We start from the raw sequence: 57,104 nt of genomic DNA, 5'->3' as shown, positions 1-57,104 counted from the left end.
TTTTGCGATCACCGGCGGGCGACATCCGGTCGTCGAACATGCGCTGCGCCAGCAGGGAGGCGACAGCTTCATCGCCAATGACTGCGACCTGAGCGCCGCCAATGGGGCCGCGATCTGGTTGCTGACCGGTCCCAACATGGCGGGTAAATCGACCTTCCTGCGTCAGAACGCACTGATCGCGCTGTTGGCGCAAATGGGCAGCCACGTCCCGGCAAGCGCCGCCCATATCGGCATCGTCAGCCAGCTGTTCAGCCGCGTGGGTGCATCCGATGATCTGGCGCGCGGGCGATCGACGTTCATGGTCGAGATGGTGGAGACCGCCGCCATCCTCAATCAGGCGGACGATCGGGCGCTGGTGATTCTCGATGAAATCGGGCGGGGAACAGCGACATATGACGGGCTGTCGATCGCATGGGCAACGTTGGAACATCTGCACGCCAGCAACCAGTGCCGGGCGCTCTTCGCAACGCATTATCATGAGTTGACGGCGCTGGCCGGCAAACTTTCGGGTGTGGAAAACGCCACCGTCGCAGTCAAGGAATGGCAGGGCGACGTCATCTTTCTGCACGAGGTGCGGCGGGGCGCGGCAGACCGCTCCTACGGGGTGCAGGTCGCACAACTGGCGGGGCTTCCGCAATCGGTGTTGGACCGGGCGCGAGTCGTTCTCAAGGCACTTGAAGAAGGCGAACGTGAAGGCGGGCGCAGCCAGAAGGCCCTGATCGACGATTTGCCACTGTTCTCTGCTGCGCCAACACCTGCGCCACCCGCGCCGGTAAAATCCGCCGCCCTTGATTTGCTCGAAAGCGTTCATCCGGACGAACTGACACCCAGGGCGGCGCTGGACCTGGTCTATAAACTGAAAGAAGCGGCCAACACCTGACCGCTTCTTTCAGACTGGACAGAGTTCGAAATCAGGACGCGGGCGCGGATGAAACGCCGACCTGCGCCGGGCGCAGCAGACGATCATGCAGCATGAAACCTTCCGCCGAGACCTGAATGATGTCTCCCGCCCGCGTGCCCGGCAGCGGCGCTTCGAACATCGCCTCGTGCAGCTTGGGGTCGAACCGGTCACCGACTTCGGGCGAAATGATCTCGATCCCGTGCTTGCCGAAAACGTTGATCAATTCGCGCATCGTCAGTTCAATGCCTTCGATCATCGCGGCAGAGGCCGCGCGCTGCTCCTCGGTCACGGACTCCAGCGCGCGTTTCATGTTGTCATAGACCGGCAGCACATCGCGTGCCAGACGCGAGCCGCCGTAACGCTCGGCTTCGACGCGGGCGCGTTCGGAGCGTTTACGCGAATTCTCGGCCTCGGCCAGTGTCCGCATGTAGCGGTCCTTGTAATCGTCGCGTTCCGCCCGCAGCGAATCCAGTTCGATTGCCTCTTCGTCAAGCTCTGCCAGTTCTTCTGCGTCTGCCTCGGCCTCCATCGCCGCGAGATCATCCAGAAAATCATCGTTCTTTGGCTCTGCCATCTTTCACCTCTAACTGCGGTCGGAAATCATCCGGCCTACCAGCTGCGCCGTATAGTCCACAATAGGTACGATCCGCCCGTAATTGAGGCGCGTTGGGCCAATCACGCCCACCGCGCCAATTATCTTTCGATCAGCGTTCATATAGGGAGACACCACCAAAGAGGAACCCGAAAGTGAGAAAAGTTTGTTCTCCGACCCGATAAAAATGCGTACACCCTCGCCTTCCTCGGTCAGTTGCAGGAATTCCTCGATATCGCGCTTGCGCTCAAGATCGTTGAACAGGCTGCGAATGCGTTCCAGTTCGTCTCCATTATCCTCGCCGCCCAGCAGATTCGCCCGTCCGCGCACGATCAGCCGGGCGGCTTCCTTGCCTTCGCCCTCCCAGACGGCGAGACCACTTTCGACCATCTCCTGCGCCAGCCGGTCGATTTCCTGACGACGGGCGTTGATCTCGGACTGGATCTTTTTGCGCACTTCGCTCAGCGTGCGGCCTTCGATCAACGCGTTCAGGAAATTCGCCGCTTCCCGCATCGAACTGGGGGTCTGGCCCGGCGGCGGCGTGAACAGGCGATTCTCGACGTGACCATCGGCGAAAACGATCACCACCAGCGCGCGGTCATGGGCCAGCGACACAAACTCGATATGCCGGATCGCGGCCTCATGCTTGGGCGTCAAAACCAGAGACGCCCCCTGAGTCACACCCGAAAGCGCGGCACCCAGCCGGTCGAGCATGTTGCCAACATCGTTCGAATTGCTCTTGACCGTGTCGTCCAGCATCTTGCGGTCGGTGTCGTGCAGATCGCCTACCTCGAGCAGCCCGTCGACAAACATCCGCAACCCCGCCTGGGTGGGAATGCGCCCGGCACTCACATGCGGGCTGTCGAGCAAGCCGAGATATTCGAGATCCTGCATCACATTGCGAATTGTCGCCGCGCTGACCTTTTCGTCAAGGGTACGGGTCAGGGTGCGGCTGCCGATCGGATCGCCGGTTTCAAGATAGCCTTCAACCACCCGCCGAAACACTTCGCGCGAGCGGTCATTCAACTCGTTCAACAGTTTCGTAGCATCGCTCATGGGATCATCCTTGGCTGGTTCGCCATTAAAGTCCACTGGTTGCAAAGGTCAATCGGGGTTGCATAACGGTCTTGCCGGACTGTATTCCGACGCCAACAAATAAAGGAGAGATCATGCGCCCCTCTGGTCGAGATCTAAGCGAAATGCGTCCGGTTTCCATAGAAACGGGATTTACCAAACACGCCGAAGGATCGTGCCTGATCAAGGTCGGCGATACCCATGTGCTCTGCACGGCGACGATCGAGGATCGCGTGCCGCCGTTTATCAAGGGGTCAGGGCTGGGCTGGGTCACGGCGGAATACGGCATGCTGCCCCGCGCCACCAACACCCGCATGCGCCGCGAGGCGGCATCGGGCAAGCAAGGCGGCCGCACCGTGGAGATCCAGCGCCTGATCGGTCGCGCCCTGCGTGCCGGGGTTGATCGTGTGGCCCTTGGCGAACGCCAGATCACCATCGACTGCGACGTGCTTCAGGCCGATGGCGGCACCCGCTGCGCGGCCATAACCGGGGGCTGGACCGCGCTTCGCCTGGCTGTGAACAAGCTCATGAAGGCCGGCGACGTGATCAGCGATCCGCTTGTCGATCCGGTCGCGGCCGTGTCCTGCGGCATCTATGCCGGGCAGCCTGTTCTGGACCTGGACTATCCGGAAGACAGCGAAGCCGGCGTCGATGGCAATTTCATCATGACAGGCTCCGGCAAGCTGATCGAGGTGCAGATGTCGGCCGAAGGATCGGTCTTTTCCCGCGACCAGATGAATCAGCTTCTGGATCTTGCGCAAAAAGGTGTCGAAGAACTGGTCGCCGCGCAAAAGGCCGCAACATGACCCGCAAATTCGCAGGCGACCGGTTGCTGGTCGCCACGCATAATGCCGGCAAGCTGGAAGAAATGGCGCATCTTCTGCAACCTTACGGCGTCACGGTCGTCGGTGCCGCCGAGATGGATTTGCCCGAACCGGAAGAGACCGAAACCACCTTTGTCGGCAATGCGCGCATCAAGGCGCACGCAGCGGCCAAGGCGACGGGTCTGCCTGCGCTTTCCGACGATTCCGGTATCCGGATCGATGCATTGGGCGGCGCGCCCGGCGTGCATACGGCGGATTGGGCCGAGACACCGAATGGGCGTGACTTTGTCATGGCAATGGAACGCACGCATCGCGAGTTGGAGGCGATCAACGCACCCCACCCGCGCACGGCGCAGTTCTGTTGCACGCTCGTCCTCGCCTGGCCTGATGGCCATGACGAGGTGTTCGAAGGTGTCATGCCGGGCCAGGTGGTCTGGCCCATGCGCGGTGATCAGGGACATGGCTATGATCCGATCTTTGTGCCAGATGGTTATGACATGACCTTTGGGCAGATGGATCGTTGGGAAAAGAACCGGATCAGCCACCGCGCCAGGGCGACGCAACAGCTCGTCGCGGGTTGCTTTGACTGACGAAGACTGGCGGCATGGCGGATTCGGGCTCTATGTCCATTGGCCCTTTTGCCAGGCGAAATGCCCCTATTGCGATTTCAACAGCCACGTGTCGCGCCAGATCGACCAGTCCGCATGGTGTGAGGCGTATCTTGCCGAGCTTGAGCGCACCGCTTCCGAAACGCCGGGCCGGGTTCTGAACTCCATATTTTTCGGTGGCGGCACACCCAGCCTGATGAACCCCGACACCGTGGCCCGCATCGTCGAGGCGGCATGCCGTCACTGGACCCCGGCCAACGACATTGAAATCACGCTCGAAGCCAATCCCGGCTCGGTCGAAGCGGCCCGGTTCAGCGGATTTCGGGATGCAGGTGTCAACCGGGTGTCGATGGGTGTGCAAGCCTTGAACGACACGGATCTGAAACGGCTCGGACGGCTCCATTCCGTGGCCGAGGCACGCGCCGCGTTCGACATTGCCCGCGCCTGCTTTGATCGGGTGAGCTTTGATCTGATCTACGCCCGTCAGGACCAGACACCGCAACAATGGCAAGACGAATTGAACACCGCGCTGTCGATGGCGGTCGATCACCTGTCGCTGTATCAACTCACCATCGAGAGCGGCACCGCCTTTGGCGATCGTTTTGCCAGGGGAACGCTTCGGGGGCTTCCCGACGATGATCGCGCCGCCGACATGTATGAAATCACCCAGGCGACCTGCGCCGCACATGGATTGCCCATGTACGAAGTGTCAAATCACGCGCGGCCCGGATCGGAGTCGCGGCATAACATGATATACTGGACCGGCGGTGATTACGTGGGCATCGGCCCCGGTGCCCATGGGCGTGTGACGATCAACGGAATCCGCCACGCGACAGAGTCCGCGATCATGCCCTCCGACTGGCTTGGATTGGTGGCTCAAGGCAACGGCGAGACCAAACGGCAACCCCTCACAGGGCTGGAACAGGCAGAAGAATACCTCATGATGGGGTTGCGTATTCGGTCGGGCATAGATGTTGTGCGCTACGAAAACCTTGCCAAACGGCCGCTTGATGCCGCCGCCCGGAATTCGCTCTCTGAGCTTGGATTGATCCAGGACCTTGGAGATCGCATTATCGTTCAGGATCAGGGGTTTATGGTTCTGAACGTCATAATTTCCGAGTTTCTGGTCAGTTAACTGCCGCTCAACAGACGGCAAAGCGTGTCCAGATCGTCCAGATTGCCATACCTGATCGTAATTTCGCCTGCATCCTGACCCGGCTTGTGTGTAATCGCGACCTTCATTCCCAGATTGGCCGACAGATCCGCTTCGAGCGCGCGGGTGTCCGCGTCTTTTTCCACCGGAGCGGCCTGCTTCTTTTTCCGTGCCTGCAAATCGCCTGATGCTTGCTTCTTCACCAGTGCCTCGGTCGCGCGCACCGAAAGTCCGCCCTTGACGATGGCCCGCGCCAAAGAAGACGGATCCTCCGAGGTGATCAGCGCGCGTGCGTGACCTGCGGTCAGTACCCCCTCTTGCAGCATATCCTGCACATCCGTCGGCAAGGTGAGCAACCGCATCAGGTTGGCAATGTGGCTACGGCTTTTGCCGAGCGCCTCGGCCAACCGCTCCTGGGTGTGACCAAAACTCTCCATCAACTGCTTGTAACCTGCGGCTTCTTCAACCGCGTTCAGGTCGGCACGCTGGATGTTTTCGATGATCGCAACTTCCAGCACCTCGACATCATCAAAGTCGCGCACCAGAACCGGAATTTCATGCAACTGCGCCTTTTGCGAGGCACGCCACCGACGCTCACCTGCCACGATCTCATAGGTGCCACCCGCGCGCGGGCGCACGATGAGCGGCTGAAGAACGCCCTTTTCCTTGATCGACGCGGTGAGGTCGTCAAGTTCTTCCTGCGCGAACCTCCGGCGGGGCTGGTTCGGGTTGGCAAAGAGCTTTTCGATCGGAACGTGAATATCCGGGCCAACATGGCGATCCGGGGTCTGGCTCTCTGCCGAGACATCCGCCATCAATGCCGAAAGACCGCGGCCCAGTCCACGGGGCTTTACCTTGTTGTCCATCTGCTACGCTCCTCGAATGGCTCAGGCGGCCATCAGCCTGTGTTTGCTCGTTATTTCCTGCGCCAGCGCCCGATACGCTTCGGCGCCTTGCGAATTGCTGTCGTAGTTCAGCACGGGCATCGCGTAAGATGGCGCTTCGCTGACCCTGACATTGCGCGGAATCAGTGTTTGAAACACCAGATCGCCCAGATTGTCCCGCGCGTCTTCTTCAACCTGCCGGGACAAGTTGTTGCGTCTATCGAACATAGTCAACACAATACCTTCGATTCTCAGCCCCGGATTCGCCGATTGCCGAACCTCGCGAACAGACAGCATCAGTTGCGATAACCCCTCCAGCGCAAAGAACTCGCTCTGCAGGGGAACAAGCACGGAATGCGCCGCAACCATGGCATTCACGGTCAACAGATTGAGCGATGGCGGACAATCAATCAGGATATAGTCAAAGCCGAACGCGCTCATATCCGGTTGCCGCAGCGCGTCATGCAGCAGAAAGATCCGCCGCTCATTTGAAATCAGATCGATATCCGCCGAGCTGAGATCCACCGTCGCGGGCACGATACACAGCCCGTCATGCGCGGTATCCTGGATGACACGATCAAGCGGCAGTTCTCCGACCAGCAGATCATATGTTGTTGCTTCGCGCGCATCCGCATCAATCCCGAGCCCGGTCGATGCGTTCCCCTGAGGGTCGAGATCAACCACCAGCACGCGCAAACCCATTTCCGCCAGTGCCGCCGCGAGATTGATCGAGGTTGTCGTTTTGCCCACCCCGCCCTTCTGATTGGCAATAGCAATGATCTGAGGAGGTGTTTGGGAATAGTCAGACACGCGATATTCCTTTGACTTTCAAGATGACGGATCCCGCCTCGGTCGCGCTTGCTATGGGCTCGTATTCAAAACACCATGACCGCTGCGCTTCGGCAACTTCCTTTTGCCACGACACACCCTTTGGGAACAACGCCATTCCACCGGTTGACAGGTGTCTTTCGGCAAATTCCAGCAACCCCGACAGATTCGTGAGCGCCCGCGCCGACAACGTATTCGCATTCTGGGGCTCGACCGCTTCGATACGTTGCGGAATGACCGCGCAAGACACCCCGGTTTCGCGTATTGCGTTGCGCAGAAACGCGCATTTTCGCTGATCGCTTTCAATCAAAGTGATATCGGCGTCTGGATCGTCCTCTGCCGCCAGAATTGCCACGATCAGACCCGGAAATCCGCCGCCGCTCCCCAGGTCGACCCAAGGCGTTGACCGTGGTCTCAGGCGATATACCTGAATGGAATCAAAGACATGCCGCGACCAAAGGTCTTTGAGGCTGTTTCTGGAAACGAGGTTGATCCTAGGATTCCACTTTTGAACCAGCGCCTCGAAACACTCAAGGCGCTCCAGTGTTTCACGTGAAACATTCAGGGTTTTGCGTTGATCATCCTGCCCGAGAGTCATCTGTTCGCGACTTTGGGCTGACGCCGCAGCATGGACAGGATCAAAGCCAAAGCGGATGGCGTCATACCATCTATGCGCGCGGCCTGAGCAATGGTTTCAGGGCGCGTCGTCGCAAGTTTCTGCCGCAGTTCATTTGAAAGCCCGCTGATCCTGGAAAAATCAAAATCCGCCGGTATCGCATGCGCTTCATCGCGCCTCAGAGCATTTACATCATTTTCCTGTCGCGCCACATAATTACGATAAAGCGCGTCGCGTTCGACCTGAAGACGCGTATCGGGATCCACCTGTGCCAGCTCCGGCAGAAGTGCTTCCAAATCGGATACCCCAACATCCGGAAATGCAAGAACATCCAGACCATTGCGGCGCTTGCCGTCCTGACTGATTGCGATGCCCGCCTCTGACAGCTCTTTCGGTGTGTAGCTGCTCTCTGTCAGCAAGGAACGCGCGTGGTCCAGCTTTTGCATCTTTTTCTCGAAAGCCACACGACGGTTCGAACCCACACAGCCCAGTTCGATTCCCAGCGGTGTCAACCGTTGATCCGCATTATCCGCCCGCAAGGAAAGTCTGAACTCCGCGCGGGACGTGAACATGCGATACGGTTCGGACACCCCGCGTGTGGTCAGATCGTCGATCATGACGCCGATGTAGCTGTTGGAGCGGCTGAATATGACAGGTGGTCTGCCCTGAATCGCAAGCGCGGCATTCAAACCAGCAACCAAACCCTGTGCCGCCGCTTCTTCATAACCGGTTGTTCCGTTGATTTGGCCCGCCAGATACAGACCTTTGACATCGCGCAGCTCCAGGGTCGCTGACAGTACCCTGGGATCGACGTAATCATATTCAATGGCATATCCCGGCTGCAGAATTTTCGCGTTTTCCAAGCCTTTGATCGAATGGACATAATCTTCCTGGACTTCAACCGGCAGCGACGTGGAAATGCCGTTTGGATAGATCGTGTGATCATCCGCACCCTCGGGTTCAAGAAATATCTGATGAGAGTCCTTATCCGCGAAACGCACAATCTTGTCTTCGATCGAAGGGCAATATCGTGGTCCGACGCCCTCGATATGACCACCATACATCGCTGAACGGGAAATGTTTTTCTGAATGATTTCATGCGTCTTGGCGTTTGTATGCGTGATACCGCACGAAATTTGCCTTGCCGAAACACCGCTGGACAGGAATGAGAACAACGTCGGTTCTTCATCGCCCGGCTGCATTTGCAGATCTGTCCAGTCGATTGTTCGGCCGTCCAGACGCGGAGGTGTACCCGTTTTCAACCGGCCAAGCGGCAAGCCGAAGGAATCCAGCCTGTTTGCAAGAGTAACAGAGGGTTTATCACCCATCCTTCCGCCCGGTTTTGAAACATCACCGATATGAATGACACCGCGCAAAAAGGTACCGGTCGTCAGGATGACGGTACCGGTCCGCAGTTCCGACCCGTCTGCAAGGACAAGACCCGTTATTTTGTCCTTTTCCATCACGAAATCTGTCGCTTCACCTTCTATGACGGTCAGGTTTTCACGAGTTTCGACTTCGGAGAGGATTGATTCGCGATAGATTTTTCGGTCTGCCTGCGCACGCGGCCCTTGTACCGCCGGCCCTTTGCGACGATTGAGCAGCCGGAACTGAATGCCCGCCCGGTCTGCGACCCGGCCCATCACCCCGTCCATCGCGTCAATCTCTCGGACAAGATGCCCTTTCCCGAGCCCGCCGATAGCGGGGTTACACGACATGACCCCTATTCCGCTTCGGTTCAGCGTGACAAGCACGGTGTTTGCACCCATTCGGGCAGCAGCATGTGCCGCCTCGACGCCGGCATGACCGCCACCTATGACAGCAACGTCAAAATGTTTCACGTGAAACACTCCTCACTTACCCAGACAGAAACTGGCAAAGATTTCATCCAGCAGGTTTTCGACATCCACGCGCCCGACAAGCGCCTCAAGGAATCGAATCGCTGTTCGCAGTTCTTCTGCCACCATTTCATACTGTTCACTGCGATCAGACAAAAGCGCTTGTGCCTTTTCCAAAGCAGATTCAGCCCGCAACATTGCGATCCTGTGACGCTCGCGCGTTGCTACACCTGCTCGCGCCGATCTGTGCTGCAAAACCTTGGAAATACGCGAAATAAGGTCCGACACCCCTTCTCCGGTCAAGCCGGAGACCGACCCGGACTTGACCTGCCGCAAATCCGCCTTGGGCCGGACCAGAATATCGTCCTTCTGGAACGGTACATGCAGCTCTGCGGGACCCTCGGCCAGGAAAACCCTGAGATCCGCGTTTTCTGCACGGGACCTGGCCAGCGAAATGCCAATTTTCTCTACCTCGTCAGTGGTTTCGCGCAGGCCCGCTGTGTCGAGAAACGTCACGGCAAGCCCGGCGAGATCCATGCGAACCTCAATGATATCGCGCGTCGTTCCCGCGAATTCCGAGGTGATCGCCGCATCCCGTCCGGCGAGCGTATTCAGCAAAGTTGACTTGCCGACGTTCGGGGCGCCAACAATCGCCACCTCATAGCCGCTGCGAATCCGCTCTGCGATCTGCACACCGGCCGTTTCAGCCCTGAGATCCGAAATGACCCGATCGATCAGCGACGACACTTCCGGCGTTACATCCGTCGGAATATCCTCGTCGGCAAAGTCGATTACCGCCTCGATCAACGACGCCGCGCGAATAAGAGAGGCACGCCAGTTCTCGGCAATTTCTCCCAGGCGTCCGGACAGAACCTCTTGCGCCTGTCGACGCTGGCTCTCGGTTTCGGCCTCGATAAGATCCGCCAGACCTTCGACCTGAGATAAATCCAACTTGCCATTTTCCATAGCTCGCCTGGTGAACTCTCCGGGTTCAGCCAAGCGCAAATCTGGAAGTTGTCCGAGCGTGCGCAAGACAGCCGTCACGACCGCAATACTGCCATGAAGATGAAACTCCACAACGTCTTCGCCGGTAAAGCTCGCTGGCGCAAAAAAATTCAATACGACAGCGTCGTCTAGATGCTTACCCTCTATATCGCGTAGTGAGCATACCTGCATACCACGACTTGTAGTCTCACGATTGGTCAGACGCGCGGAAACCACATGCGCTTGCGGCCCGGAAATGCGGACAACAGCAACGCCCGCCTTGCCTTGCGCACTGGCAAGCGCAAAGATCGTATCCATAAAATACCTCCGTGCCGGCAGACCGGGATCAGGTATTCATCGAGTCAAAGAAATCGCTGTTGCTCTTGGTCTGCTTCAACTTGGAAATCAGGAATTCGATGGCATCGGTTGTGCCCATCGGGTTCAGGATACGGCGCAGAACAAAGGTCTTTTGCAAGTCGACCTTATCGACCAGAAGATCTTCCTTGCGCGTCCCGGATTTCAGAATGTCGATAGCCGGGTAAACCCGCTTGTCCGCGATCTTGCGGTCCAGAACGATTTCGCTGTTACCGGTGCCCTTGAATTCCTCAAAGATCACTTCGTCCATCCGGCTGCCGGTATCGATCAGCGCAGTCGCGATGATGGTCAGCGAACCACCTTCCTCGATGTTGCGCGCCGCACCAAAGAAGCGTTTGGGCCGTTGCAACGCGTTTGCGTCGACACCGCCTGTCAGAACCTTGCCGGATGACGGAACCACTGTGTTAAAGGCTCTACCAAGTCTTGTGATCGAGTCGAGAAGAATAACAACATCTCGCTTATGCTCGACCAGACGCTTGGCTTTTTCAATGACCATCTCGCTCACCGCGACGTGCCGGGTTGCCGGTTCGTCAAAGGTCGAGGAGACCACCTCGCCCTTTACGGAACGCTGCATATCCGTCACTTCTTCCGGGCGTTCGTCGATCAGCAGTACAATCAGATAGCATTCGGGATGGTTGCGTTCAATCGAGTGGGCAATGTTTTGCAGGATCACGGTCTTACCCGTCCGGGGCGGCGCAACGATCAAGGAACGCTGCCCCTTGCCGATAGGTGCGACAAGATCGATGATCCGCGCCGTCCGATCCTTGATCGTCGGATCCTCGATCTCCATCTTCAGCCGCTCATCGGGATAGAGCGGTGTGAGGTTGTCGAACGCGATCTTGTGACGCGCCTTTTCAGGCTCTTCAAAATTGATCGATGCAACATTGGTCAGCGCAAAATAGCGTTCGTTGTCATTCGGTGCCTCGATGACACCGTCGATCGTGTCACCGGTCCGCAAGGAATATTTGCGGATCATTTCCGGCGAAACATAAATGTCATCCGGACCCGGCAGATAGTTGGCTTCCGGTGACCGCAAGAAGCCGAATCCGTCTTGCAGCACTTCCAGAACACCGTCGCCCGAGACTTCCCAGCCTTCATCCGCGCGTTCGCGCAGGATCTGGAACATCATCTCGCCTTTGCGCATGGTCGAGGCATTTTCGATCTCAAGCTCTTCGGCCATAGCCAACAGGTCCGTGGGGCTATTTGCCTTAAGATCGGCAAGGCTCAGCTTTTCAACGCTCATGTATATGTCGCCTGTCTGCGGACGATCAGCCTCGGCCGCGATATCTCGGAATAGGGAAAAACAATGCCCGGACGGGCAAGTTCGCTGCTTCTATCTCAATATCCGGGGCCGAGTCAATTCGGATCAGAACCGCACAACCACGGACAAGACAATGATGATCATCAACACGGTTGGCAGTTCGTTCATCATGCGAAACTGCCTGCCCGTCCAGGTGTTGGTTCCGTTCAGCAAATCCTTGCGGCGCCAGCCCAGCCAGTGATGGAACCAGGACATGATCAGAACCGCAGTAGCCTTGGTCCAGGGCCAGATTTCCGACCAGTCCACGAGACCCGGAGTGAAGACAAGACATAGGCCAAACACCCAGGTTGCGACAAAGGCCGGATTCATGATGGCGCGCAGGAGTTTCACTTCCATCATCTCGAATACATCGGTCATGTCCTTGTTGCCCTGGGCACGTTCAACATGGTGAACGAACAGTCTTGGCAGATAGAAAAGACCCGCCATCCAGCTGATCACGGACATGATGTGAAACGCCTTGGTCCAGGGATAAATGCTCGCCAGAAAGTCGGTCATGGACACCTCGGAGTGTTGGTTGGGTCTCCCTAATATTAAAAAAGAAAAGAAGAAAGGATGATGGTTATGTAGGTTGCTCCGATCCTGTGGATCAAATGGTGATCCCCGGCGTTTTACACATGTTCAGGCGTTGTTAAGAAGTTTCTTCATAAATAGAGAAAGTCTTTAAATATTTATTAATTTTCAATTGGTTGACTGAAATTAACGAAGTGTTAACCTGTGCATAAATCGCGAATAAACTCATGACATCGCTGTTCTGCACAGCTCTGGCGTTATCCTTATCCAACCGGGATGAACTTGCTATGGAATCTTTGCAATTCCGGTTTTTTCTACGGCTTGCATGCGAGATCGAAAACCGTTCAACTCTGTCCCGCGCGATCCTCAAAACTGCACAACGGTTATCCACATGACTGTCCCGATCATACTGGCCTCCGGATCAAGCACCCGGGCGCAAATGCTGAGAAACGCCGGGCTCGATTTCGAGATCAGTGCCCCCCGCGTGGACGAGGAGTCGATCAAGTCGGCGCTTCTGGCCGAAGAGGCATCGCCGCGCGATATTGCCGATGCGCTGGCTGAAATGAAGGCCCGGAAAGTCAGCGACAAAACTCCCGGCGCGCTGGTTATCGGTTGTGATCAGGTGCTGGATTTCGATCGCTCGCTGCTCTCCAAGCCGAAAACACCTGAAGATGCCCATGCCCAGCTTGTTGCCCTGCGCGGAAAAAGGCACAGCTTGCTGTCGGCTGCGGTGATCTATCAGGACAGTGCGCCACTCTGGCGACATGTCGGTCAGGTCAGGTTGCGCATGCGGGACTTTTCAGATGCCTACCTGTCTGGTTATATCACGCGCAACTGGGAGAGCATTCGCCATGCCGTTGGCGCATACAAGCTTGAAGAAGAGGGGGTGCGCCTGTTCAGTAGTATTGACGGGGACTATTTCAACGTCCTGGGCATGCCCTTGTTGGAGCTGCTGAATTTTCTGGCGCTACGTGGAGAAATCGAGTCATGACACAGCCGCGCATCCCCCTGGCGGGGGTCATTGGCTCACCAATCGCACATTCGCGGTCTCCGCTGCTGCATGGGCACTGGCTGCGAACGTATGGCATTCGTGGCCATTACATACCGATGGATGTGCATGAAAACGATCTGGAACGGGTTTTGCGCACCTTGCCGGCAATGGGTTTTGTCGGCGTCAATGTCACGGTTCCGCACAAGGAAAAAGTGATGGCTTTTGCCGATCAGATCACTGACCGGGCAATTCTTATCGGGGCGGCAAACACGCTGATTTTTCGGAATGCGGGATCTATTTTGGCCGATAACACAGATGGTTATGGGTTCATTGAAAACTTGCGCAGCGGTGCTCCGGACTGGCGTCCCGAGGCTGGTCCTGCGCTGGTTCTGGGCGCGGGGGGTGCTGCACGCGCGGTGATTTCGTCGCTGGTCGATGCAGGCGTACCCGAGGTTATCCTGTCCAACCGTACCCGACTGAGAGCGGAACGGCTCAAGGCGGATTTCGGGCACCGGATCCGCGTTATTGACTGGGTGCAGGCCGGAAGCGCTGTCAAGGACGCCGCGCTGGTTGTCAACACCACGTCGCTGGGCATGTCGGGTCAGCCCCCGCTTTCGGTGCAGTTCGATGGTTTGCATCCGGGTATCGTCGTGACCGACCTTGTCTATACGCCGCTTGAAACCGGTTTGCTGGCTGCTGGGCGCAAGGCCGGCTGCACGACGGTTGACGGGCTTGGCATGTTGCTGTTTCAGGCGGTTCCGGGATTTGAGAGGTGGTTCGGTACGCGTCCGGAAATTGACGAGGCGACCCGCGCCGCTGCCCTGAAATGAGCTTTCTTCTCGGACTGACCGGCTCCATCGGTATGGGCAAAAGCACGACGGCGCAGATGTTTGTCGACGAGGGTTGCGCACTGTGGGACGCCGACGCCGCCGTTCACCGAATTTACGCCGCCAATGGTGCTGCCGTGCAACCGCTTGGCGCAGTGTTTCCACAGGCGATCCGTGCCGGTGCCGTGGACCGGGCCGTGTTGAAAGAGATCATTTCGAACGATCCGTCCGCGCTTCGAAAAATCGAATCCGTGGTGCATCCGCTTGTCGCCGAAGATCGCCGCCAGTTTCGTGCCGATGCAACCGAAGACATTCTTGTCTTTGATATCCCCTTGCTTTTTGAAACCGGCGGCGACGCGGGGATGGATGCCGTCGCCTGTGTGTCCGTACCGCCTGAAATTCAAATGGCGCGTGTGCTCGACCGCGGAACCATGACGCAAGACCAATTCGAGATGATCCGCGCGAAACAGATGCCAGACGCAGAAAAGCGCGCGCGCTCGGATTTCGTGATCATAACCGATACGCTGGACCATGCCCGCACCCAGGTGCAGGCGATCGTTGCGCACATCAGGAGAGAGCAGAACCATGCGTGAAATCGTGCTGGATACGGAAACCACCGGTTTTGATCCCGAGTCGGGCGACCGGATTGTCGAAATCGGCGCGGTTGAGTTGCACAATCATGTCGCCACGGGACGCACCTATCACCAGTATATCAACCCCGAACGCAGCATGCCCCAGGAGGCATTCGAGGTGCATGGCCTAAGCGACGATTTCCTGCGCGACAAACCCAAATTCGCCGAGATCGGTCAGGCGTTTCTCGATTTTGTCGGCGATGCCAAGCTTGTCATCCACAACGCGGCGTTCGACATGAAGTTCCTGAATGCCGAACTGGGCTGGATGAACCTTCCAAAGCTGCCGTGGGAGCAGGCGATTGATACGCTGGAAATCGCCCGCAAACGGTTTCCCGGTTCTCCGGCCTCGCTCGATGCGCTGTGTCGGCGTTTCGCGATCGACAACTCGGCGCGCACACTGCACGGAGCGTTGCTGGACTCCGAAATCCTTGCGGAAGTGTATCTGGAACTGATCGGCGGCCGTCAGCCGGATTTTGCGTTGTCTGCCGGGTCGCAACAGAGCGGCGGCACTGCCGGTGACAGTTGGAGACCGTCGCCACGGGTAAAGCCCCTGCCCGCCCGCATCACCGAGGAAGAGCGCAAGGCCCATGCCGAGTTTGTCGCAAAGCTCGGTGAAAACGCGCTCTGGTCGCGCGCCTGATCTAGGCTGGAGCCACGTAAATCAGACGCGCGAAACCGGTCAGGCGTTGGTCGGTTGCGCCGCTTGCGCCTGTTGCCGGCGCGCGATTTCGGCGCGGTAAAGCTGGACGAAGTCGATGTTTTCCAGATTCAGCGGCGGATAGCCGCCGTCGCGGGTCACGTCGCTGACGATGCGGCGCAGGAACGGGAACAACATGCGCGGACATTCGATCAGCAGGAAAGGATGCAGCTGCTCTTCCGGTACGCCTTCGATATGAAATACGCCGGCATAGTCGATTTCGAGCAGGAACAGCGCTTCGCCACCGTCCTTGGCCTTGGATTCCACGTTGAGCTTGATCGAAACTTCGTACTGGTGCTCGGTGCCACGCTTCTTGGCATCCAGATTGACCTGAACGCTGACATCAGGTTTGACTTCGCCCGTCGCACCCTTTTGCGCCATGACATTTTCAAAAGACAAATCGCGCACGAATTGTCCCAGAATGTTCATTTTCACCTGCGGCTGTTGTTGGCCGCCATTTGCAGCGGCTGCGCCGTTGTCAGACATCGAAAAACTCCTCGAAACAAGATTTGCCGTTGCTTAGCAGCTTGGCCGGGGCATCTCAATGCTACTTGCTGTCCTCGACCCAACCCGACGGGCCGCTTCGCGGTTTTCGCGCCGGCGTCACGTCCTGGTATTCGCCGTCGATCACATCATCCGGTCTGTGCGGTTGCTGCGCGGGGCCGGGACCCATCTGAAACTGGTGCACCTGCACACGCGCGCGCAGGTATCGGTAAACCGCCTTGCGCACCGGGGGCATCAAAAGCGCGAATCCGAGCGCGTCGGTAAAAAAACCGGGCGTCAGCAGCAGGGCACCTGACACGAGGATCATCGCACCATGGGCCAGCGGTTCAGTCGGATCGTTCAATTCGGCAAAGGAACTGCGCAACTCGCCCATGGCGACCCGGCCCTGCGAGCGAACCAGAGTCGTGCCCAGTATCGCGGTCAAAACCACGATCGCCAGCGTCGGCCAGAGCCCAATCAGCCCGCCAACCTGGATAAAGAGGCCGATTTCGATCAGTGGCACCAGCAAAAACGCCAGAAACAGGTACATTGCGCGTTTCCTTTCCCGTATGTGGCGAGGTAGACTTGACCCCGCCCGTGACCTACATAAGTGCCACAGGCGAGGCTTACAAAGCCCAACACGAACATGAGGTCCAAATGAATTCGTCCATCATACAGCTTTTGGTGCTTGCTGGCATTGCCATCTTTCTGATTTTGCGCCTCAAGAACGTATTGGGCACGCGTGAAGGCTTTGAAAAACCGCCGGTGCCAAAAACCGATGAACCTGCCGCCCGCAAGGGGTTCGAGGTGATCGAGGGTGGCCCGGACCGCGACATCATCGATCATGTCGAAGAAGGCAGCCCGCAGGCGCAGGATCTTGCCGCGATGAAACGGATCGAACCGACATTTTCGGTCAGCGAATTTCTTCAGGGCGCGCGCGGTGCCTATGAGATGATCGTCATGGGTTTCGAGCGCGGCAATCTCGATGAAATTCAGCCCTTCCTCGCGGAAGATGTTTTCGAAACCTTTGTCGAGGTCGTCGCCGCGCGCGAGGATCAGGGACTGACCATCGAAGCCGAGTTTATCGGTGTCCGTGAAACCAGCCTTCAGGACGTGAAATTCGAGAAAGACACGAACAGGGCCGAGATCACCATGCGCTTCGTCGCCGAGCTTACATCGGTTGTGCGCGACAAGGGCGGCGATATCATCGAGGGCAGCCCCTCTGCCGTCAAACGGCAAAAGGACACCTGGACCTTTGCCCGCACGATGGGCTCGAACGATCCCAACTGGATCCTCGTCGCGACGGACGCGTAAGGGCAGGATTTCGGTCGCGGAGCAGTTTCATGCATCATGCCTGCCGTTGTGACCTTGTTTCATGTCCGGCGGCCGGAGTCCGCTGATGGTGCGCCGCAGGCTGACAGACGAGGAAATCGATCTCTGGCATCGCGTGGCAGAGCGAACGGAACGGTTGCATCCTGACGGCGCCCCTGCCCGCCCGCTTCCAAAGCCGAAACCCAACCGCAACCTGGCGTCGACTGACCCATCGCAAGTCCCGCGCCCCAGCCCGGCGACGCCGCCAAGCCCCACCCTAAGCCTGCGACCGCCCTCTGTTCAGATGGATCGCAAGGCGTATACGCGGATGAAGCGCGGGAAACTGGCACCCGAGGGGCGGATCGACCTGCACGGCATGACGCTTGATCGGGCACATCCGGTCCTGAACCGGTTCATCCTGTCGTCGCAGGCGTCGGGGCGCCGGCTGGTTCTGGTGATTACCGGCAAGGGAAAGGTTGCGCGCGATAACGGTCCGATCCCGGTGCCGCGTGGCATCCTGCGGCGCAATGTCCCGCTCTGGCTGTCCATGCCGCCGCTGGCGCAGGCCGTGCTGCAAGTGGAGAGCGCCCATATCAGCCACGGGGGCGATGGCGCCTTTTACGTCTATTTGCGCAGGGCGCGCTGAAACCCTGCGTTAGAGCCTGTTCAAGGGCCAATAGAGCCTGTTGGCAACGCGCTGCGACCGCGATTGATCAGAGAACGTACTGGCTGACATCCGTGGAACGTGACAGCGCCCCGAGATTATCCTCGACAAAACCGGCATCCACGACGATTACGTCACCCGAGCGGTCCGGAGCGGTAAAGGACAGTTCTTCAAAAACCCGTTCCATCACCGTGTAAAGCCGTCGTGCCCCGATATTCTCGACCGACTGATTCACATCTGCCGCGATCTTGGCAAGAGCCGCGATCCCGTCGGACGTAAAGCTGACCTCGACCTGCTCGGTGCCCATCAGCGCAGTATATTGCAGCGTCAGCGCATTGTCCGTTTCGGTCAGGATGCGCACGAAATCCTCTTCGGTCAGGGCGCGCAATTCGACACGGATCGGCAAGCGCCCCTGAAGCTCCGGCAAGAGATCGCTGGGCTTGGCAATGTGAAAGGCACCGGATGCGATGAACAGGATATGATCCGTCTTGACCGGTCCGTGTTTGGTGCTGACAGTCGTGCCCTCGATCAGCGGCAACAGATCCCGTTGCACCCCTTCCCGGCTGACATCGCCGCCGCGTGCTTCCTGCCGGGCACAGACCTTGTCGATTTCGTCAAGGAATACGATGCCGTTCTGCTCGACCGAATCCAGTGCCGCGCGGGTCACGGTTTCGTCGTCCAGCAGCTTGTCCGCCTCTTCGCCGATCAGAATTTCATAGCTGTCGGCCACGGTCATCTTGCGTCGCACGGTGCGCCCGCCAAACGCCTTGCCGAACATGTCGCCCAGATTCATCATGCCCATGTTGCTGCCGGGCTGGCCGGGAACCTCGAACATCGACATGGGGTTCGAAGTGTCCGCGATGTCGAGCTCGATCATCGTATCGTCCAGCTCACCGGCCTTCAGCTTCTTGCGAAACATCTCGCGCGTGCCTTCGCGGGCGTCTTCACCCGCTATCGCGCTGATCACCCGTTCCTCGGCGGCGTGGTGGGCATTGGCCTTGACGTCTTCGCGCATGAATTCACGGGTTTGCGCAATCGCGCTGTCCACCAGATCGCGCACGATCTGTTCCACGTCGCGCCCGACATAACCGACTTCGGTGAACTTGGTCGCCTCGACCTTGATAAACGGCGCGCGGGCGAGCTTTGCCAACCTGCGGCTGATCTCGGTCTTGCCCACGCCAGTCGGCCCGATCATCAGGATGTTCTTGGGATAGACTTCGTCGCGCAGGTTTTCGGGCAACTGTTTGCGCCGCCACCGGTTGCGCAGCGCAACGGCAACCGCGCGTTTTGCATCCTTTTGCCCGATGATGAACCGGTCCAGTTCGCTGACGATTTCGCGCGGGGTTAGGTCGGTCAAGGGGCGGTCCTTTCGATCGTCGGGGTAAGACCCGAATTAGGTAGTCACGGGGGCCGACAAATCAACCAACGCCGTTCGATTGGCAGCGTTGGTTATCAATGCCATGCGGTGTTTGCAATTTCTTTTGCCGGGCGGGCATAGGCCCCGGCGCGGATATTCCGGGTCGGATCAGGCCGAGATCGTCTCGACCGTCAAATTGCCATTGGTGTAGACGCAGATATCGGACGCGATGGCCATGGCACGGCGGGCGATCTCTTCGGCGGATTTCTCGCTGTCCATCATCGCCCGTGCGGCGGCCAGGGCGAAATTGCCGCCAGAGCCGATGGCCGCAACGTCATGTTCGGGTTCGAGCACGTCGCCCGCCCCGGTGATGACCAGCATGTCCTTGCCATCCGTCACGATCAGCATCGCCTCGAGCTTTTGCAGATATTTGTCGGTGCGCCAGTCCTTGGCGAGTTCGACGCTGGCGCGCGCCAGTTGACCGGGGGTCGCTTCCAGTTTCTTCTCCAGCCGTTCAAGCAGGGTGAACGCATCTGCGGTAGACCCGGCAAACCCGGCGACAACATCAAAACCGCCGGGCGACAGGCGGCGTACCTTGCGCGCGGTGCCCTTGATCACGGTCTGGCCAAGCGAAACCTGCCCATCCCCCGCGATCACCACGTCGCCACCCTTTTTCACGCCGACGATTGTGGTCCCGTGCCAGCCGGGGAATTGATCATCTGCCATGTGTGTCTCCTGTGTGCGACGCCAATCTGGGCGCTTTGTCATCGATTTCAAGCGCACTACCCTTTGCGGCGCAACCTGATCAAGCCGGATATGCCCGGATTTGCAGCAAAGCGGGTCCGGCAAACATGCATCTGTATGCAGACAATGCAGGCCGGAAATGCAAAAACGTCATTTGTGCTTAATTTGGCGGCTGACTATGTACGCGCTGCAACCGACATGGAGTCGGCTGTTTCAATCTTGATAGGCGCAATACGATGACGACAGTACAACACGACGCGCCACACGGAGCAGTCACAATCCTCCGGGTGGTAGATCTCTTTTATGCTTTGACCGCAGAACTGAAGGCCCGCCGCGATGCGCGGATCACCCGCAAGGCTCTGTCGCGTCTGTCCGAGCACCAGTTGAAAGATATCGGTCTGACCCGCGAGTTCGTCGAAGCGCTCTGAGCGCCAACCGAACCGCAACCTACCCCAAAGAAACAGCCGCTCAATCATGAGCGGCTTTCATTTTTTCAGCGCTTGGGTGTCCGCCCTAAGATCATAGGAACGCGGATGAAAAATGGGCGCCCGCCGGGACGCCCTGATTTTACGCATCGCTTGATACGATCAGATCGATTCATCAATCCAGCTTTGCAGCGCGGCCTTGGGCTTGGCACCGGCCATGTTCGATACGACCTGGCCATCCTTGAAGATGAACAGCGCCGGAATACCGCGCACGCCCATTGCGGCCGCAGAGTTCGGGTTGTTGTCGACATCGACCTTGGCGATCTTGACGCGGCCTTCGTACTCGGCGGAAAGCTCTTCGAGTGCCGGGCCGATCTGCTTGCACGGGCCGCACCATTCGGCCCAGAAGTCGACGACAACGGGAATATCGGAGTTCTTGACTTCAGCGTCAAAGGTGGCGTCCGTAACGGCGACGGTGGACATGATCAGGCTCCTCGATCATTGCGGGTTGGCAGGAACCTATGAATGCGCGCTGCCATCGTCAAGAGAAGGTGCGCGCGCCAGGGCGTCTGACACAAGATCGTGTGGAAATGACATAAGTTTCGCGGTGCGCGTCCACAGGATCGCAGTTTCAATGCGGTGATCCGGATAGACCTGACCCAGCATGGCGGCATAGGCGCCCATCTGCCGCAGGAACCCGTCGGGGCACGCATGTGGCGTTTCAGGAACCGTTGCATTGGATTTGAAGTCAATCGCCCGCACGGTGTCGCCATCGACGATCAGGCGGTCGATCTTGCCGTGAAATCTCTGTCCCTTGATCTCTGCGGTCACGGGCACCTCGGCCAAGGTACTGGCGGAGAATATCCTTCCAAGCTCGGGATGCAGCAACACGGCGCGCGCTTCCGCCAGAAGCGACATCCGCTCGTCATTCGCAAGGTCCGACAGGATGCTCTCCGCCACGCTTCCCCATTCTGCCTGTGAAAATTCCGGCAGATGTTCAAGAAGCAGGTGGATCCGGGTGCCGCGCAGCTTGGCCGCCTCTTCGTCGAGGCCAGACTCTCCAGGCAACGCCTTGGCCCCGCCAAGGTCGGATGGGCTGCGTGCCGGCTGGCGTGCGGCGGGCGGCGAGGCCTGCGTTCTGAAGATGTCCGGAACGGCAATTGTTTTGCGGGCGGACCCGGCCATCTCTTGCACGTCTGACGCATACCAGTCGCCATGTTCCAGCCGCAGGCCCGGTCCGCTTTCAAAGATGTGCTCGTGCGCACCAGCCTCGGTCATCGCGCTTTCGACCATCTGATACCAACTGTCACCGGACTTGCCCAGATCACCGGCGGCGGCAACGATCAACCACTTTTCGGCCCGTGTCAGAGCCACATACAGCAGCCTGAGCCGTTCGTTCAGCTGTTTTTGCTGCGCGCGGGCATGCGCCGCCGACATCGCGTCGGGCATGTCGTCCGCATTCATCCGCCAGACCGGCATGTTGCCGACGGTCATGATTTCGCCCGCACGGGGCGGTCGCCGTTGCCCGGTATCGGGCAGGATCACGATGGGTGCCTCAAGCCCCTTTGCTCCGTGTACGGTCATCACCCGGACCATGTTGCCCGCGCTGCCCATCTGTCGCTTGATTTCAAGATCGTCGGTTTCCATCCAGACCAGAAACCCGGTCAGGCTCGGAATATCCGATCGCTCATAAGACAGCGCCTGCGAGAGCAGGGCATTGATGCCGTCCTCCGCTTCGGACCCCAGACGCGCCAGCAGCCTGCGCCGGCCGCCGTGGCGCGTCAGGATCCGTTCGATCAGGTCATAGGGGCGAAGGAAATCGGTCTGGCCCCGCAGATCGTTCAGGATCGACATGGTGTCGGGAAATTCATCCGCCCGTTGTCGCAAGGCAGTCCACAAGAATGGCGAGTCGCGGCGATGGGCGAGATCGAAAATGGCCTGCTCACTCCATCCGAACAACGGTGATCGCAACGCCGTTGCCAAAGACAGGCTGTCTTCTGGCGTCGCCAGAAAGCCAAGAAGTGCCGCCAGGTCCTTGACCGCAAGCTCTGCACCGACCTTGAGCCGGTCGGCCCCTGCAATCGGCAGGCCCACCGTCTTGCAGGCCCGAATGATCTCTGCAAACAGGTCGGAGCGACGCTGAACCAGGATCAGGAAATCGCCGGCCCGGACCTTGCGGCGCAGGAATGTCCCCGGCCTGTCGCCGTCAACCGGAATGGTTTCTCCTTCTGCGATCATCGTCTTGATCGAATTTGCGATCTGCTCCGCAAGGATCAGGTTGTGATGTCGCGGGCTGGGCCGGTCGATGGGGTCTGTCCAGACCCGGTCGTCATCGTTTTCGACCTTTTCAACCACGGGCCAGAGATCGACCCGACCCGGAAGATCGGATTTGAAGGCCCGGTGATGCGAGTCGGATCGGAATCCGGCATCTTCGTGCCCGGCGAACACGATATCGACCAGTCGCAGGATCGCATCGGACGAACGGAACGAATAATCGAGCGTCAGATTCTGCAAACCGTCGCCCGATCCGCCAAGGCGCTGGGCAAATTCGGCCTGCATCCGATCGAATTCATCTGGGTCCGCACCCTGAAAGGAATAGATCGACTGTTTCTTGTCACCGACGACAAAGATGGTGCGCAGCTTGTCCGCATGCGCGCCCCGGCCGCTGGTGAATTCCTGCGCTAGTTTCTCGATAACGTCCCATTGCACGGGGCTGGTATCCTGGGCTTCATCCACCAGAATATGGTCGATCCCGCCGTCGAGCCGGTAAAGGACCCATTGCGCCACCGCCGGATCGTTCAGCAATTGCCGTGCCTTGAGGATCAGGTCGTCAAAATCGAGCCAGCCGCGCACCTGTTTTCGGCGCGCGTATTCGGGCAGGAAAGCCGCGGCGAATTCATGAAGCGCAAGCGATTTGCGCCCGCAGACCAGCGCCAGCCGCAAGCGGCGTGCTGCTTCGATGCGCAGCATGAAGGCGTCAAGTTCGTCCATAAGCTGCGGATGCGCCGCCCGCGTGGCCTTGGTCGGAACTGTGCCGATCTTGGCGGTAAAGGGTTCCTTGGCGCCTTTTCCGGTCAGGAAAACCGACTCCAGCAGCGGCAGATCGGACAGTTCGGGCCTTGCAATCGCGGTCAACTTGGCTGCGAGCGCCTGTTCGGTCTTGCTCCCGTCGCGCGTGGCGTCGCGCAACCGGGACAGCAATTCGGCCTCGCCGCCCAGGAACATGTCCTCGCGCAGGCGTGTCTCGTCATACCCCTGCGGCAGATCGAGCCTGCGCCACAGCTCGTCACCGTCAACGGACTGTTCGAACAGGTCGCGTTGCTGCACCAGCGCGCGGGTCAGCCCGTCAAACGCGGTGTCGTTCAGATGGCGCGCGATGCCATCAACCAACCGGGTCTGTGGTCCGTCGGCGAAATCCTCGACAATCTCGGCTTGCAACAGTGCTGCGGCGCGATCTTCCATCTCGGTGAATTGCGGGCTGACCCCGGCTTCCAGGGGGAACCGCCGCAGAAGCGAGGCGCAGAACGAGTGAATGGTCTGGATCTTCAGGCCGCCGGGCGTTTCGATTGCGCGCGCAAACAGGGTGCGCGCATGGGCCAGCTGCCGCGATGACACCGAGCGCGAAACACCGAGGTCAACCAGCGTCGCGGTCAGGTCCGCATCGCTGCGCATCGCCCAGTCGCCAAGCCGCCGGAACAAGCGGTTCTGCATCTCGCTCGCTGCGGCCTTGGTGTAGGTCAGGCAGAGGATATGTTCGGGGCGCACGTCATCCAGCAACAGGCGCGCCACACGGTCGGTCAGCACGCGCGTCTTGCCCGATCCGGCATTCGCGGCAAGCCATGTCGAGGCGTCCGGGCGCGCGGCCTGCACCTGTCGTTCGGTGGCGTCATCGCGCGCGGTCACGACAGATCCTCCGGAACCGGATCGTCAGACCTGTCCCATTCACCGAACCGGGCAAGATGATCGAACTGGCCCGTGTCGGTGTCTTTCTCCAGCATCCGGCGTGCGGTGAACCCCTGGCTTTCGGATTGATAGGCGATGATCAGCTCCCGCAGTTCGGCCAACACCTTGGCGCCGGGCTCCTCGGCCAGCGGCGCGGGCACATTTGCGCCGGGGCCGCCGACGCGCAGGAACACCGCTTCGGCCACGATCGCCGGGGCAACGTCAGGGAACCCGCCTTCTTCCGCGATCGCGGCTTCGATCAGCAATTGCTTGTCGAACCTCGCCTGCTGGCTTTTGGTCGGCGGCGCGCCGGTCTTGTAGTCGTAGATATGCAGCGCGCCGGTCTCGTCCATGTCGATCCGGTCGGCGCGCCCGGTCAGCGTAAAGCCGAGATCCGCCAGCGGATATTTCAAACCCGCCTCAAGTTTGTTCGGCCACGCGATGTCACGGCGCGCCCGTTCCTCCGCGAGAAACGAGTCGACGGTCCGCGCCAGCCGGGCGAGCCACAATCGTCGCGCCGCAGGCCATGATACATCCGCCGCTAGCTGAGCTTCGGCAAAGCGCAGGAATACATCTTGGGTCAACTCATCGGGATGATCCGCCGTGTACCTGATGAATGTTTCGAGAAAATCGTGAATTGCCGTGCCGCGCAGCAGGGCGTCAGGCTCCTTGAGCAACGGATCGAGCGGGCGCAATCGCAGCACGTGTTTCGCATAGATCGCATATGGGTCGCGGATCAGTGTCTTGATTTCGGTGACCGACAATTGCGATGGCCGCGAGATTACAGGCGGACGCGGCGAGGGGCGTTTCGCGGGTGCGACACGCGGTGCGCGATCCAGTTCATCGGCCCAGTCGAGCCAGGTGCGGCCCCGTTCGATCATGCCGGCGACGGCCTCGGAACCGCCCTGGTCCGGCAAGCCGGTCAACAGGTTCAGAACCCGGTTCAGCCAGCGGGACGGAACGGTTTCTGCGTCATCCGACCGCAAGGACCGCGTGAGCCAGACCTCGGGCGCGCAGGCCGCCTGTTGAAAGTCATGCGCCGAGAGACCGATCCGGCGTTCAGGCAGCAACAGTCCCGCCTCGTGACGCAACCTGCGGTTCAGCCAGGGATCGGGGTCGGGCGCTTCGGGCCAACTGCCTTCGTTGAGTCCGCCCAGAATCAGCAGGTCCGCACCCTGTACACGGGCCTCAAGAGTGCCCCAGATCATGACGCCTTCATGGGGGGCGTTCGGGTTGCGCACCTCTCCGCCGGTCAGCAACGAGCCCAGCAGGTCGGCGAACTCACGTGCCGTCATGTCGCCGCCATGTTCGGCCTCGGCCTCCAGAGCGGTCAAGACTTCCAGTGCCTCGGCTCCGGCAAATTCGGTCCAGAGCTCGCCGCTCCCGGTTCCGGCGGTGCCCCGCGCAATCGCCTCGGCAAGAGTGCGAAGCCGCTCGCTCCAGACGGTCAGCGGCTGTGCCCCGGCGATGACTTGACCGGCAAAGCAGGTGATCAGCCAATCAACCCATTCCGGCGCCGGTGTATTGTGCTGCTTTTTACAGGTTGCCGCGAGGGTTTCGGCGGTCGGAAAGGGCGGCCCGTTGCGGCGCAGGTGGAGTTCAAGATCGCGGCTGTACAGCAAATGCTCACCGCGCTGCGCCTCGCTATGGCACAGCGGATGCTTGAGCAGCGTCAACAGCGTCTCGCCGTTCAGCGGTTTTGCAAACAGCCCGGCGACATGGCGCAAGAAACGTCCGGGCGGTGACAATTGCAGCGGCAGACCCGCGCTGTCGTCGGGGCGGATTTTCCAGCGATCCAGCGCGGCAGCGACCTGCCGGGTCAACATGCGATCCGGGGTGATCAGCGCAGCGGTTTGTCCTGTTTGCGCGGCCTGTCGCAGCCGAAGCGCAATTGCCAGCGCCTCGGTGCGCGGCTCCGGGGCCTGGATCAGGGTGACATCCGCCGTCGCGCCCGCCAGATCGGCCAGGCCAGGGCCTTCGGTCAGCCAGGCATCGGTCACCGGGGCAGGGCGAAGCGCAAGCGAAATCAATCTGTTACGTTCTGGTGATGGCGGTCTGGCGTCGGTCCACGGTGCGATGTCTCCGGGCGCGAGCTCAAGCATGTGCATCAAGTGGCGGAACCGGTATTGTGGATGGTCCTCGGAGTCGAGCGGCTCATCAAGCCGCGACCATACGGCGTCGGGCTGGTCAAAATCATATCCGGGCAGCACCACGGCCCCTTGCGGCAATCGCGCAACCGCGTCCATCAGAAGTGCGGTGGTTCCCCGCGAACCGGTCGATCCGGCCAGAATGATCGGGGTCTGCGGCGGCGATATGCGCCATCGCGCGATCAATGCCTCGACAAGGTTTCTCTGGCGGGTCTGCGGATCCATCGTCAACCCGGTCTGCGCGGCGAGATATTGCTCGGCAATGCCAAAAAACTGTTGCGCGCGCGCCCAGTGGCTCGACATGTCGCTGACATCAAGTTCGCTGATCCTGCCGGGCGGCACGCCTTCGCCCTGTAGTTCATCCATCAGTTCGGCAAGGCTCTCGGCGAGGGCATAAACCGATGAGCGCGCGGCGAGATCGGGTTGCTGATCCAAAAGGCGGCTGACCAGCTGCGCCAATTCCAGCCGTCGGCGCAGCGACGATGTGCTCGGAGGCAGGACTGCCGCGCTTGCCGCAATTTCGGTGAGGAGCGACACCTTGGGTAACAGTCGGGCAGGGCCTGCGTCAAACAACGCGCGTATGCGCCGGATCATCCGCTGGGTGTTCACAACGAGCCGGACCCGCGCGAGGGCCATGGGATCAGCGGACGCAGATCGCGAGAGCAGGCCCGCGATCAGTTCGGCGGGAAAATCGACGCCCGGAGGTAGCGCAAAGACGCGGGGTTTGTCGGTGGGTTCAAACATCTGTTTCCCGCAGCATGTTCTCGGCCAGCGTTATCCCGGACGGCCGCCCGACATCGCACCAGCGGCCCGGATAGCGCAGGGCAAAGAGCTTGTCCCTGCTCAGCATGTCGTCCCACAAGAGGTTGAGTGAAAATGCCCGCTCTGGAATGTCGTGCAGCCCGCCCGTCTTGATGATTTGCGCTCCGCCGTAAACGAACGCCTTGCCCCGGCTGATCCGCCCTGCGTCATCGACGTCAAAGTCGCCTTCGCCTTCACGACCGACTGTTTGCGCGATCGGGACGCAGACGAGGAGCGCGTCCATCCGGTCCGGATCCCATGCCTGCTGCAAGAGAGCCAGCGGGTTGGGACCAGCCCAGATCGCATCGGTGTTCATGGTGAAGACAGGGCGATCTCCCAGCAGAGGTAACGCGGCGCGCAGGCCGCCACCGGTGTCGAGGATCTCGGGGTGCTCATGTGAGATGGTTACGCCAAGCGGGTGCAGGTGACGTTCCATCTGGTCGGCTAGGTAATGGGTGTTTGCGACAACCCGCGCCGGGTTGATGTCCCGGACCAATGCCAGCGCGTGATCGACCAGCGGTTTTCCGGCGACCGGTATCAGCGGCTTGGGGCAATTGTCCGTCAGCGGCGCCATCCGGGTTCCGAACCCGGCGGCAAACAGCATCACGGCGTCAGGTCGGGACGTCATGTGGTTTTGAGGCATTTCAGGTTGTCCGGGGTCGGTGCCGGCAAGGTATCACGCAGCAGATCCGCTACCGGCGCCAGCGCCGGATGGTCAAGATCCTGCATGAGGTGGTTCCAGACCCGCGGGATCAGGTCAATGTAATGCGGCTTGCCAAATTCACGGCCAAGTCGCGCGAAAACACCCAGAATCCGCAGGTTGCGTTGTGTGCCAAGTACCGCATAAGCAGCCCTGAAGGCATCTGGTTGTTGACTTGAGCCGGAAAGGTAGCGGGCGATCATCGCCTCTTGCAACTCCGGCGATACATCGCGCCGGGCATCTTGCAGTAGCGATACCAGATCATAGGCGGGGTGCCCGGCCATCGCATCCTGAAAATCGAGCAAGCCAACCCGCGCGGGGCCATCGCGATCCGGTAGCCAAAGCAGGTTTTCCGCATGATAATCGCGCTGGATCAGGACCGGCTCTTCCGGGGCGTGTTTGGCGCAGATATCCAGGAACAGGGACCGGAACCGATCTTCGCCATCGGCGCGGCCTTCAATTCCATCGCGATATTTCGAATAGGCCAGGGCCGCGAGGTCGGTCATGAGCGCTGCGTCGTAGGCATCGAGCGCAGGCAGGGGCGCTTTGTGCAATGTCAGCAGGACATCGATTGCCGCCTCGTACAGCAGTGTTTCGCGTTCTGGCGTGGCCCGGACCACACGTGCATAGAGATCGTCGCCCAGATCCTCGATCAGAAGGAAACCATGTTCCGCGTCTTCGGCAAGGATTCGCGGTGCGCTCAGCCCGATTTTACAGAGATGCCGGGCGATGCGCGTAAAGGGGCGGATATCTTCGCCTTTTTCGGGCGGTGCATCCATGAGAACCGCGGTTTCACCCGTCCCAGGATGGCGCAACCGCTCGTATCGGCGGTTCGAAGCGTCACCGGCAAGCGGGCCGCGCGTGGCACCGGCCCAATCGGTTCCGGCCAGAAACATCGTGGCGCATGCATCGCGGTCAGCCATTTTCGCATTGCTCCATCTTTGCGCACCATTTCGGATCGGACCACGAACAGGTCAGGATGCGGCTTGTTTCACATGACGGATCGGTCGCAAAGGCCAGATGCAGCGCCGAAGGCGGCGCAAGATCACCGAGCCGGTCGGGCCATTCGACAAGACAGATTGCGGTTTCGAATGCATCCGAAAGGCCAAGCTCTTCGACTTCGTCGAGCGCGGTCAGCCTGTAGAGATCGGCGTGCCATAATTCACTGGTCGCGGTGTCGTAGGTCTGTACCAAGGTGAAGGTCGGGGAGGGCACGTCTTCTGGAACGTCTTGCAGGGACTGGATCAGGTGGCGTGCGAAATGGGTCTTTCCTGCGCCGATCGGCCCGGCGAGCAGCACGCAATCCCCCGGCACCAGCAATGCGCCAATCCGTGTTGCCAGATTCGCGGTGTCTTCGGGGCGTCGCAACAGGATTTCTTTGTGGGTGTTGGTCATTGCGCCACAATGCAGGGGCGCGATTCCGGTCGCAAGCAGCTTTGTCAGCCTGCCGTCAGTTCAGGACGCTTTTGCACAGCCTTGCGTGGCTCATCCATCGAATGGCTGAAGCGAATCATGGTTGCGCCGCGCTGGATCGGATTGACGCTACAGATCATGGGTTCTCCGGATTTCCGGTCGATCCGCGCCCACCACTCCGCGCGGTTTTCCTGGACGGTTACAAAGTCGCGTATGTCGCCCCAGACCGGGCTTGCCATGCACTGTCTCTGCCAGGTGCGGCTGGAATCGAGGATCGATGTCTGCGCGAACGAATTTTCGGGATCCACGCCCCACAATTCGTGATACGCGGTGTTGGAAAAGACCAGATCGCCGGTCATGGAAAAGACCGCGATGGCATCGTCGATCTGATCGAAAACCGATTGCCACAATTCGAGATCCGAACGGAACCGGCGCGTCAGGGTGATTTCTGCGGTGATGTCTTCGATCAGGAATGCGACCGCGCCGTCAGGATGTTGTCGCCCGCTCACCGAATAGACCGATCCCGAGGGCAGCGACCAGGTCTCCTGATAGCGGCCATCGGTTGCGGCTTCGACGAGTTCGGCCATCTGTTCGCGCCAGCTGTTGTAGTTCTTGGGTTCCGGCATCATCCGGCTGTCGCGCAGGCGGTCAAAGAATGACATGATTGTCGGTCGGCCACTCAGGAAATCGGCGGGCAGGGCGGTCAAATCCACCAGTGCGGGGTTGAACAGAACCAGCTGGCGGTTGCGGTCAAAGATTGCCAGCCCGATGGAAAGCTGGGCGAACGTCTTTGCCAGCGTCTGGACAAAATTGCGCTGTGCGAGTTCCGCGTCGACAATCGCGTTGACGTCAACGGCATATATCAGCGTACCGACGTCGCATTGAACGACCGACACATCGAACCAGAGTTTCTTGCCGGAACCGGAAATCGTGAGACCGCGGCGCGATCGCTTGGTCGGAATAGGAATATCGCCCGCAGGTCCAAAGAGCGCCGAGTCCTTTCTCGCGGGTTTGCCCAATACGGTTTGGCTGAGCTTATCATATGCGGTGTTGAACCAGATGACATCGCCCGCATCATCGACACACCAGACAGGGTAATGTGTGCTGTTGACCGCAAAACGCAGGGTTTCAAGCTCTTGCGCCGCGTCTGCGAAGGCATTGAAGAGATCTGCGGATTGCGGGTTGTCTTCGCGCCGCCGACGCATCGAAACCCGTGTGATCCCGTCGATCCATTCACAGTGGATTTCGCTTGGATTCTTCGGATCCGGCGCCTGAGCGACAAGTTGACCGCTGACTTTGACGATGTCCTGGGTTTTCGGGAATGTGGGATAGAGCGTGCTCAGCTCCTCGTGCAGATCTCGCCAGAGGCAGGGGCCATCGGGCAGTTCAATTGCCTGTCGGGCGCGGGTTGTTGCATCGACCAGATCGGCGCCATCGAATATCCAGACGATGTCTTCATCGGTGTCGGGGCCAACCGTTCGGGCCCGTGGGCGCGCCGCCAGAAAGCGGGATGCCGCATAGGCAAAGACGAGGCATGTTATGGCGAGTATCATGAGTTCGATGATCGGTACCCCCCGGAACATTCTAACCCCTGCCAAGAGAATTGCTTCAGTTTGTCCGCTCATTGGTTAACGCGATGTTAAAGGCGTGAGCCACAATGTCGGTCACAATAATGCTCAAAGTCCGGCCGCCTTGGTCAGGTTGACGCGAAACCGGTCGCGGCGGCGCTGGTAGCGACGGGTCATTTCGGCCGAGGCATGGCCAAGGTGTTTCTGGACGTATCTTTCATCGACGTCAGCGCTTGACGCGAGTCCCGCGCGCAGGGAGTGGCCGGAGAAAAGCGCAAGGCGTTCGGCCTCGGGCAGTTCGGGGCGCAAGCCGGCATCCAGCACCGTTTTCTTGATCAGCCGGGCGATATGGCGGTCGTTCAGGCGGTCGTGAAGGGCGCGCTTGCCATCGCGGGTGGTGCGCACAAAGATCGGCCCGAAATCGATCCTGGCATAATGCAACCATTGTTCGAGCGCGTGGACAGGACAGGTCCGGTCGCTGGAGCCGCGTGCGACTTCGACCTCGCGCCAACCTGTCTTGGCGTTAAGCGTGAGCAGCGCGCCGTCGGCGAAGAGTTCGACCCAGCCCTTGCTGTCGGGTGTGTCGTCCTTGGCAAAATCCAGAGATACGATTTCCGAGCGCCGCAGCCCGCCCGCGTAGCCCAACAGTAAGATCGCACGATCACGCAAGCCGCGCAGGTCGAAGGGCAGGGTGGCGACCATCGCGATGATGTCTTCGGGAAGGATCGCCTCTTTCTGTACCGGTGGGCGGGCATGTTCACGTTTGATGCCTGCCAGAACGGTGGCGATATGACGGTTCTTGCGGTCGAGCGTGAGCCCGCGCTGGGCATAGTTCCAACTCAGCCCAGACAGCCGCCGGTCGATGGTTGAAACCGTCAGCGCAGCGGACCCGTCCGACGGGGCGGCGAGATTGGCGAGGTAGAGACCGATCAGTTCCGGCGAGGGCGGCAGCGGGTCTGTTCCCCTCAACCGGGACCACCGCGAAAAATGAGCCCAATCCCTGGCATAGGCCTTGAGCGTATTCTGCGATGCGGATTTTTCCGCATAGGAACGCGCGGTTTGCACAAGCCGGTCCAGCGTACCCGACCCGGCTACATGCGACGGCACCGCGATGGCGTCGTCATCGGCCGCCATATCCTTTTTGGACTTCGGGTATTCCGTGCTTGCTGACATTGTAACCCGTACCCACCCTGCCATTGGCGCTCTGAGTGATTCTAGCCGCAAGACGGGCAACAGCGCAATCGGCGCGCGATACGTCCGATCCGGACACCGGAATTGTTCTGTTGCTGTCCTGTTCGCCCAAAACCCGGCGGAAATCCGGAATCCGGAACCGGGCGCTGCACCATTCAATCTGGAATTGAATGAGTTTGAGCCGTGGCAACAACCCGACCCGTGATCCGGGCGGCTGTTACAAAACCGTCACAAAATTTTTGCATAAGCATCACCGAATCTCTCTACCCACGCGGCAGAGATCGACCCAACCGATCTGGAATGACAATCAGGAGATACCATGTCTTTCACCAAGTTTTCTGTGTCGACGCTGGCACTTCTTGCCGTGTCTGCCACAGCCGCAGCCGCACGTGACGAAATCCGTATCGTCGGGTCGTCCACTGTTTTCCCCTACACGCAGGCCGTGGCCGAGCAGTTCGCCAACAACACCGGCGCACCTTCTCCGATTGTCGAATCCACCGGCACCGGTGGCGGCATGAAAATCTTTTGTGGCGGTATCGGCGAGCAGCACGCGGACATCACCGGCGCGTCGCGCGCGATGAAAGCATCGGAATACGCGCTGTGCCAGGAAAACGGTGTGACCGAGATCTCCGAGGCCATGATCGGCTTTGACGGCCTCTCGATGGCCGTATCCCGCACCAATGATTACCCCTGGGATCTCAGCCTGAGCGAAATCTACCTGGCGCTGGGCGCGCAGGTGCCGGTTGACGGCGAGTGGGCCGACAATCCGTACAAGACCTGGGACCAGATCAATCCGGAACTGCCTGCGGTGGAAATTCTGGCCTATGGCCCGCCGCCGACCTCGGGCACCCGCGATGCCTTTGTAGAACTGGCGATGCATGCCGGATGCGAAGAACTGGCCTATGTGCATGACGGTGGCTTTGACGGCAAATGGGTCAAGGAAAACTGCTCGCGCATGCGCACCGACGGTCCCTTTGTCGAAGCCGGTGAAAACGACAACCTGATCGTTCAGCGCCTGGAAGCCGACCCGAATGCCATGGGAATTTTTGGCTATTCGTTCCTCTACGAGAACCTGGACAAGCTGAAGGGTGTGATGATCGAAGGCGTCGAGCCCAGCACCGACACCATTGCCGACAAATCCTACCCGGTTTCGCGCCCGCTGTTCTTCTATGTCAAGAACGCACATCGCGGCGTGATCCCGAACCTGAACGAATTCATCGAAGAGTATATGTCGGATGATGCGCTGGAAGCCGGCGGATACCTGTCCGAGCGTGGCCTTGTCGCCCTGTCCGATGACCGCCGCACGGAGCTTCAGGATGCCGTTCTGAACGGTAATGCGATGACGGCGCCGGAATAACTCTCGGGGTTGAACGAAAACCCGGGGCGCACCCACGCGCCCCGGGTCCTTTTTGAAAAGAACAGGCCTATGACAGCTCTTCCATTCATTCTGCTCATCGTTGCCGTGATCGCCGGCTACCTGGTCAACCGCATGGCGGCCCGGGCGATCCGCGACGATGGAAACAGGCTGCACTCACTGACGAATTATCACGGATTGTTTTCGGCGTTGCTGATCCTGGTGCCGGTGCTGACCTTCATCCTGCTCTGGCTTGTGCTTCAAGGCCCGGTGATCGACACCATGGTGATGCGCGGACTCCCGGGGGGGTCGCTGGATGGTTTGGGCTCTGGCGGAACCCAGCTTGTGCTGGCCGAGATCAAGTCGATTGCGAACGGCCAGGTGTTCGGAACGCCCGAAGACTGGAAGGTCGCCGCGGCCGAGCGTTACACACAGTTGCAAACCAACGCAGGCTGGGCGCTGGTTGTTCTCGTTGCGCTGCTGTCGCTTGCCCTGCTTGCCTTTGCCCGTTCGCGCGTGGCGGCCGATTTCCGCGCCCGTCAGGGTGTTGAAACCATCGTTTCCGGCCTGATGATCTTCTGTTCGACCGTGGCGATCTTTACCACGATCGGCATCATCGTTTCGCTGACCTACGAAACCGCGCGTTTCCTGGACGCGGTTCCGCTCACCGACTTCCTGTTTGGCACGAACTGGGAGCCGCAGATCCCGCTGCGTGAAGACCAGATCGCCGCCGAAGGCGCGTTCGGATGGTTGCCGGTATTTGTCGGAACCATCGTGATCACGGTGGTAGCTCTGTCGGTGGCCGTGCCCATCGGGTTGTTTTCGGCGATTTACCTCAACGAGTTCGCGCCGGGCAAGTTTCGCGCCGTGGTCAAGCCCTTCCTCGAAATCCTCGCCGGGGTGCCGACGGTGGTCTATGGCTTTTTCGCCATTCTCGTTGTCGCGCCGGCCATCCGGAGCTTTGGACAGTCGGTGGGCCTGGATGTCGCGCCGAACACTGCGCTTGCCGCCGGTGGCGTCATGGGGATCATGCTGATCCCGTTCATCTCTTCCTTTGCGGACGATGCGCTGTCGGCGGTTCCGCGCGCGCTGCGTGACGGGGCGCTTGGCCTTGGTTCGACGCGCGGCGAAATGATGACGACGGTGCTGTTCCCCGCCGCGCTGCCCGGCATTGTCGGGGGGATTTTGCTCGCGGTCAGCCGCGCCATCGGCGAGACGATGATCGTGGTGATGGCCGCCGGTCTGATCGCCAAGATGACGATCAACCCGCTCGACAGCGTGACGACCGTGACGGTTCAGATCGTGACCCTGCTGATCGGCGACACGTCGTTTGACAACCCCAAGACACTGGCGGCCTTTGCTCTTGGCATGATGCTGTTCCTTGTCACCCTGATCATCAACATTTTCGCCCTGCGCATCGTGCGCAAGTATCGCGAAGCCTACGACTGAGGCCCTGGACATGACCGATATCACAAACGCGCCCGGCGCCTCTGCCCGACCCTCGTCGACGGACCTTGTGGCGGCGTCGCTCAAGGCGCGCCACCGCAAGCAGAAGCGGCTGCAATGGATCGGCCTCGGGGCGATCTCCATCGCTTTCCTGATGCTCTTCATCCTTGTCGGCTCGCTGGTGAGCACCGGCTGGCAGGCCTTTACCCAGACCCATGTCACGCTTGACGTTTATGTCGACCCCGAGGAAATTCCCGAAGCGCGCCTGCCGCGCGGCGGGTTCGACGACGCGCTCGCCGCATCGCTTGGCAAGATGCTGCCCGGTGTCGATATGAGTGATCGGGCCACCGCCCGCGCGGTCGAGCAGATCCTTTCCAACGGAGCCCAGTTCGAACTGCGCGACAAGGTGGTGGCGGATCCTGCGCTGATCGGACAGACGATCAGCATGACCGTCCCGGTTTCCGACCCGTTCGATCAGCTGAACAAGGGGCTTATCGACCGTGACACGCCCGAACAGAACCGCCGGGTCAAGAATAACGAAATCCAGTGGTTTGACGATCTCAAGGCAGATGGCGCGATTTCCAAGCCCTTCAACTGGGCGCTCTTTACCAACGCGGATTCGCGTTTTCCGGAATTGGCGGGTCTTAAGGGGGCGCTTATCGGGTCTTTCTGGGCATTGTTGACCTGTTTCCTGATTTCGTTCCCGCTGGGGATCGGCTCGGCGATCTACCTTGAAGAATTTGCTCCCAAGAACAAGTTGAGCGATTTCATCGAGGTCAACATCAACAACCTGGCGGCGGTGCCGTCCGTGGTCTTTGGCTTGTTGGCGCTGGCGGTGTTCATCGGCTGGTTCGGCCTGCCCCGGTCTGCGCCCTTTGTCGGTGGTCTGACGCTGGCGCTTATGACCATGCCCACCATCATCATCGCCACCCGCGCTGCGCTCAAGGCGGTGCCGCCGTCGATCCGCGAAGCCGCGCTCGGTCTCGGTGCCTCCAGGCAGCAGGTGGTGTTCCAGCATGTTCTGCCGCTGGCCATGCCGGGTATCCTGACCGGCACGATCATTGGCCTTGCACAGGCGCTTGGGGAAACTGCGCCGCTGCTGCTCATCGGCATGAACGCTTTCATCACTTCGGCCGCCAGCAGCCCGTTCGAAAGCGCCACCGCCCTTCCGACGCAGATCTTCATCTGGGCCGACAGCCCCGAACGCGGCTTCGTTTCGCGCACCTCGGCTGCTATCCTCGTCCTGCTTGGTTTCCTCGTCATCATGAACATGGTCGCGATCTACCTGCGGCAGAAATTCGAACGCAAATGGTAAGCGCTCCGAAAAAGGAACTCGATATGAACGACATGAGAAAAATTGAGCGCGACACCGAGTCGGCAGAAGCCAAGGTCAGCGCGCGTGGCGTAAACGTGTTTTATGGCGATACCCACGCCATCAAGGACGTGAACGTGGATATCGCCAACAACAACGTGACCGCCTTTATCGGTCCGTCCGGCTGTGGCAAGTCGACCTTTCTGCGTTGCCTGAACCGGATGAATGACACCATCGACGTCTGCCGCGTCGACGGCAGCATTCAACTGGACGGCGAAGACATCTATGCCAAGAGCGTCGATCCGGTGCAATTGCGCGCCCGCGTCGGGATGGTGTTTCAGAAGCCGAACCCATTTCCGAAATCCATCTATGACAATGTGGCTTACGGTCCCCGTATCCACGGGCTGGCCGCGTCGAAATCGGAACTGGACGACATCGTTGAAAGTGCGCTGCGGCGCGGTGCCATCTGGGACGAGGTCAAGGACCGGCTCGATGCGCCTGGCACCGGACTGTCCGGCGGCCAGCAGCAACGCCTGTGCATCGCCCGTGCGGTGGCCACGGAACCCGAAGTTCTGCTGATGGATGAGCCCTGCTCCGCGCTCGACCCGATTGCGACGGCTCAGGTCGAAGAGCTGATCGACGAACTGCGTCAGAATTTCACCGTCGTCATCGTGACCCACTCGATGCAACAGGCCGCGCGTGTCAGCCAGAATACGGCCTTCTTCCATCTTGGTGAGCTGGTGGAATTCGGTGAAACCGGCAATATCTTTACCAACCCCGAAGACCCACGTACCGAAAGCTACATCACCGGCCGTATCGGCTAAAGGATACTACCAATGTCTGAACAAACTCACATTGCTTCGGCGTTTGACCGTGATCTCGAAACCGTACAGGCCCAGATCATGAAGATGGGCGGGCTTGTCGAGGCGGCGATCAACGCGGCGGCCCGTTCGCTGGAAAACCGCGACGAGGAACTTGCAGAGCAGGTGCGCAAGAACGACAAAGCGATCGACGGACTCGAAGATCTGATCAACGAGGAATGCGCACGCGTCATTGCCACCCGCGCGCCCACCGCCAAGGATCTGCGTCTGGTTCTGTCAGTCACCAAGATCAGCAACAATCTCGAACGGATCGGGGATTATGCCAAGAACATCGGCAAGCGCACCACTGTCCTGTCGCAGATTCCGCCGGTCAATGACAGCGCGGGCGCCCTGCGCCGCATGGCGCGCGAGGTCGAGGAGATGCTGGAAGACGCGCTGGACGCCTATGTTCAACGCGACGTGGCGCTGGCCAAACACGTGATCGAGCGTGACCGCGAGGTCGACCAGATGTACAATGCCCTGTTCCGCGAATTCCTGACCTTCATGCTTGAAGATACGCGCAATATCACGCCCTGCATGCATCTGCATTTCATCGCCAAGAATATCGAACGGATGGGCGATCACGTCACGTCGATTGCCGAGCAGGTCATCTATCTGGTTACCGGCGAACGCCCCGATGAAGAGCGGCCCAAAGCCGATACAACATCCTTGACTGCATAAGGTCCAAACGCCCATGTCTGCCGACAAACCCACCGTTCTTGTTGTCGAAGATGAACCGGCGCAGCGTGAAGTGCTGAGCTACAACCTTGCTGCCGAGGGTTTTCGCGTCTGTCAGGCGGAAAACGGCGATGAGGCGCTGTTGGTGGTCGACGAAGACACGCCCGATGTGATCGTGCTCGACTGGATGATGCCGAATCTCAGCGGTATCGAGGTCTGCCGCAGGCTCAAGACGCGGCAGGCGACGCGCGCGATCCCGATCATCATGCTGTCGGCGCGTTCGGAAGAGGTCGACAAGGTGCGGGGCCTGGAAACCGGTGCGGATGATTACGTGATCAAACCCTATTCCGTGGTCGAACTCATGGCGCGCGTGCGGGCACAATTGCGCCGCTCGCGTCCATCCGCCGTTGGAATGCAGCTGGAATTCGACGATATCCTGCTGGACGGTGAAACGCACAAGGTCAGCCGCAGTGGAAAGCCGATCAAACTCGGTCCGACCGAGTTCCGCCTGCTGCGTAATTTCATGGAAAAGCCCGCGCGGGTCTGGAGCCGGGAACAGCTTCTGGACCGGGTCTGGGGCCGGGACATATATGTCGATACCCGTACGGTCGACGTGCATGTAGGCCGACTGCGCAAGGCCCTGATGCAACACGGCGGCGATGATCCCGTACGAACGGTGCGCGGTGCGGGCTATGCGCTTGGCTAAAGCGTTTCGCGATTAACTTGAAACATCTGGTATCACCTGACGCGTTGAAATCTTTGATTTCAGGCAGTTTTAGGTGATTCAGGTTTACTGCGAAATGCTATAGGCACGATATCCGCGCCGCCCAAAGCGGGATGCCTTTATATCCGGACCTTTATCGCGTTTCCATCAATGGCAAGCTCCGGGCAAGGAGCATTCCAGAGGCGAGATCGGATGATGCGAGGTCATTGGTGATTATGACGCTTGCCGAGCCTGTCGTTCTCGGCTCAGCCCTGCGGCATTGCTTTTGTGTTCCAGTTCGTCATGGTTCAGCCGCCGTCGCACATAACGGGTTCAGCACGCACGCTGCCTGAAATACGCACATGAGTATCCGCCGAAGCGTTTCGCAATAAAACTGATACACCTGATGCGTTGAAATCAGATATTTCAACACATCAGGTTACACTGGATGTTTCAGGTCGGTCGCGAGACGCTCTGGCGCATCGACGCAAGTGCGAACGCGATGGGTCAGAACAACAGGATATCGTCAACGTAGTAGGTGTCGATCACATTGCCTTTTTCGTCAAATTCCTGGGTGCGGCTTTCCCAGCCATAGACATCTGCGGCGTCGGTGGTTGTCTGCAACGAACGGTTCCCGGCTTCATCAAATTCGACTTCGCGGATCCGTCCGTTATCAAAGGTTATGATACGACCCGTTTTGATCGTGCCATCCGCATTGAATGTCGTCACCCTTTCATTCCAGACATAGGCGTCGGCAGTGTCGGTCATGGTCTGCGACACGCGGTTCCCGGCGTCATCAAATTCGACTTCGAGAATCCGCCCGTCATCGTAGGTTGTGGTCCGGCCGGTTTGCGTTACACCGTCTGAATCAAAGGTGCGCGTCGAACTCGACCAGGCTCTGCTGTTGTCGGTGTCGAAAACAAGGCGCGCCATTTGCACGTCCGTTCCCGTCATGAAGTTGATGATCACGTTGTCCGCGCTAACGATAACATCCGCGTGGGTTCCGTCCGAGAAGGTCAAAAGTTCAATATCGATGAGCGTGTCGACACCTTCGTTGACCCCCGACCACGTGTTGGTGTCGGTGATCCTCAGCGCGCCATCGAAGGAAAATTCAAACTCGTCCCACGCGCCATCAAGCTGAACTTCGTCAGTACCATCGCCACCGTCGAAGATGTCGTTGCCTTCGCCACCGATAAAGACGTCATTGATGAACCCGTCCGGGGGGAAGCCGCCGCCGGTGTCACCCATCACCTCGTCCCAGGCGATGTCTTTCATGAATGACGCCAGCGCAGCTGACGGCGCATCGAAGGCTTCGCCCCATTGCCCGTATTGCTGCAGCGCCACATCATCCGGGCGTCGCCCGAACACGGTCGTGTATTGAACGATTGCGACGAGATAGTTCCCGATGTCGTTCATATGAATGTCGTCGACAAAGAGTTGCCTGATGTCGGTAATGCCGGGCACGTTTCCTTCGGCTATTTCATCATAGAGCCGTCCCATCACTTGCCCGACCGGGATCAACTGCATCTCGGGGGCACCCGGGGCGCGCTGATCGTTCACGGCGTCGACGATGGCTTGCCACTGGGGCAGGGCATGATCGATGCGCTCTCGCCAGGGTATGTCGTCTTCCGGATCGTAATCGACGTCAAACCCCTCGGTCCCGGTCCGCAGGTCATGCCATGTCTCATACATGTAGACCTTGGTATTCGGGTTGGACGAAATCGCCAGATTGTAGAAGTTAGACGCGCCTTCGACCGCCTCTGCAAAGCTGGGATTCGGCACGCCCTCGGTCAGGATCAGGACATCAGTCTGCCCCAGCCGAAGTTCTTGCTTGGCATTGACGCCAAATCCGGCGAGTTCAGCCCGGTTGGCGTTTTGCCAGCTCCACCACAAGGGGGAGCCGTTGATGATATGCTCCTGAACCGTGCCGTTTCCTCCGGTCTGGGACATGAACGCCCTCAGAATGGCCGGCATATCATGATTGACCAGGCTATGGCCGACGAACAGGATGTTGGAATCCAGAGAATTTGTACTAGGCATCAGAATTGCCAAATCTTGTTCGCGTTCTGGTTTACAGAACGCGGCATCGCACACGACATTTGCATGTTCATCCCATCACTTTCGTGGATCTGAAAAGCCCGGAGTGGTCGGGATACATCCAGATCTAATCCCCAACGCATAGAATCTGTCTATGCAGCGCACGCAGAATAACGCTGGCGAAGGGGTTCGTCCAGCGGTGTTAAAACGTGAATTAATCTCAATTAGATCTAGCACAACGTGTATGGGGTTGCCAAGTTGTTCCAGTATCAATTGAAAAGTTTGAATTCTCCGGCGATCATATGCTCATTTCGGTAACATCGCTTGTGCAGAGGTCCAACGCGGGTTCCGGCGCGGTGGCCGGGGATAACGGCAACTTTCCGCTGTTCGGGCGGCCCCGAGCGGTCCAGCGGGGGCCGACATCCCGATTATTCGAACCCCCGCGCGCGACCATGTCACTTTGCCAAAGCCCATGGCAGTCTCGGGCTCCTTGCGGTAATGCGCATGGATTTTTGACCGGTGATCGAGGGCGCGATCAAAGGCATGAGGCAAGTGTTGTCGCGATATTCCGGATCAATTGGGGGTAGAGGCCGGGCCCCGGCTCGAGGGTGGCTCCGATCGGGTCGATGATTGCGGTGTTGGCGTCGGTGCCATCCAGCACCGTCGATACGAGGCCGGGATTGAATTGCGGCTCGGCCAGCACGCAATCGACTTCTTCATGCCGGACACGTTCCTGGATTTCCGCGATCCGGGCAGGGCTTGGAGCGGCAGCGTCGCTGAGCGAGATCGCGCCCGCTGCGGGGAAATCGAAATCGGCTTCGAAATACTGGAACGCGTCGTGGAACACGATAAAGCTCTTGCTGCGAACCGGATCAAGGATTGCGATCACATCGGCGGAGAGCCCTGCCAGCTCTTCGCGCGCGGCGGCTGCGTTGGCGAGATAGTTGTCGGCGTTTTCCGGATCCGCAGAGGACAATTCCGCCGCGATCAGGTCGACCCAGACGGCAGCGTTTTCGGGCGACAGCCAGGCATGCGCATCATGTGCGCCATGGTCCTGCGCGTGCTCTTCATCTTCCGCATGGTCGTGATGATGGTCGTCCTCGTGTTCATGGGCGTGATCGCCGTCCGCGTGGTCGTCATCATGCCCATGATCGTCGTCCCCATGCGAATGCGATTCAAAGAGCGCACCTTCCCGAATGTCGAGCAATCTGGTCTCGGCCGCCTCCAGCAGGGTTAGGTGGTCGGCTTTCGATGCGAGGGTCTCGATGGCGTCCCGCATCCACGGCGCGAGTTGAGGGCCCATCCAGATCACGATATCCGCGTCCTGAAGCGCGGCCGCTTCGGAGGGGCGCAAGCTGTATTCGTGAGGGGATGCGCCGGGGGGTAATATAAGGTCGGGTGACCCGGTCCCCTGCATGACGCGCGCGACCAGCGAATGCACGGGTGCGATGTCGGTGACAACACGGGGTACGTCGGCCATGCCGGTTCCCGCCAGGAGCATGGCAGAGATGGAGAGGGATGCAAGCGTTCTGGACATTGAGGCCTCTATGTGATTTCATAACATCAAGCTTCGATTAACTGATATACAATAACATGACAAGTGAGGCGCGACGGATGCCTGCTGAAAATGCACCGCCTATCGGGTTCGAGGATCACGATCATCGGGCATGCGTTTCGCGTGGTTTGGCCGCGGCGGAGGCGCGTTGCGTGGACAAGGGCCTGCGCCTGACACCTGTACGGCGCAAGGTTCTGGAAATTCTGCTGCAGGAACACCGGGCATTGGGCGCATATGCCATTCTCGACCTGCTGCGCGACGAAGGGTTCGGGTCGCAGCCGCCGGTTGCATATCGCGCGCTCGATTTTCTGGCCGAGAACGGCTTTGTCCACAAGATCGAGCGCCTGAATGCCTTTGTCGCCTGCACGCAGCCCGGCGAAACCCATTCGCCGGCCTTCATGATCTGCCGCCTTTGCGAGTCTGTGGCGGAAACGCAGTCGGCACCGTCCAGGGGCGGATTGGGATCCGTCGCGCGGGCGGCCGGGTTTCACATCGAAAAAACGGTTGTCGAGGCCGAGGGCATCTGCCCTGCATGTGCGGACAAGGCTCACGCATGAGCCTGATTTCTGTCAGGAACCTTGGCGTTGACTATGGCGCGCACAGGGTGCTGCGTGACGTCGATCTTGTGCTGGAGCCGGGCGAGATCGTTACCATCGTGGGTCCCAACGGATCGGGAAAGACGAGCCTGTTGCGTGCAATTATCGGTGCAACCAAACCCACAAGCGGCTCTGTCACGCGCAAGCCCGGTCTGAAGATTGGTTATGTCCCGCAGCGACTGCATATCGATCCGACGCTGCCGATCACAGTCGAACGTTTCATGCGTCTGACGGATCGGGTGCCGCGTGAAGCGTGCCAGGCGGCACTCGACGCGGCAGGCGTTCCGACCCTTCTGAAGCAGCAGATGTCGCATCTTTCGGGCGGACAGTTTCAACGTGTTCTGCTGGCACGTGCCCTGATCAACAAGCCCGACATATTGTTGCTGGACGAGGCGACACAAGGGCTGGATCAACCGGGTTCGGCGGCCTTCTATCAGCAGATCGAGGCGGTGCGCCAGGATACCGGCTGTGCCGTCTTGATGATCAGCCACGATTTGCACGTGGTGATGAGCGCGTCCGATCGTGTCATCTGTCTCAATGGTCATGTCTGCTGTGAAGGTGCGCCGGCGGTGGTGGCCTCGGCACCGGAATATCGCGCATTGTTCGGGAGCGGGACCGGTGGCGCGCTGGCGCTCTATCGGCACGATCATGATCACGGCCACGATCATGATCACGATCACCACAGCAAACACAGTCACGAGGCAGCCGAGTGATGCTTGATGATTTCATGACCCGCGCGACGCTCGCCGGGGTCGGCGTGGCATTTGCCGCTGCGCCGCTTGGCTGCTTCGTGGTGTGGCGCCGGATGGCCTATTTCGGCGATGCGACGGCCCACGCGGCCATGCTCGGCATCGCCTTGTCGCTTGCCTTGCAGGTCTCGGTCTTTGCGGGGGCCACCGTTGTTGCGCTCATCATGGCCTTTGCGGTGACCCATCTCGCGGGACGTGGGTATGCGATGGACACCTTGCTTGGGGTTCTGGCGCATTCGTCATTGGCGTTCGGCCTTGTCGCGGTGTCATTCCTGTCCGGGATACGGATCGATCTCATGGCGTATCTGTTCGGTGACATCCTCGCCGTATCGCGCAGCGATCTGCTGGTGATCTGGGGTGGCGCGGCGCTGGTTGTCGCGATGATTGTCTGGCGCTGGTCCGCGTTGTTGACCTCTACATTGAACGAAGAACTGGCCTATGCCAGCGGGCTCGATCCAAAGCGCGAGCAACTGATCCTGACGGTGTCGCTGGCGATTACCGTTGCGGTCGCGATCAAGGTCGTCGGGGTGCTGCTGATCGCTGCCATGCTGATCATTCCGGCAGCGGCCGCACGCGGTCTGGCGCGCACGCCCGAGGCAATGGCAGGGATCGCCGCGACCATCGGCGCGATCTCTGCGGTTGCCGGATTGCAGGGGGCCTATCTGCTCGATACCCCGGCGGGTCCGTCGATCGTCTGTGTCGCCGCGCTGTTATTCGCGGTGCTGAACCTGATGGGGTGGCGAAGCCGCAGCGCAAGCTGATCGCCGCTGTGGTTCTGCCCTTATGAGATCAACGCGGTCACAGTCCGGCGGCGGATCGCATCAAAACGCGAAGTTCACACCGATCTTGATGGATTGGTAATCCGGCGTAGCAGACGTCGTGTTTCCTGCCGCGTCGGAAAGTTCAACCTTGCCGAAGTTGCCGTATTGGTACTCTGCACGGATCGACCACTGATCGTTCAGGGTGCGTTCGACACCAAGCCCGACCACGTACCCGGTATCGGACGGCTCCTGCTGTATCGAGACCGGGCCGGCCGCTCCCGTGCCGGAAACTGCATAGTCGAATTTGCCCTTGGCAACCCCTGCAAACCCGTAAACAAGCGTCTTCTCAGCCAGAATGGCACCCATGTTGAAACGGAGGTTCACCGCGTTCTTCAGTTCCATCGATGCGGCATAGCCCGCCCCGACGATGTCTGATCCCACAGAGCCGCCTTCCAGTCCAAGTTCCAGGCCGTACATGTAATTCGCCAGCAACCACCGATATCCAAGATGAATGTCGGCGATACCGCCGTCATTGGACAGCGTGCCTATATCGAATTGAGGGGCGTTGCCGCGGATGCCGACACGATCATCTCCGCCGAACGCATAGCCAATGCTGCCACCGACATAGAAGCCATCGAACGGCGTTGATCCGCTTTGGCTTGGGGTGACCGGCACGACAACGACCGGATCATCGACGGCCGGAGCAAGGTTTCCGGCATGGGCCGAGCCCCCGAAAACGAACATGCCCAAACACGTTGCCTGAAGAATTGAGTTCTTGTAGCTAGTCATCCTGTTTCCACCAATTACTATGATCCGCATCCACGCGGACCCAACCGAAATCAGCCTTCCCCGCTTTGGGAGACGGTATATTTTCCCATTTTCAGCCGACATGTTTCTGATCGACGCAGTAGGCAATTTTGCGCGCCAAAGCAAACTCCCTGCACGAATCGCGATGATGCGCGCATGTTCCCGTCTTCCGCACCGGCCCATCTTAGGGCGATGGCAGCGGATATGCCAATAACAGTGCCGCATTCGGGAACTGTAACATGCCAGTGTTGCATGAATGGAGCACCGTGTCTCTTGCGAGGACCTGCCATGCCCCCGGATTGTGAAACAGACTGCGATCTGGCCGGTCAGGCGCGACCACCGCTCTCCGGTAAGGTCTGTCGTGGAAAATCGGCTTACAAGGAAATATTCAAAGCAGCGGTGCAAAGAGGCGCGAGACAGGTGCCGCAATTCTCATCCAGACCGGACGGTCGGAAAGGTCGCGCTCGAGAAGGTAGGACTCCTTGAAATCGGCTTCCAGCATTTCCTCGACTTCTTTGGCCAGAGATTCGTCGAACAGGACGGCCATGGCTTCAAAGTTCAGGCGAAATGACCGGTTGTCGAAATTGGTGGTGCCGATGGCTGAAATCTCGTCATCGACAAGAATGACCTTCTGATGCATGAAGCCATTTGTGTAGGACCATATCTCGATGCCAACCGCTCGCAATTCGTCGAAATACGCCAGCGCCGCGAGCCAGGGCAGCCAGTGGTCCACCTTTTCAGGTACAAGCAGCCGGATCTCGACCCCGCGCATCGCAGCGAGCTTGAGCGCGACCAGAACATCGTTTTCCGGCACCATGTATGGCGTGGCGAGCCACAGGCGCGAACGTGCCGAATGGATTGCTGCGCAAAAGAACAACGCGCCGTACTCTTCTTCGTCCGCCGGACCCGTGGCAACAATCACCCCATCAATGTCGCGATCCATGTGTGGCGCGTTCCAGTTGAGCAAAACGCGCAGGTTCTCTTCAGTTGCCCAAAACCAGTCCTCTGCGAAAACCAGTTGAAGCTGGCTCACGATGGGCCCGTCCAACCTGCAATGTGTATCGCGCCAGTTCCCGAAGTAAGGATCGCGGGACAAATATTCGTCCCCCACGTTAAGCCCGCCCGTGAATCCCACCTTCCCGTCGATAACTATGGTTTTGCGGTGGTTGCGGAAGTTGATCTGGAACGGGGTTTTCGGACCTTTCTTGGTATGGATGTTGATCGTCTCGACGCCTGCGTCCTCAAGTGCGGAAAGGTAGGAGCGTGGCAATTTGTTGCTTCCCACCGCGTCGAAAAGGAAGCGGACGCTCACACCACGTCCGGCGCACGCGATCAGGCGGTCGCGAAATAACCGCCCCACCTCGTCGTCCTTGACGATGTAGAACTGAACCAGAACGTAATGCTCGGCACTGTCCAGCGCTTCGAAAATAGCATCGAACGTGGCCGCCCCGTCGATCAACAGGGATACATCGTTGCCGGATACAACCGGCAGACCGGCGATTGCCTCGAACGCACGCGTCGCTTCGGTCAGCTCTTCTTCGGGGCGGCGATTGATGTCGGCATGGCGCTTGATGCCCGTTACGATTTCAGAGACCTCGCGACGGGCAACGATATACCCGCGAAAGCGCCAGCTTCCGAGGAACAGGTAGGACGGCACTGCGATCACTGGCAGCGCGACGAGAAAAACGGTCCAGGCCACCGCCCCCTGCGATGTCCGTGCCGTCTGGATCGCCTTGAAGGCGAAAAAGAAGGCCGCACATTGAATAGCGGCATAAGCAAGGACGAGCAGTACGCTAAACATTGTCCGGCGTTCCAAAGGCCCGATGTGCGGGGCATGCCATCATCTGTTCAGTTCCTCCGCAAGAAACGAGAAGTCCCGATATGCACCTTGATGAATGAGACCATACCGAGTCAATCGCCGGTTTGGTTGACGGATACCGCTACAAGACCCGTGCCCGTTTCCCGGCATCCGGACTGTAGGCGCATATCGCGGCATCCTTCCGCAGCCAAGATGACTGGGCCACACCAAGGTTTTGGGTAGTTGCAGGGCGAATATGCAAGCGCGTGACCGGCTCGCTCGGGCACCACTCAGGCGGCCGCGTTGCGGACGAAATGGATCAGTTCCAGGATGGCGATGTCTTTGCCCGCCACAGCGATGGTGATGTTCCGCTCCTGCGGCGAAACGCATCCGAGAAAACACCCGGCGAGGCAAAAGCGAGCATTGCGGCGATCTCACCGATTGGAATTTCCGTCAGATCCAGCAGTTCGCGGGCCACCGAAAAGCGGACATCGTCGCGCAGCGACCGAAAGGTCTCTCCCTCCTGCGCCAATCTTCTTTCAAGGGTGCGCGGGTGCAGGCTCATCTCTGCGGCAACAGCAGACAGGCTTGGTGTGTTTGTATACAGAACATGGCGCACCGCTTGTCGTGTGCGTGTCAACAGGTCTGGCGCATCACGCAGGATCGACCTTGATATGTCTGCCTGCAAACGGCAACGCAATGCGGGATCGGAACTCGGCAGGGTCACCTGCAATGACTCCGCGTCGAGAAGGATACAGCTTCGATACTGGTCGAACTGCATCGGGATTTTCAGCAGTCGCGCATAGGCCGTGACATCTTCGGGCGCGCGGTGGGAAAAATGTATTTCGACCGGTTTCACTTTGCTGTTCGTCAGAACCTCGATCATCCTGAGAGCGACGCCGATAACGGCATCATAGAGAATCTGGCTGCCGCGATGCGATGCGGCATAAGTCCCATAGCCAAAGGCGCAGATGTCGTCGAACTGGTTCAAATAGACGATTGTACCGCTGGAATAACTCTGCTGGCACGTGACAAAATCCATGAGCGCCTGACCAAGCCTTGGTGCGGTGAGCATGAGTTTACCGAGCGGCCCGTGCAGTACGAAATCGAAACGCTGTCCGATCAGCAGGCCCAGATGCGGACAATTGGTCTGCCGGGCCGCTCGCTCAAGCAGGGTGAGCATCGGCGTAAACGGCACACGCGTATCGGCATCGAGCGTATCCGGATCAATGCCGGTCCCGTCGAACACCGAGGTAACATCTCCTCCGAGTTCGCATAACAGCGAAGGCAGCTCTGACAGGACGCCTGCCCGCTGTGTCATCATTTTGCCCATCAGTCAGTCGCCTGTGCATTTTGTCGTTAAAACCGAAGCGTGTTTTGCGCCGTCGATATACAACCCGACCCAGATCACTACAAACAGGGAAATTCCAGTATGCGTACGGATGCGAATGTCCAAAGGGCTGCTGGAAATTTCTGTTGCGATCCAGAACCGACATGACATCAAAAACGAGGAATACCGTCATGAATATCACGCGCAGAGCGCTTTCCCAAGGAGCGCTGGGGTTGACCGCCGTATCAATGTTTGCAGGTCAGGCGCAGGCACTGGAAGGTGCGATCAGCGACGAACTGCTTGACCGCGCCGACTTCTGGACAGCGCTTGAGGCCTATACCTATGCCTATCCGCTGGTAACGATGGAATATACCCGCCGGGTGATGTCGAATGTCACCAAGCCCGCCGGAACCAAGGCTCCGATGGGGCAGTTGGCACGGTTGCGCCAATATCCCGATGCATCGTTCCGGGACGTGACCGCGCCGAATGCGGATACGCTCTACACCTACGGTTTTCTTGAAGTCACCGAGGAACCCTATGTTCTGAACCTGCCGGACATGGATGATCGCTATGCGCTGTTTCCGATGCTCGACGGCTGGACCGACGTCTTCGAGGTGCCCGGCAAGCGTACGACAGGCACGGGGGCGCAGACCTATGCAATCACCGGTCCGGGTTGGACCGGAACGCTGCCGGACGGCGTTACCGAGCTGAAATCGCGGACCGGACTTGTCTGGATCCTTGGCCGCATCTATTGCACCGGAACCCCGGAGGACTATGAAGCGGTCCACAAGCTGCAAGACGAAATGACGCTGGTTCCGCTCAGCGCCTACGGCACGGATTACACGCCGCCCGAGGGCAAGATCGATTCTTCGATCGATATGAAAACACCGGTTCGCGAACAGGTGAACGCCCTGAGCGCGGTGGATTTCTTCACGCTGTTCTGTGAACTGCTCAAGACGAACCCCCCCATCGCAGCCGATTCAGCCCTGGTTGAAAAATTCGCGGCCATCGGGATCGTGCCGGGGCAGGATTTCGACGCCAGCAAACTCGACGTCATCCTGCAAAAGCGTCTGCCCCAGATCGCCTTTGCCCGGATGATGCTGCATTTCAAGGCAAGCGACGGAGATTTCGAGGATGTCAACGGCTGGTCCTACACCACCAAGACCGGGCTTTATGGAACCGAGTACCTTCAGCGTGCCCTCATTACGGCCATAGGCTTGGGCGCCAACCGGCCACAGGACGCGATCTATCCGGTCAGCACCAAATCCGGCAGCGGTGTGCTCGCGCGCGCCTACAAGGGGTCCGAGAAATACGTCATCACCTTCCCCAAGGGTCAGCTGCCGCCGGTCGATGGTTTCTGGTCGATCACGATGTACGATGCCAAGTATTTTTTCGTCAAGAATCCGATAAACCGCTATTCGATCAGCCCGAGACAGAATCTGAAAACAAATCCCGATGGCTCGACCGACATCTACATCCAGAACGAGTCGCCCGGAAAGGACAAGGAATCGAACTGGCTTCCTGCACCAGAGGGCAAGTTCATTCTGATGATGCGTCTCTACTGGCCCAAAGAGGCCAATCCATCCATTCTTGATGGATCCTGGTCGATTCCGCCCGCCAGAAAAGTCGGCTAATCACGTCCTGAACAGCCTCACCGTGCGCCGAACCGCTCGTTTGCCGGCACGGTGAGGCAATTTCGACCTGACTCGCAGGCCGGCCGTGCATCGCCGACCCGACGCAGGCCCCCGGTCGAAAATCGCCTCGTTGGTGTTTTTCCGCGTTTGGTCATTCCGGGGACGTTCCGGCTTAAGACCGGGGATCAGTCGACGCTGTCGAGCACCCGCCTGAGCGTGCGGACCGATTGCCAGCGCTGCGTGGTACAGAACGGTCCCGCGCAGCCCCGCAGCGCAATCGCGTCCGTGCCCGTCAAGGTGATCGAACCGCGATAGGTCCGTCCGTCTTCCGGGTTCAGAAGCCGGCCCGACCAGCCTGTTCCCGAGCGGCGCAAGCCCGTGATGATGACATCGCCCGGTTGCGCATGCGGTGTGTCGCCGGGGCTCCATGCCCAGATCAGCCGGCCACATGTTGCTTTGGTGTCGCTCTCGCACGGTGCGAATTGCACGATGATCGCGACGCCCGGCGAGGCATAGGCACCGGTCAGGGTCTCGGCGCGGGCTTCTGTCGCTCCCAGACCCGGCAGAATTGCGAAACCCAGGAACAGGGTGCGCAGGATCCACCCCGGAAGCGGCCGTGCAACGCGCCGGAATTCATCTAGATAATCGGGATGTTCCGTGCCCATCCACCGGTCCCACCATGTAAAGTAGAGGCCGAGATTGTACCCGGCATGGGCATGATGAAGGTCGTGATGGGTGACGGTGGTCATCCAGCCGAACAGCGGCTTGCCCTGCCGGTTCGCTGGAAAAAGTTCGTATCCCGAATGCCCGATCGCGTTGCGCAGTATCATATGCGTGACGAATATCAGGATCGCGAGCGAATGGACGGGCAGCACGAGCAGGATCAGCGGCAGATATATGGCGTTCACGACGGCCTCTCCGAGATCGAAGCTGTAGGACGCAAACGGTGTCGGATTGTGCGAGCGGTGATGCAGCCGGTGGAAACGCCGAAAAAGCGGCGGATAGTGCAGCAACCGATGGGACCAGTAGAACCAGGTATCATGCGCTATGATCAACACCGCAGTGCCGAGACCGAAATAGGCCCAGCCGTAGATACTGATCTCGGTGTAAACCGGGAAAACCCCCGATTTGGCCCCCAACACGATCAGCGTGCCACTCAGGGCAAAGATCACAACCGTGCGCAAACTGGCGAGAAGTTCGCGGTGGATCTTACCGTTCGGCGGGCGATCAACAAGGGGCTGGGATACAGGAATTTTGCGCAATTCATCAACGAACGCAGGATCGAGGCGGCCCGGCAGATCCTGTCCGATCCAGCGCGCGCCGATATCCCGATACTGTCTATCGCCTATGACGTCGGCTTTGCCTCTGTTGGCACATTCAACCGTGCCTTTCGGGATCAGACCGGCCAGTCACCCAGCGAATACCGGCAATCCCGGAATAAGCTCTCATGATGCGCGGTCGCCTTTCCGGGCCGAGGGGATCGGTCAGCCGACATCTTCTGAGGGAAGATAGGCCTCGCCATCGCCGAGCAAGCGGCCATTTCCGAACACCAACAGGTCGCGGAGGTTCACCGAAAGCCCGACATCCGCCCCGGCTGCAAGGCGCTTGTGTCTGCGCGATTTGACCTTGATGGCTTCTCCGTTGGCCGCGCGCAGGGTGAAGACGCGTTCGACCCCCAGATTCTCCACCGTTTCGACCCGCGCCCACGGCGCCGCGTCTTCGACCAAGTGGATATGTTCCGGTCGAACGCCAAAGCTCAGGTCGCTGCTCCCGACATCGCGCGGCAGGCTGACGGAAAGACCAAGCGCCGGGCAATTCAGGCGGTCGTTCCCGGGTTCCGCAGCAAGAATGTTGAGCGGCGGGGACCCGATGAAATAGCCGACGAACTCGTTCTGCGGACGGGCGAACAGGTGCTCGGGCGTCCCTGCCTGCTGAACCCGTCCGTCTTTCATGACAACGACCTCGTCGGCGAATGACATTGCCTCGCTCTGATCATGTGTCACGAGGATCATGGTGATACCGGTGGCGCGGTTGATCTCGCGCAATTTGCGGCGCAGCGCAAATTTCATCTGCGGATCGATGACCGTCAACGGCTCATCCAGAAGCACCGCGCTCACATCGTCCCGAACGAGCCCGCGCCCAAGAGAGACAAGCTGCTTCTGGTCCGCGCTCAGCCGGCGCGCCGGTGCGCCGAGGATGTCGGACAGGTCAAGAAGACGGGCGATACGGTCCACCCGTTCGGCGATCTTTGCGGACGGCCAGTTGCGGCATTCCAGCGGAAAGGCGAGGTTCTGGCGCACGGTCTTGGTCGTGTAGATCACCGGAAACTGAAATACCTGTGCGATATTGCGCTCGCCGGTCCGCGCGCCGGTCATATCCTTGCCGTCAAACAGCAACCGGCCCGTCGATGGCGTGACAAGTCCGGAGATGATGTTCAGCATCGTCGTCTTGCCACAGCCCGAAGGACCCAAAAGCGCATAGGTCTTGCCATCCTCCCATGTCAGATCGACAGGCTTCAGCGCGTAATCCGTTTCGCATTGCGGTGCGTCTCGGTAAGAATGCCCGAGACCCCTGAGGACGATCCTTGCCATCAGCCGATCCTCCCGGTGATGTTTGCGCCCTCTTGCGAAAAGAGCAGCAGGCTTCGCGCGTCGAGCGCGACATCAAGGCTGTGGCCGGGTTGAAACTCTTGGATACCATCGAGCAGCATTGCCGCCTGACCAAACGGCAATTGAAGATGCAAAATCGTATCCGAACCCGAGAACTCGGCGAGCGTGACGCGGGCGGCGATGTCTCCGCCGATTGCGAGTGCATCGGGCCGGATGCCGATCCGCACCGCCGTTCCATCGCGCAGCCCACCACCTGCAAGCCCGGTGGCCGATCCGTCCGCGAAACATGCCATGCCGCCAAGGATGCGGCCGTCGCAGACCGAGATCGGCGGATCGCTGATCAACTGCGCCACCTCGACATTCGGCGGGTTGTCGAACAAATCACCCGGATCGCCATGAGCGATGATTTTGCCGTCGTGCATGACAATCAGTTCGTCCCCGAGTTGCATCGCCTCGCCCGGTTCGGTCGTCGTATACAGGATCACCCCGTCGACATTCTTGTGCAGCAGGCGCGGAAATTCTTCGCGGAGCTGTTCGCGCAGCTTGTAATCCAGATTGGCAAGCGGTTCGTCCATCAGCAGGATACGCGCGTTTTTTACGACAGCACGGGCAAGCGCGACCCGCTGTTGTTGACCGCCCGACAACTCCGAGGGCATCCGCGTCTCGAAATCCGACAGACCGACAAGGGCCAGCGCCTCGCGTGCGCGTGCGACCGCTGTCGCTTTGTCGACATTCTGCCGGCGCAGGGGAAAGGTCACGTTTTGCAGTGCATTCAGATGCGGATAATTGATGAACTGCTGATAGACCATTGCCATTTGCCGCGCCCGCACCGGCCTGTGCAGCAGATCGGCGCCATCCAGCCGGATCGCTCCGCTCCGGATCGGATCAAGGCCGATCAGGGTCCGCAACAATTCGGTCTTGCCGGCACCGGTGCGCCCCAGAATTGTATAGATCTTGCCTGCCTCGAAGCGGGCGTTCAATCCGGCGAGAGGCCGTTTCGTGTCGGCGGTGGACAGGTTCTCGAGTGTCAGCATGGGTCTACCGAATTGCGCCGGAGAGAGAACCGCGCGACATGAACCGCTCGACAAGAATGGCGACCAATGCCAGCGGCGTCACCGAGATCAGCGCAAAGGCAGAGAGCGACCACCACGGCGTGACCGATGAATTCAGCGACACGATTGCCACCGGCAGAAGCTGGGTCTTGGTGAATGTCAGCGTGAAGGCGAAGAAGAAGTCGTTCCAGCCGAAGATCAGACAGAACATTCCCGCCACCACCAGCCCCGCCAGAGAATTGGGCAGGATGACCCGAAGGAACGCGCCGGCAGGGGTGCAGCCGTCGATCATCGCCATCTCGTCCAACTCCTTCGGAATCGAGCCGAAAAAGTCGATCATCACCCAAACGGCAATCGGCAAGAGCAATGCGATATAGACAATTACCAGCCCGAAAATGGTATCCAGCGCCCCGATCTCCCTCAGCATCAGGAAAAATGGAATGGCCAGCACGATAGGCGGCATGATCCGCTGCGAGATGAAGAAAAAGGTAATATCCGAATTTTTCACGAAGCCGGCGCGGAATTGGTATCGGCTCAACCCGTAAGCCGCGAGTGTCCCGAGAACCAGGCTGATCGCGCTTGCCGTAAGAGTCACGGTCGCCGAATTGAGAAAGGGCGTCACGATATTGATACCCTGACTGCCAGAGGCAAAAAGCGACTTCCAGCCCTGGGTGGACGGTTCGAATTCGAGCCAGGGAATATAGCGCGCGCCACTGGTGACCGCATTTGCGTCCTTGAACGAGGTGCTCAGCGCCCAGAGGAACGGGAACACCACGAAGATCGACCAGGCGAGCAGAAACAGGTATTTCAGGATCAGATAGGTCCGGTTCATCTCAGCTGTCCTTTCCGATCAGAAATCTCATGAGCAGCTTGCTGATGATGGTCAGGCTGACGATCATCAAAACCAGGTAGGTGATGGACAGGGCCGCAGAATACCCCACCTGAAAATCCCGCAAGCCGCGAATATAGATGTAATACGACGGCGTTTCCGTCGCCGTGCCGGGGCCGCCCGACGTCAGGACATAAACGGTATCCATGATCTTGGATGCTTCGATCAACCTGATGATCACCGCCCCGATGGAAATCGGCGCCATGAGCGGAAAGGTCACCTGCCAAAAGGTGCGCCACGGCCCCGCGCCATCGATGGCAGCGGCCAGATAGGGCTCGCGCGGAAGCGAGACCAGACCGGCCAGCAACAGCAGAAACATGAACGGAGTCCATTGCCACACCTCGACGATGATGACGCTGGCAAATGCGCCTGCGGCGCTCGACAACCACGGCACCGGTCCGATCCCGGCGACCGACAGAAGGTCGTTCACCGGCCCCAGACTTTCATGGAACATGGTGCGCCATATCACCGACATCACCACCGGCGTGGTCATCATCGGTACCAGGAACAGAACCCGGAACAGTCGCCCGCCCTTCGTCTGTTTCCAGACCGCAAGCGCCAGTGCGAACCCCAGCGTATATTGCAGGCTCACGCTGATCGCGCTCATCACCGAGAGTCGGAGCAGGCTTTCCCAGAAGCGCGTGTCCTGAAACACCCTCAGGTAATTGCGCGCGCCGATATAGTCGAGCCCTGCCTGATAGACGTCCCAGCTCGAAAAGCTGACCCGCACGGTGAAGAGCAGCGGGAAGATGATAATCGCCAGAAGCGTCAAGAGCGCTGGGAGAAGGAAGAAATGTTTGGGCTGGAGCATCTGGATTCGCTGATGGATTGTGAGGAAGGCTGCGCCAGCCTCCCCGCTTTTGAAAATCTGGGCACTTCACGATCAACCCGAAACGCCCGGCAACACATGGCGTCCTGAAGTTTTCGGTGCCAGGCAGTGGTGGCAGACAGGTCAGGTTTATCGCGACCCGCCTTGGTGCGCGTTGTCTTCGAGGCGGACAACATTGGCATAGGCGTCGCGCAAGCGGTCTTCGCCAATGCGGTCAACGATCGCGCGCCATTCATCGGCAACGTCATCCAGAGCGTCCTGTGCGCTCTTCTGTCCGGCCATCGCTTCGGCCACACCGTTTGCCATCGACGACATGAACTGACCCACGCCCGGCACCCGCAGGTCGTAGACCCGGTTGTTGCTCAGCTCCATTTCCGAGAGCGTGTTGACGTAGCTGTCGGCAACCTGCGCATCCCATCCGAGGTTCTGCCAGAAGGCACTGTCGAAATGGCTGTTGCGATAGGGGTTCACGCCGAACCGCCCGATCTGGAGATCGTGCGAAGTGTTCGCCTCGTTGGCGAAGAAGCAGAGATAGTCGAACGCCATCTCCTTTTCCTCGGACAATGCGGATACGGCGGAGGACCAGCCCCAGGTCATGTAAGGCGCGCGGTTCGGTTCATCGAACTTATCCCATTGGCCAGTGGCCCGATTCCACACCTCGCGTGCACCCGGCAGCGGTGCCGCGCCGACCATGTTGCGAATGCGGCTGTCCTCCTGCTGCGCCTGAACAAAGGCATCATCCCAGGAATAGCTCATGAGGGTCTGGCCACCGCCAAAGGAGAATATCTCATCGCCAAGGCCGAAATTCGTACCGCCCGGTGGAAAGGCCTCTTGCGCTTCAACAAACAATTCCAGTCCGCGCACGAAGCCCGGGGTATTGATCAGCGGCTCCATGGTTTCGAGATCGAAAAAGAAGCCGCCCGTCACATCCGGGTGCTTTGCATAGGGTGCGGCGCGGCTGATGAAGGCCGAGAACATGAGGTCGTCGCGCTTGGCCACCTCGGCCGAGCCGTAATTGATCTCGCCATCGCCGTCCCAGTCGAAGCCCGAAAAGAACCGGGCGATCTCGTTATATTCTTCCCATGTCGCGGGCACGGCAAGTTCCCGCCCGGTTTCAGCCTGGAACCGGGCTCTGAGCGCGTCGTTTTCGAAAGCATCGGTACGATATTTGAGATAATGGCGGTCACCGTCCATCGGATACTGGATCATCTGCCCGTTCCATGTGGCGACCCCTCTGAAACTGTCGGTGACGTCCGCCATCCCGGTCGAGTTGAGATAGCTCTCGGGCACCGGTTCGAGGAAGCGGTTGAAATCACCGATCCAGAGCGAGCCGTAGAACAGAACGTCATAGGCGTTCTGTCCGCTCTGGAACGGGATCATGATCCGTTGAAACAGATCGCCAAACGGGACGTGGACGACATTGACATCAGCGCCGGTCAGTTCTGCGAATTGTTCCGCATGAAGCGCCGTCGGCTCGCCGATCACGGGGATTGCATGCGTGATTATATTGAGCGTGCGCCCGGAATAATCCTTGGCGTCGATCGCTTCATAACTGCAGGTGCCGGTGACCTGCCCCCCTTCGGTCCCTCGTTCATAACGAGAGTCTGCGGGTTTGATCTTGATAATCATGGGTTTCGGTTTGGGCAAGCGCGCCGGGCGCGGAGCCCTCAAATTGCTCAAGCGCTCGGCGCGCTTGCAGTGGCG

54 protein-coding genes (1 of these 54 running past the window's edge) are annotated in these 57,104 nt (G+C 59.4%); 22 read left to right on the top strand and 32 right to left on the bottom strand.

Annotation, left to right across the window (positions count from 1 at the left end):
• Positions 1–880: the 3' portion of a DNA mismatch repair protein MutS gene (gene mutS, locus AB9K34_RS08030; RefSeq protein WP_369953973.1), read on the top strand. The gene continues 1,739 nt to the left of window position 1, outside the view; only the last 880 of its 2,619 coding nucleotides appear in the window; its start codon lies off the left edge, out of view; its stop codon occupies positions 878–880.
• A gap of 31 nt (positions 881–911) precedes the next feature.
• Here the strand turns inward: mutS and AB9K34_RS08025 are convergent, their stop codons facing one another.
• Both AB9K34_RS08025 and hrcA read right to left on the bottom strand, forming a co-directional pair.
• Positions 912–1,475, bottom strand: coding sequence for a nucleotide exchange factor GrpE (locus AB9K34_RS08025; RefSeq protein WP_369953907.1), 564 nt, complete (start codon positions 1,473–1,475; stop codon positions 912–914).
• A gap of 9 nt (positions 1,476–1,484) precedes the next feature.
• On the bottom strand, positions 1,485–2,549 hold the full coding sequence (hrcA, locus tag AB9K34_RS08020; RefSeq protein WP_369953906.1) for a heat-inducible transcriptional repressor HrcA: 1,065 nt from the start codon (positions 2,547–2,549) through the stop codon (positions 1,485–1,487).
• A 113-nt stretch (positions 2,550–2,662) separates the two neighbouring features.
• On the opposite strand from hrcA, the gene rph reads away from it, so the two are divergent.
• The 3 genes from rph to hemW are packed head-to-tail and all read left to right on the top strand — an operon-like array spanning position 2,663 to position 5,134.
• Positions 2,663–3,373, top strand: a complete 711-nt coding sequence (gene rph / locus AB9K34_RS08015; RefSeq protein ID WP_369953905.1) for a ribonuclease PH — start codon at positions 2,663–2,665, stop codon at positions 3,371–3,373.
• On the top strand, positions 3,370–3,981 hold the full coding sequence (rdgB, locus tag AB9K34_RS08010) for an RdgB/HAM1 family non-canonical purine NTP pyrophosphatase (RefSeq protein ID WP_369953904.1): 612 nt from the start codon (positions 3,370–3,372) through the stop codon (positions 3,979–3,981). Before rph ends, rdgB begins: the two co-directional genes overlap by 4 nt.
• The gene (gene hemW / locus AB9K34_RS08005; RefSeq protein WP_369953903.1) at positions 3,974–5,134 is read left to right on the top strand and encodes a radical SAM family heme chaperone HemW; all 1,161 of its coding nucleotides are present in this window, start codon (positions 3,974–3,976) and stop codon (positions 5,132–5,134) included. Before rdgB ends, hemW begins: the two co-directional genes overlap by 8 nt.
• On the opposite strand, the gene AB9K34_RS08000 is transcribed toward hemW, so the two are convergent.
• The 7 genes from AB9K34_RS08000 to hemJ form a co-directional block, all read right to left on the bottom strand.
• Positions 5,131–6,018: a ParB/RepB/Spo0J family partition protein gene (locus AB9K34_RS08000; protein ID WP_369953901.1), complete on the bottom strand. Its 888-nt coding sequence runs from the start codon at positions 6,016–6,018 to the stop codon at positions 5,131–5,133. The genes hemW and AB9K34_RS08000 overlap by 4 nt on opposite strands.
• Before the next feature lie 21 nt (positions 6,019–6,039).
• Positions 6,040–6,846: a ParA family protein gene (locus AB9K34_RS07995; protein ID WP_369953900.1), complete on the bottom strand. Its 807-nt coding sequence runs from the start codon at positions 6,844–6,846 to the stop codon at positions 6,040–6,042.
• Positions 6,839–7,462, bottom strand: a complete 624-nt coding sequence (gene rsmG, locus AB9K34_RS07990; protein ID WP_369953899.1) for a 16S rRNA (guanine(527)-N(7))-methyltransferase RsmG — start codon at positions 7,460–7,462, stop codon at positions 6,839–6,841. Before rsmG ends, AB9K34_RS07995 begins: the two co-directional genes overlap by 8 nt.
• Positions 7,459–9,330 (bottom strand): tRNA uridine-5-carboxymethylaminomethyl(34) synthesis enzyme MnmG, encoded by a 1,872-nt coding sequence (mnmG, locus tag AB9K34_RS07985; protein WP_369953898.1) that lies wholly within the window; start codon positions 9,328–9,330, stop codon positions 7,459–7,461. Before mnmG ends, rsmG begins: the two co-directional genes overlap by 4 nt.
• Before the next feature lie 3 nt (positions 9,331–9,333).
• Positions 9,334–10,620, bottom strand: a complete 1,287-nt coding sequence (mnmE, locus tag AB9K34_RS07980; protein ID WP_369953897.1) for a tRNA uridine-5-carboxymethylaminomethyl(34) synthesis GTPase MnmE — start codon at positions 10,618–10,620, stop codon at positions 9,334–9,336.
• 28 nt (positions 10,621–10,648) lie between these two features.
• Positions 10,649–11,920: a transcription termination factor Rho gene (gene rho / locus AB9K34_RS07975; protein WP_369953896.1), complete on the bottom strand. Its 1,272-nt coding sequence runs from the start codon at positions 11,918–11,920 to the stop codon at positions 10,649–10,651.
• A 123-nt stretch (positions 11,921–12,043) separates the two neighbouring features.
• Complete coding sequence (gene hemJ, locus AB9K34_RS07970; protein WP_369953895.1) at positions 12,044–12,493, bottom strand: protoporphyrinogen oxidase HemJ; 450 nt, start codon at positions 12,491–12,493, stop codon at positions 12,044–12,046.
• Positions 12,494–12,899: 406 nt separating this feature from the next.
• Here hemJ and AB9K34_RS07965 point away from each other — a divergent pair, with 406 nt between their 5' ends.
• From AB9K34_RS07965 to dnaQ, 4 genes are read left to right on the top strand one after another with little or no spacing between them, the layout of a single operon-like run.
• On the top strand, positions 12,900–13,499 hold the full coding sequence (locus tag AB9K34_RS07965; protein WP_369953894.1) for a nucleoside triphosphate pyrophosphatase: 600 nt from the start codon (positions 12,900–12,902) through the stop codon (positions 13,497–13,499).
• Positions 13,496–14,329 (top strand): shikimate dehydrogenase, encoded by an 834-nt coding sequence (locus tag AB9K34_RS07960; protein ID WP_369953893.1) that lies wholly within the window; start codon positions 13,496–13,498, stop codon positions 14,327–14,329. The genes AB9K34_RS07965 and AB9K34_RS07960 overlap by 4 nt, the downstream gene beginning before the upstream one ends.
• A complete protein-coding gene (gene coaE, locus AB9K34_RS07955) occupies positions 14,326–14,919 on the top strand; it encodes a dephospho-CoA kinase (RefSeq protein ID WP_369953892.1) in 594 nt (197 codons plus the stop codon). The genes AB9K34_RS07960 and coaE overlap by 4 nt, the downstream gene beginning before the upstream one ends.
• Complete coding sequence (gene dnaQ / locus AB9K34_RS07950) at positions 14,912–15,598, top strand: DNA polymerase III subunit epsilon (RefSeq protein WP_369953891.1); 687 nt, start codon at positions 14,912–14,914, stop codon at positions 15,596–15,598. Before coaE ends, dnaQ begins: the two co-directional genes overlap by 8 nt.
• Positions 15,599–15,637: 39 nt before the next feature.
• Here dnaQ and secB read toward each other — a convergent pair whose 3' ends face one another.
• Together secB and AB9K34_RS07940 are read right to left on the bottom strand one after the other, a co-directional pair.
• A complete protein-coding gene (gene secB, locus AB9K34_RS07945) occupies positions 15,638–16,141 on the bottom strand; it encodes a protein-export chaperone SecB (RefSeq protein WP_369953890.1) in 504 nt (167 codons plus the stop codon).
• A 61-nt stretch (positions 16,142–16,202) separates the two neighbouring features.
• Positions 16,203–16,688 carry an FxsA family protein gene (locus AB9K34_RS07940; RefSeq protein ID WP_369953889.1) on the bottom strand — a complete coding sequence of 162 codons (486 nt, stop codon included), beginning with the start codon at positions 16,686–16,688 and terminating at the stop codon, positions 16,203–16,205.
• A gap of 107 nt (positions 16,689–16,795) precedes the next feature.
• On the opposite strand from AB9K34_RS07940, the gene AB9K34_RS07935 reads away from it, so the two are divergent.
• Both AB9K34_RS07935 and AB9K34_RS07930 read left to right on the top strand, forming a co-directional pair.
• Positions 16,796–17,452 (top strand): Tim44/TimA family putative adaptor protein, encoded by a 657-nt coding sequence (locus tag AB9K34_RS07935; protein ID WP_369953888.1) that lies wholly within the window; start codon positions 16,796–16,798, stop codon positions 17,450–17,452.
• Positions 17,453–17,537: 85 nt separating this feature from the next.
• Entirely contained in the window at positions 17,538–18,095 is a 558-nt protein-coding gene (locus tag AB9K34_RS07930) for a Smr/MutS family protein (protein ID WP_369953887.1), read from the top strand.
• 67 nt (positions 18,096–18,162) lie between these two features.
• Here the strand turns inward: AB9K34_RS07930 and hslU are convergent, their stop codons facing one another.
• Both hslU and hslV read right to left on the bottom strand, forming a co-directional pair.
• Positions 18,163–19,470, bottom strand: coding sequence for an ATP-dependent protease ATPase subunit HslU (hslU, locus tag AB9K34_RS07925; RefSeq protein WP_369953886.1), 1,308 nt, complete (start codon positions 19,468–19,470; stop codon positions 18,163–18,165).
• Between the two features lie 168 nt (positions 19,471–19,638).
• Positions 19,639–20,196: an ATP-dependent protease subunit HslV gene (gene hslV / locus AB9K34_RS07920; protein WP_369953885.1), complete on the bottom strand. Its 558-nt coding sequence runs from the start codon at positions 20,194–20,196 to the stop codon at positions 19,639–19,641.
• A 254-nt stretch (positions 20,197–20,450) separates the two neighbouring features.
• On the opposite strand from hslV, the gene AB9K34_RS07915 reads away from it, so the two are divergent.
• Entirely contained in the window at positions 20,451–20,642 is a 192-nt protein-coding gene (locus tag AB9K34_RS07915) for a DUF1127 domain-containing protein (protein ID WP_369953884.1), read from the top strand.
• A gap of 159 nt (positions 20,643–20,801) precedes the next feature.
• Here AB9K34_RS07915 and trxA read toward each other — a convergent pair whose 3' ends face one another.
• The 8 genes from trxA to AB9K34_RS07875 all read right to left on the bottom strand — a co-directional run bounded on the left by trxA (position 20,802) and on the right by AB9K34_RS07875 (position 32,383).
• Positions 20,802–21,122, bottom strand: coding sequence for a thioredoxin (trxA, locus tag AB9K34_RS07910; RefSeq protein WP_369953883.1), 321 nt, complete (start codon positions 21,120–21,122; stop codon positions 20,802–20,804).
• Between the two features lie 36 nt (positions 21,123–21,158).
• Complete coding sequence (gene addA, locus AB9K34_RS07905) at positions 21,159–24,542, bottom strand: double-strand break repair helicase AddA (protein WP_369953882.1); 3,384 nt, start codon at positions 24,540–24,542, stop codon at positions 21,159–21,161.
• Positions 24,539–27,472 (bottom strand): double-strand break repair protein AddB, encoded by a 2,934-nt coding sequence (addB, locus tag AB9K34_RS07900; protein WP_369953881.1) that lies wholly within the window; start codon positions 27,470–27,472, stop codon positions 24,539–24,541. Before addB ends, addA begins: the two co-directional genes overlap by 4 nt.
• Complete coding sequence (locus AB9K34_RS07895) at positions 27,465–28,157, bottom strand: nucleotidyltransferase family protein (protein WP_369953880.1); 693 nt, start codon at positions 28,155–28,157, stop codon at positions 27,465–27,467. The genes addB and AB9K34_RS07895 overlap by 8 nt, the downstream gene beginning before the upstream one ends.
• Positions 28,154–29,152 (bottom strand): aminoglycoside phosphotransferase family protein, encoded by a 999-nt coding sequence (locus AB9K34_RS07890; RefSeq protein WP_369953879.1) that lies wholly within the window; start codon positions 29,150–29,152, stop codon positions 28,154–28,156. The genes AB9K34_RS07895 and AB9K34_RS07890 overlap by 4 nt, the downstream gene beginning before the upstream one ends.
• Positions 29,145–29,624, bottom strand: coding sequence for a tRNA (adenosine(37)-N6)-threonylcarbamoyltransferase complex ATPase subunit type 1 TsaE (gene tsaE, locus AB9K34_RS07885; RefSeq protein WP_369953878.1), 480 nt, complete (start codon positions 29,622–29,624; stop codon positions 29,145–29,147). The genes AB9K34_RS07890 and tsaE overlap by 8 nt, the downstream gene beginning before the upstream one ends.
• A 44-nt stretch (positions 29,625–29,668) precedes the next feature.
• Positions 29,669–31,225 carry a PAS-domain containing protein gene (locus AB9K34_RS07880; protein WP_369953877.1) on the bottom strand — a complete coding sequence of 519 codons (1,557 nt, stop codon included), beginning with the start codon at positions 31,223–31,225 and terminating at the stop codon, positions 29,669–29,671.
• Between the two features lie 93 nt (positions 31,226–31,318).
• Positions 31,319–32,383 (bottom strand): tyrosine-type recombinase/integrase, encoded by a 1,065-nt coding sequence (locus AB9K34_RS07875; protein WP_369953876.1) that lies wholly within the window; start codon positions 32,381–32,383, stop codon positions 31,319–31,321.
• Positions 32,384–32,720: 337 nt separating this feature from the next.
• Here AB9K34_RS07875 and AB9K34_RS07870 point away from each other — a divergent pair, with 337 nt between their 5' ends.
• The 6 genes from AB9K34_RS07870 to phoB all read left to right on the top strand — a co-directional run bounded on the left by AB9K34_RS07870 (position 32,721) and on the right by phoB (position 38,757).
• The gene (locus tag AB9K34_RS07870) at positions 32,721–33,758 is read left to right on the top strand and encodes a PstS family phosphate ABC transporter substrate-binding protein (RefSeq protein ID WP_369953875.1); all 1,038 of its coding nucleotides are present in this window, start codon (positions 32,721–32,723) and stop codon (positions 33,756–33,758) included.
• A 69-nt stretch (positions 33,759–33,827) separates the two neighbouring features.
• Positions 33,828–35,204, top strand: a complete 1,377-nt coding sequence (gene pstC, locus AB9K34_RS07865; RefSeq protein ID WP_369953874.1) for a phosphate ABC transporter permease subunit PstC — start codon at positions 33,828–33,830, stop codon at positions 35,202–35,204.
• Between the two features lie 10 nt (positions 35,205–35,214).
• Positions 35,215–36,516, top strand: a complete 1,302-nt coding sequence (pstA, locus tag AB9K34_RS07860; RefSeq protein WP_369953873.1) for a phosphate ABC transporter permease PstA — start codon at positions 35,215–35,217, stop codon at positions 36,514–36,516.
• A 23-nt stretch (positions 36,517–36,539) separates the two neighbouring features.
• Entirely contained in the window at positions 36,540–37,337 is a 798-nt protein-coding gene (gene pstB / locus AB9K34_RS07855) for a phosphate ABC transporter ATP-binding protein PstB (protein ID WP_369953872.1), read from the top strand.
• 12 nt (positions 37,338–37,349) lie between these two features.
• On the top strand, positions 37,350–38,054 hold the full coding sequence (gene phoU / locus AB9K34_RS07850; protein ID WP_369953871.1) for a phosphate signaling complex protein PhoU: 705 nt from the start codon (positions 37,350–37,352) through the stop codon (positions 38,052–38,054).
• Positions 38,055–38,067: 13 nt separating this feature from the next.
• Complete coding sequence (gene phoB / locus AB9K34_RS07845) at positions 38,068–38,757, top strand: phosphate regulon transcriptional regulator PhoB (protein WP_369953870.1); 690 nt, start codon at positions 38,068–38,070, stop codon at positions 38,755–38,757.
• A gap of 504 nt (positions 38,758–39,261) precedes the next feature.
• Here the strand turns inward: phoB and AB9K34_RS07840 are convergent.
• Together AB9K34_RS07840 and AB9K34_RS07835 are read right to left on the bottom strand one after the other, a co-directional pair.
• Entirely contained in the window at positions 39,262–40,794 is a 1,533-nt protein-coding gene (locus AB9K34_RS07840) for a hypothetical protein (RefSeq protein WP_369953869.1), read from the bottom strand.
• 532 nt (positions 40,795–41,326) lie between these two features.
• On the bottom strand, positions 41,327–42,328 hold the full coding sequence (locus AB9K34_RS07835; protein ID WP_369953868.1) for a zinc ABC transporter substrate-binding protein: 1,002 nt from the start codon (positions 42,326–42,328) through the stop codon (positions 41,327–41,329).
• 77 nt (positions 42,329–42,405) lie between these two features.
• On the opposite strand from AB9K34_RS07835, the gene AB9K34_RS07830 reads away from it, so the two are divergent.
• Genes AB9K34_RS07830 through AB9K34_RS07820 form a run of 3 tightly spaced genes read left to right on the top strand, consistent with a single transcriptional unit; the run spans position 42,406 to position 44,452 of the window.
• Positions 42,406–42,903, top strand: a complete 498-nt coding sequence (locus AB9K34_RS07830; protein WP_369953867.1) for a transcriptional repressor — start codon at positions 42,406–42,408, stop codon at positions 42,901–42,903.
• The gene (locus AB9K34_RS07825) at positions 42,900–43,655 is read left to right on the top strand and encodes an ATP-binding cassette domain-containing protein (protein ID WP_369953866.1); all 756 of its coding nucleotides are present in this window, start codon (positions 42,900–42,902) and stop codon (positions 43,653–43,655) included. The genes AB9K34_RS07830 and AB9K34_RS07825 overlap by 4 nt, the downstream gene beginning before the upstream one ends.
• Complete coding sequence (locus AB9K34_RS07820) at positions 43,655–44,452, top strand: metal ABC transporter permease (protein WP_369953865.1); 798 nt, start codon at positions 43,655–43,657, stop codon at positions 44,450–44,452. The genes AB9K34_RS07825 and AB9K34_RS07820 overlap by 1 nt, the downstream gene beginning before the upstream one ends.
• Before the next feature lie 60 nt (positions 44,453–44,512).
• On the opposite strand, the gene AB9K34_RS07815 is transcribed toward AB9K34_RS07820, so the two are convergent.
• The 3 genes from AB9K34_RS07815 to AB9K34_RS07805 form a co-directional block, all read right to left on the bottom strand.
• Complete coding sequence (locus AB9K34_RS07815) at positions 44,513–45,196, bottom strand: outer membrane protein (protein WP_369953864.1); 684 nt, start codon at positions 45,194–45,196, stop codon at positions 44,513–44,515.
• Positions 45,197–45,647: 451 nt separating this feature from the next.
• Positions 45,648–47,060 carry a cardiolipin synthase gene (gene cls, locus AB9K34_RS07810; RefSeq protein WP_369953863.1) on the bottom strand — a complete coding sequence of 471 codons (1,413 nt, stop codon included), beginning with the start codon at positions 47,058–47,060 and terminating at the stop codon, positions 45,648–45,650.
• Positions 47,061–47,376: 316 nt separating this feature from the next.
• Positions 47,377–48,390, bottom strand: coding sequence for an AraC family transcriptional regulator (locus AB9K34_RS07805; protein WP_369953862.1), 1,014 nt, complete (start codon positions 48,388–48,390; stop codon positions 47,377–47,379).
• 230 nt (positions 48,391–48,620) lie between these two features.
• Here AB9K34_RS07805 and AB9K34_RS07800 point away from each other — a divergent pair, with 230 nt between their 5' ends.
• The gene (locus tag AB9K34_RS07800; protein ID WP_369953861.1) at positions 48,621–50,021 is read left to right on the top strand and encodes a DUF1254 domain-containing protein; all 1,401 of its coding nucleotides are present in this window, start codon (positions 48,621–48,623) and stop codon (positions 50,019–50,021) included.
• A gap of 185 nt (positions 50,022–50,206) precedes the next feature.
• On the opposite strand, the gene AB9K34_RS07795 is transcribed toward AB9K34_RS07800, so the two are convergent.
• Complete coding sequence (locus tag AB9K34_RS07795; protein ID WP_369953860.1) at positions 50,207–51,193, bottom strand: sterol desaturase family protein; 987 nt, start codon at positions 51,191–51,193, stop codon at positions 50,207–50,209.
• A gap of 30 nt (positions 51,194–51,223) precedes the next feature.
• Between AB9K34_RS07795 and AB9K34_RS07790 the strand changes: the two genes are divergently transcribed.
• A complete protein-coding gene (locus AB9K34_RS07790) occupies positions 51,224–51,472 on the top strand; it encodes a helix-turn-helix domain-containing protein (protein WP_369953859.1) in 249 nt (82 codons plus the stop codon).
• 33 nt (positions 51,473–51,505) lie between these two features.
• Here the strand turns inward: AB9K34_RS07790 and AB9K34_RS07785 are convergent, their stop codons facing one another.
• The 5 genes from AB9K34_RS07785 to AB9K34_RS07765 all read right to left on the bottom strand — a co-directional run bounded on the left by AB9K34_RS07785 (position 51,506) and on the right by AB9K34_RS07765 (position 57,029).
• Positions 51,506–52,612: an ABC transporter ATP-binding protein gene (locus tag AB9K34_RS07785; protein WP_369953858.1), complete on the bottom strand. Its 1,107-nt coding sequence runs from the start codon at positions 52,610–52,612 to the stop codon at positions 51,506–51,508.
• Positions 52,612–53,664 carry an ABC transporter ATP-binding protein gene (locus tag AB9K34_RS07780; protein ID WP_369953857.1) on the bottom strand — a complete coding sequence of 351 codons (1,053 nt, stop codon included), beginning with the start codon at positions 53,662–53,664 and terminating at the stop codon, positions 52,612–52,614. The genes AB9K34_RS07785 and AB9K34_RS07780 overlap by 1 nt, the downstream gene beginning before the upstream one ends.
• Positions 53,665–53,668: 4 nt before the next feature.
• A complete protein-coding gene (locus AB9K34_RS07775; RefSeq protein ID WP_369953856.1) occupies positions 53,669–54,514 on the bottom strand; it encodes a carbohydrate ABC transporter permease in 846 nt (281 codons plus the stop codon).
• Between the two features lies 1 nt (position 54,515).
• Entirely contained in the window at positions 54,516–55,382 is an 867-nt protein-coding gene (locus AB9K34_RS07770; RefSeq protein ID WP_369953855.1) for a carbohydrate ABC transporter permease, read from the bottom strand.
• 147 nt (positions 55,383–55,529) lie between these two features.
• The gene (locus AB9K34_RS07765) at positions 55,530–57,029 is read right to left on the bottom strand and encodes an ABC transporter substrate-binding protein (protein ID WP_369953854.1); all 1,500 of its coding nucleotides are present in this window, start codon (positions 57,027–57,029) and stop codon (positions 55,530–55,532) included.
• Positions 57,030–57,104: the final 75 nt, after the last annotated feature.

Source organism: Sedimentitalea sp. XS_ASV28, assembly GCF_041224545.1.
Classification (GTDB): domain Bacteria; phylum Pseudomonadota; class Alphaproteobacteria; order Rhodobacterales; family Rhodobacteraceae; genus Sedimentitalea.
Note: the sequence above shows the minus strand (reverse complement) of the source record. Positions and strands in the feature narration are given on the sequence as shown.

Coding starts and splice junctions, on each gene's coding strand:
- AB9K34_RS08025 (WP_369953907.1), bottom strand. CDS start 1,475: ATGGCAGAGCCAAAGAACGATGATTTTCTGGATGATCTCGCGGCGATG.
- hrcA (WP_369953906.1), bottom strand. CDS start 2,549: ATGAGCGATGCTACGAAACTGTTGAACGAGTTGAATGACCGCTCGCGC.
- rph (WP_369953905.1), top strand. CDS start 2,663: ATGCGCCCCTCTGGTCGAGATCTAAGCGAAATGCGTCCGGTTTCCATA.
- rdgB (WP_369953904.1), top strand. CDS start 3,370: ATGACCCGCAAATTCGCAGGCGACCGGTTGCTGGTCGCCACGCATAAT.
- AB9K34_RS08000 (WP_369953901.1), bottom strand. CDS start 6,018: ATGGACAACAAGGTAAAGCCCCGTGGACTGGGCCGCGGTCTTTCGGCA.
- rsmG (WP_369953899.1), bottom strand. CDS start 7,462: ATGACTCTCGGGCAGGATGATCAACGCAAAACCCTGAATGTTTCACGT.
- mnmE (WP_369953897.1), bottom strand. CDS start 10,620: ATGGATACGATCTTTGCGCTTGCCAGTGCGCAAGGCAAGGCGGGCGTT.
- rho (WP_369953896.1), bottom strand. CDS start 11,920: ATGAGCGTTGAAAAGCTGAGCCTTGCCGATCTTAAGGCAAATAGCCCC.
- hemJ (WP_369953895.1), bottom strand. CDS start 12,493: ATGACCGACTTTCTGGCGAGCATTTATCCCTGGACCAAGGCGTTTCAC.
- AB9K34_RS07965 (WP_369953894.1), top strand. CDS start 12,900: ATGACTGTCCCGATCATACTGGCCTCCGGATCAAGCACCCGGGCGCAA.
- AB9K34_RS07960 (WP_369953893.1), top strand. CDS start 13,496: ATGACACAGCCGCGCATCCCCCTGGCGGGGGTCATTGGCTCACCAATC.
- coaE (WP_369953892.1), top strand. CDS start 14,326: ATGAGCTTTCTTCTCGGACTGACCGGCTCCATCGGTATGGGCAAAAGC.
- dnaQ (WP_369953891.1), top strand. CDS start 14,912: ATGCGTGAAATCGTGCTGGATACGGAAACCACCGGTTTTGATCCCGAG.
- secB (WP_369953890.1), bottom strand. CDS start 16,141: ATGTCTGACAACGGCGCAGCCGCTGCAAATGGCGGCCAACAACAGCCG.
- AB9K34_RS07940 (WP_369953889.1), bottom strand. CDS start 16,688: ATGTACCTGTTTCTGGCGTTTTTGCTGGTGCCACTGATCGAAATCGGC.
- AB9K34_RS07935 (WP_369953888.1), top strand. CDS start 16,796: ATGAATTCGTCCATCATACAGCTTTTGGTGCTTGCTGGCATTGCCATC.
- AB9K34_RS07930 (WP_369953887.1), top strand. CDS start 17,538: ATGGTGCGCCGCAGGCTGACAGACGAGGAAATCGATCTCTGGCATCGC.
- hslV (WP_369953885.1), bottom strand. CDS start 20,196: ATGGCAGATGATCAATTCCCCGGCTGGCACGGGACCACAATCGTCGGC.
- AB9K34_RS07915 (WP_369953884.1), top strand. CDS start 20,451: ATGACGACAGTACAACACGACGCGCCACACGGAGCAGTCACAATCCTC.
- trxA (WP_369953883.1), bottom strand. CDS start 21,122: ATGTCCACCGTCGCCGTTACGGACGCCACCTTTGACGCTGAAGTCAAG.
- addB (WP_369953881.1), bottom strand. CDS start 27,472: ATGTTTGAACCCACCGACAAACCCCGCGTCTTTGCGCTACCTCCGGGC.
- AB9K34_RS07895 (WP_369953880.1), bottom strand. CDS start 28,157: ATGACGTCCCGACCTGACGCCGTGATGCTGTTTGCCGCCGGGTTCGGA.
- AB9K34_RS07890 (WP_369953879.1), bottom strand. CDS start 29,152: ATGGCTGACCGCGATGCATGCGCCACGATGTTTCTGGCCGGAACCGAT.
- tsaE (WP_369953878.1), bottom strand. CDS start 29,624: ATGACCAACACCCACAAAGAAATCCTGTTGCGACGCCCCGAAGACACC.
- AB9K34_RS07880 (WP_369953877.1), bottom strand. CDS start 31,225: ATGTTCCGGGGGGTACCGATCATCGAACTCATGATACTCGCCATAACA.
- AB9K34_RS07875 (WP_369953876.1), bottom strand. CDS start 32,383: ATGTCAGCAAGCACGGAATACCCGAAGTCCAAAAAGGATATGGCGGCC.
- AB9K34_RS07870 (WP_369953875.1), top strand. CDS start 32,721: ATGTCTTTCACCAAGTTTTCTGTGTCGACGCTGGCACTTCTTGCCGTG.
- pstC (WP_369953874.1), top strand. CDS start 33,828: ATGACAGCTCTTCCATTCATTCTGCTCATCGTTGCCGTGATCGCCGGC.
- pstA (WP_369953873.1), top strand. CDS start 35,215: ATGACCGATATCACAAACGCGCCCGGCGCCTCTGCCCGACCCTCGTCG.
- pstB (WP_369953872.1), top strand. CDS start 36,540: ATGAACGACATGAGAAAAATTGAGCGCGACACCGAGTCGGCAGAAGCC.
- phoU (WP_369953871.1), top strand. CDS start 37,350: ATGTCTGAACAAACTCACATTGCTTCGGCGTTTGACCGTGATCTCGAA.
- phoB (WP_369953870.1), top strand. CDS start 38,068: ATGTCTGCCGACAAACCCACCGTTCTTGTTGTCGAAGATGAACCGGCG.
- AB9K34_RS07840 (WP_369953869.1), bottom strand. CDS start 40,794: ATGCCTAGTACAAATTCTCTGGATTCCAACATCCTGTTCGTCGGCCAT.
- AB9K34_RS07835 (WP_369953868.1), bottom strand. CDS start 42,328: ATGTCCAGAACGCTTGCATCCCTCTCCATCTCTGCCATGCTCCTGGCG.
- AB9K34_RS07830 (WP_369953867.1), top strand. CDS start 42,406: ATGCCTGCTGAAAATGCACCGCCTATCGGGTTCGAGGATCACGATCAT.
- AB9K34_RS07825 (WP_369953866.1), top strand. CDS start 42,900: ATGAGCCTGATTTCTGTCAGGAACCTTGGCGTTGACTATGGCGCGCAC.
- AB9K34_RS07820 (WP_369953865.1), top strand. CDS start 43,655: ATGCTTGATGATTTCATGACCCGCGCGACGCTCGCCGGGGTCGGCGTG.
- AB9K34_RS07815 (WP_369953864.1), bottom strand. CDS start 45,196: ATGTTCGTTTTCGGGGGCTCGGCCCATGCCGGAAACCTTGCTCCGGCC.
- cls (WP_369953863.1), bottom strand. CDS start 47,060: ATGTTTAGCGTACTGCTCGTCCTTGCTTATGCCGCTATTCAATGTGCG.
- AB9K34_RS07805 (WP_369953862.1), bottom strand. CDS start 48,390: ATGGGCAAAATGATGACACAGCGGGCAGGCGTCCTGTCAGAGCTGCCT.
- AB9K34_RS07785 (WP_369953858.1), bottom strand. CDS start 52,612: ATGGCAAGGATCGTCCTCAGGGGTCTCGGGCATTCTTACCGAGACGCA.
- AB9K34_RS07780 (WP_369953857.1), bottom strand. CDS start 53,664: ATGCTGACACTCGAGAACCTGTCCACCGCCGACACGAAACGGCCTCTC.
- AB9K34_RS07775 (WP_369953856.1), bottom strand. CDS start 54,514: ATGAACCGGACCTATCTGATCCTGAAATACCTGTTTCTGCTCGCCTGG.
- AB9K34_RS07770 (WP_369953855.1), bottom strand. CDS start 55,382: ATGCTCCAGCCCAAACATTTCTTCCTTCTCCCAGCGCTCTTGACGCTT.
- AB9K34_RS07765 (WP_369953854.1), bottom strand. CDS start 57,029: ATGATTATCAAGATCAAACCCGCAGACTCTCGTTATGAACGAGGGACC.